Origin of the sequence: Chromohalobacter nigrandesensis (assembly GCF_023061285.1) — a bacterium.
Taxonomy (GTDB): domain Bacteria; phylum Pseudomonadota; class Gammaproteobacteria; order Pseudomonadales; family Halomonadaceae; genus Chromohalobacter; species Chromohalobacter nigrandesensis.
Window position 1 is genome coordinate 55,501 of sequence record NZ_JAKGAM010000012.1, and the last position, 56,229, is coordinate 111,729.

General features: G+C 62.8%; 58 protein-coding genes and 1 pseudogene (1 of these 59 only partly in view). 38 read left to right on the forward strand and 21 right to left on the reverse strand.

Annotated features, from left to right (window positions below; translation table 11 throughout):
- From iscR to der, 12 genes are all read left to right on the forward strand, one after another.
- Positions 1–389: the 3' portion of a Fe-S cluster assembly transcriptional regulator IscR gene (gene iscR / locus L1073_RS13590; RefSeq protein ID WP_246900095.1), read on the forward strand. The gene continues 94 nt to the left of window position 1, outside the view; 389 of the gene's 483 nt are visible here — the last part of the coding sequence; its start codon lies beyond the left edge, outside the window; its stop codon occupies positions 387–389.
- A gap of 46 nt (positions 390–435) precedes the next feature.
- A complete protein-coding gene (locus L1073_RS13595; RefSeq protein ID WP_246900097.1) occupies positions 436–1,584 on the forward strand; it encodes an aminotransferase class V-fold PLP-dependent enzyme in 1,149 nt (382 codons plus the stop codon).
- A gap of 47 nt (positions 1,585–1,631) precedes the next feature.
- Positions 1,632–1,958 (forward strand): HesB/IscA family protein, encoded by a 327-nt coding sequence (locus L1073_RS13600; RefSeq protein ID WP_246900099.1) that lies wholly within the window; start codon positions 1,632–1,634, stop codon positions 1,956–1,958.
- 155 nt (positions 1,959–2,113) lie between these two features.
- Entirely contained in the window at positions 2,114–2,539 is a 426-nt protein-coding gene (ndk, locus tag L1073_RS13605) for a nucleoside-diphosphate kinase (protein ID WP_246900101.1), read from the forward strand.
- A gap of 60 nt (positions 2,540–2,599) precedes the next feature.
- Complete coding sequence (gene rlmN, locus L1073_RS13610) at positions 2,600–3,727, forward strand: dual-specificity RNA methyltransferase RlmN (protein WP_246900103.1); 1,128 nt, start codon at positions 2,600–2,602, stop codon at positions 3,725–3,727.
- A gap of 104 nt (positions 3,728–3,831) precedes the next feature.
- Entirely contained in the window at positions 3,832–4,572 is a 741-nt protein-coding gene (pilW, locus tag L1073_RS13615; protein WP_246900105.1) for a type IV pilus biogenesis/stability protein PilW, read from the forward strand.
- A 41-nt stretch (positions 4,573–4,613) separates the two neighbouring features.
- The gene (locus L1073_RS13620) at positions 4,614–5,711 is read left to right on the forward strand and encodes a RodZ domain-containing protein (RefSeq protein WP_246900107.1); all 1,098 of its coding nucleotides are present in this window, start codon (positions 4,614–4,616) and stop codon (positions 5,709–5,711) included.
- Positions 5,712–5,718: 7 nt separating this feature from the next.
- Positions 5,719–6,834, forward strand: coding sequence for a flavodoxin-dependent (E)-4-hydroxy-3-methylbut-2-enyl-diphosphate synthase (gene ispG, locus L1073_RS13625; RefSeq protein WP_246900109.1), 1,116 nt, complete (start codon positions 5,719–5,721; stop codon positions 6,832–6,834).
- Between the two features lie 40 nt (positions 6,835–6,874).
- On the forward strand, positions 6,875–8,161 hold the full coding sequence (hisS, locus tag L1073_RS13630; protein WP_246900110.1) for a histidine--tRNA ligase: 1,287 nt from the start codon (positions 6,875–6,877) through the stop codon (positions 8,159–8,161).
- A gap of 61 nt (positions 8,162–8,222) precedes the next feature.
- The gene (locus L1073_RS13635) at positions 8,223–8,882 is read left to right on the forward strand and encodes a YfgM family protein (RefSeq protein WP_246900112.1); all 660 of its coding nucleotides are present in this window, start codon (positions 8,223–8,225) and stop codon (positions 8,880–8,882) included.
- Positions 8,882–10,045 carry an outer membrane protein assembly factor BamB gene (gene bamB, locus L1073_RS13640; protein WP_246900113.1) on the forward strand — a complete coding sequence of 388 codons (1,164 nt, stop codon included), beginning with the start codon at positions 8,882–8,884 and terminating at the stop codon, positions 10,043–10,045. Before L1073_RS13635 ends, bamB begins: the two co-directional genes overlap by 1 nt.
- Before the next feature lie 191 nt (positions 10,046–10,236).
- Positions 10,237–11,640 (forward strand): ribosome biogenesis GTPase Der, encoded by a 1,404-nt coding sequence (gene der / locus L1073_RS13645; RefSeq protein ID WP_246900115.1) that lies wholly within the window; start codon positions 10,237–10,239, stop codon positions 11,638–11,640.
- 6 nt (positions 11,641–11,646) lie between these two features.
- On the opposite strand, the gene L1073_RS13650 is transcribed toward der, so the two are convergent.
- Positions 11,647–13,263, reverse strand: coding sequence for a diguanylate cyclase (locus L1073_RS13650; protein ID WP_246900116.1), 1,617 nt, complete (start codon positions 13,261–13,263; stop codon positions 11,647–11,649).
- Positions 13,264–13,307: 44 nt separating this feature from the next.
- Complete coding sequence (locus L1073_RS13655) at positions 13,308–14,177, reverse strand: ATP-binding protein (protein ID WP_246900118.1); 870 nt, start codon at positions 14,175–14,177, stop codon at positions 13,308–13,310.
- 123 nt (positions 14,178–14,300) lie between these two features.
- Here L1073_RS13655 and L1073_RS13660 point away from each other — a divergent pair, with 123 nt between their 5' ends.
- Positions 14,301–15,116 (forward strand): M48 family metallopeptidase, encoded by an 816-nt coding sequence (locus L1073_RS13660; protein ID WP_246900120.1) that lies wholly within the window; start codon positions 14,301–14,303, stop codon positions 15,114–15,116.
- 72 nt (positions 15,117–15,188) lie between these two features.
- On the opposite strand, the gene aroE is transcribed toward L1073_RS13660, so the two are convergent.
- The 5 genes from aroE to L1073_RS13685 form a co-directional block, all read right to left on the reverse strand.
- Positions 15,189–16,019: a shikimate dehydrogenase gene (gene aroE / locus L1073_RS13665; RefSeq protein WP_246900122.1), complete on the reverse strand. Its 831-nt coding sequence runs from the start codon at positions 16,017–16,019 to the stop codon at positions 15,189–15,191.
- Positions 16,016–16,936 carry an oxygen-dependent coproporphyrinogen oxidase gene (gene hemF, locus L1073_RS13670; protein WP_246900124.1) on the reverse strand — a complete coding sequence of 307 codons (921 nt, stop codon included), beginning with the start codon at positions 16,934–16,936 and terminating at the stop codon, positions 16,016–16,018. The genes aroE and hemF overlap by 4 nt, the downstream gene beginning before the upstream one ends.
- A gap of 80 nt (positions 16,937–17,016) precedes the next feature.
- Positions 17,017–17,574: an L-threonylcarbamoyladenylate synthase type 1 TsaC gene (gene tsaC / locus L1073_RS13675; protein ID WP_246900126.1), complete on the reverse strand. Its 558-nt coding sequence runs from the start codon at positions 17,572–17,574 to the stop codon at positions 17,017–17,019.
- Between the two features lie 99 nt (positions 17,575–17,673).
- Positions 17,674–18,816, reverse strand: a complete 1,143-nt coding sequence (gene dprA, locus L1073_RS13680) for a DNA-processing protein DprA (RefSeq protein ID WP_246900127.1) — start codon at positions 18,814–18,816, stop codon at positions 17,674–17,676.
- Positions 18,817–18,827: 11 nt separating this feature from the next.
- Positions 18,828–19,739 carry a peptidoglycan-binding protein gene (locus L1073_RS13685; protein WP_246900129.1) on the reverse strand — a complete coding sequence of 304 codons (912 nt, stop codon included), beginning with the start codon at positions 19,737–19,739 and terminating at the stop codon, positions 18,828–18,830.
- Between the two features lie 245 nt (positions 19,740–19,984).
- On the opposite strand from L1073_RS13685, the gene def reads away from it, so the two are divergent.
- From def to rsmB, 3 genes are all read left to right on the forward strand, one after another.
- Positions 19,985–20,497 carry a peptide deformylase gene (def, locus tag L1073_RS13690; protein WP_246900131.1) on the forward strand — a complete coding sequence of 171 codons (513 nt, stop codon included), beginning with the start codon at positions 19,985–19,987 and terminating at the stop codon, positions 20,495–20,497.
- A 98-nt stretch (positions 20,498–20,595) separates the two neighbouring features.
- Positions 20,596–21,570: a methionyl-tRNA formyltransferase gene (gene fmt / locus L1073_RS13695; protein WP_246900134.1), complete on the forward strand. Its 975-nt coding sequence runs from the start codon at positions 20,596–20,598 to the stop codon at positions 21,568–21,570.
- A complete protein-coding gene (rsmB, locus tag L1073_RS13700) occupies positions 21,567–22,883 on the forward strand; it encodes a 16S rRNA (cytosine(967)-C(5))-methyltransferase RsmB (RefSeq protein ID WP_246900135.1) in 1,317 nt (438 codons plus the stop codon). Before fmt ends, rsmB begins: the two co-directional genes overlap by 4 nt.
- A gap of 118 nt (positions 22,884–23,001) precedes the next feature.
- Here rsmB and L1073_RS13705 read toward each other — a convergent pair whose 3' ends face one another.
- Positions 23,002–24,168, reverse strand: a complete 1,167-nt coding sequence (locus L1073_RS13705; protein ID WP_246900137.1) for an MFS transporter — start codon at positions 24,166–24,168, stop codon at positions 23,002–23,004.
- A gap of 193 nt (positions 24,169–24,361) precedes the next feature.
- Here L1073_RS13705 and L1073_RS13710 point away from each other — a divergent pair, with 193 nt between their 5' ends.
- From L1073_RS13710 to L1073_RS13740, 7 genes are all read left to right on the forward strand, one after another.
- On the forward strand, positions 24,362–25,264 hold the full coding sequence (locus tag L1073_RS13710; RefSeq protein ID WP_246900138.1) for a LysR family transcriptional regulator: 903 nt from the start codon (positions 24,362–24,364) through the stop codon (positions 25,262–25,264).
- 202 nt (positions 25,265–25,466) lie between these two features.
- Positions 25,467–26,114 (forward strand): nicotinamidase, encoded by a 648-nt coding sequence (locus L1073_RS13715; protein WP_246900140.1) that lies wholly within the window; start codon positions 25,467–25,469, stop codon positions 26,112–26,114.
- 36 nt (positions 26,115–26,150) lie between these two features.
- Positions 26,151–26,357, forward strand: a complete 207-nt coding sequence (locus tag L1073_RS13720; protein ID WP_246900141.1) for a dodecin — start codon at positions 26,151–26,153, stop codon at positions 26,355–26,357.
- Between the two features lie 93 nt (positions 26,358–26,450).
- Positions 26,451–27,824 carry a Trk system potassium transporter TrkA gene (gene trkA, locus L1073_RS13725; protein WP_246900143.1) on the forward strand — a complete coding sequence of 458 codons (1,374 nt, stop codon included), beginning with the start codon at positions 26,451–26,453 and terminating at the stop codon, positions 27,822–27,824.
- Positions 27,825–27,870: 46 nt separating this feature from the next.
- Positions 27,871–29,319, forward strand: a complete 1,449-nt coding sequence (locus L1073_RS13730) for a TrkH family potassium uptake protein (protein ID WP_246900145.1) — start codon at positions 27,871–27,873, stop codon at positions 29,317–29,319.
- Between the two features lie 220 nt (positions 29,320–29,539).
- Complete coding sequence (gene sstT, locus L1073_RS13735; RefSeq protein ID WP_246900147.1) at positions 29,540–30,751, forward strand: serine/threonine transporter SstT; 1,212 nt, start codon at positions 29,540–29,542, stop codon at positions 30,749–30,751.
- Positions 30,752–30,860: 109 nt separating this feature from the next.
- Positions 30,861–32,075: a TraB/GumN family protein gene (locus tag L1073_RS13740; RefSeq protein WP_246900149.1), complete on the forward strand. Its 1,215-nt coding sequence runs from the start codon at positions 30,861–30,863 to the stop codon at positions 32,073–32,075.
- Between the two features lie 49 nt (positions 32,076–32,124).
- Here the strand turns inward: L1073_RS13740 and L1073_RS13745 are convergent, their stop codons facing one another.
- Positions 32,125–32,403, reverse strand: a complete 279-nt coding sequence (locus L1073_RS13745; RefSeq protein ID WP_246900151.1) for a BrnA antitoxin family protein — start codon at positions 32,401–32,403, stop codon at positions 32,125–32,127.
- Positions 32,381–32,656, reverse strand: a complete 276-nt coding sequence (locus L1073_RS13750; RefSeq protein ID WP_246900153.1) for a BrnT family toxin — start codon at positions 32,654–32,656, stop codon at positions 32,381–32,383. The genes L1073_RS13745 and L1073_RS13750 overlap by 23 nt, the downstream gene beginning before the upstream one ends.
- Before the next feature lie 224 nt (positions 32,657–32,880).
- Here L1073_RS13750 and L1073_RS13755 point away from each other — a divergent pair, with 224 nt between their 5' ends.
- The 3 genes from L1073_RS13755 to L1073_RS13770 all read left to right on the forward strand — a co-directional run bounded on the left by L1073_RS13755 (position 32,881) and on the right by L1073_RS13770 (position 34,727).
- Positions 32,881–33,474 carry a SagB/ThcOx family dehydrogenase gene (locus L1073_RS13755; RefSeq protein ID WP_246900155.1) on the forward strand — a complete coding sequence of 198 codons (594 nt, stop codon included), beginning with the start codon at positions 32,881–32,883 and terminating at the stop codon, positions 33,472–33,474.
- A 112-nt stretch (positions 33,475–33,586) separates the two neighbouring features.
- A complete protein-coding gene (locus L1073_RS13760) occupies positions 33,587–34,279 on the forward strand; it encodes a DJ-1/PfpI family protein (RefSeq protein ID WP_246900156.1) in 693 nt (230 codons plus the stop codon).
- Between the two features lie 157 nt (positions 34,280–34,436).
- Positions 34,437–34,727, forward strand: a complete 291-nt coding sequence (locus L1073_RS13770) for a HigA family addiction module antitoxin (RefSeq protein WP_246900160.1) — start codon at positions 34,437–34,439, stop codon at positions 34,725–34,727.
- A gap of 27 nt (positions 34,728–34,754) precedes the next feature.
- On the opposite strand, the gene L1073_RS13775 is transcribed toward L1073_RS13770, so the two are convergent.
- Positions 34,755–35,642, reverse strand: a complete 888-nt coding sequence (locus L1073_RS13775; protein WP_246900161.1) for a LysR family transcriptional regulator — start codon at positions 35,640–35,642, stop codon at positions 34,755–34,757.
- Positions 35,643–35,709: 67 nt separating this feature from the next.
- Between L1073_RS13775 and L1073_RS13780 the strand changes: the two genes are divergently transcribed.
- The 4 genes from L1073_RS13780 to L1073_RS13795 all read left to right on the forward strand — a co-directional run bounded on the left by L1073_RS13780 (position 35,710) and on the right by L1073_RS13795 (position 40,213).
- A complete protein-coding gene (locus tag L1073_RS13780) occupies positions 35,710–36,702 on the forward strand; it encodes a HalD/BesD family halogenase (protein ID WP_425531589.1) in 993 nt (330 codons plus the stop codon).
- A gap of 190 nt (positions 36,703–36,892) precedes the next feature.
- Positions 36,893–38,170 carry a M24 family metallopeptidase gene (locus L1073_RS13785; protein WP_246900163.1) on the forward strand — a complete coding sequence of 426 codons (1,278 nt, stop codon included), beginning with the start codon at positions 36,893–36,895 and terminating at the stop codon, positions 38,168–38,170.
- A 57-nt stretch (positions 38,171–38,227) separates the two neighbouring features.
- Positions 38,228–39,229 (forward strand): isopenicillin N synthase family dioxygenase, encoded by a 1,002-nt coding sequence (locus L1073_RS13790; RefSeq protein WP_246900164.1) that lies wholly within the window; start codon positions 38,228–38,230, stop codon positions 39,227–39,229.
- 123 nt (positions 39,230–39,352) lie between these two features.
- Positions 39,353–40,213, forward strand: a complete 861-nt coding sequence (locus L1073_RS13795) for a glycine betaine ABC transporter substrate-binding protein (protein WP_246900166.1) — start codon at positions 39,353–39,355, stop codon at positions 40,211–40,213.
- 106 nt (positions 40,214–40,319) lie between these two features.
- On the opposite strand, the gene L1073_RS13800 is transcribed toward L1073_RS13795, so the two are convergent.
- Positions 40,320–41,873, reverse strand: coding sequence for a BCCT family transporter (locus tag L1073_RS13800; protein ID WP_246900168.1), 1,554 nt, complete (start codon positions 41,871–41,873; stop codon positions 40,320–40,322).
- A 281-nt stretch (positions 41,874–42,154) separates the two neighbouring features.
- Entirely contained in the window at positions 42,155–43,708 is a 1,554-nt protein-coding gene (locus L1073_RS13805; RefSeq protein ID WP_246900169.1) for a BCCT family transporter, read from the reverse strand.
- Positions 43,709–44,003: 295 nt separating this feature from the next.
- Between L1073_RS13805 and L1073_RS13810 the strand changes: the two genes are divergently transcribed.
- On the forward strand, positions 44,004–45,224 hold the full coding sequence (locus L1073_RS13810; RefSeq protein WP_246900170.1) for an AAA family ATPase: 1,221 nt from the start codon (positions 44,004–44,006) through the stop codon (positions 45,222–45,224).
- Positions 45,221–45,724 carry a hypothetical protein gene (locus L1073_RS13815; RefSeq protein WP_246900172.1) on the forward strand — a complete coding sequence of 168 codons (504 nt, stop codon included), beginning with the start codon at positions 45,221–45,223 and terminating at the stop codon, positions 45,722–45,724. Before L1073_RS13810 ends, L1073_RS13815 begins: the two co-directional genes overlap by 4 nt.
- Positions 45,725–45,777: 53 nt before the next feature.
- Here the strand turns inward: L1073_RS13815 and L1073_RS13820 are convergent, their stop codons facing one another.
- From L1073_RS13820 to L1073_RS13830, 3 genes are all read right to left on the reverse strand, one after another.
- Entirely contained in the window at positions 45,778–46,542 is a 765-nt protein-coding gene (locus L1073_RS13820) for a tRNA-uridine aminocarboxypropyltransferase (RefSeq protein ID WP_246900173.1), read from the reverse strand.
- Between the two features lie 55 nt (positions 46,543–46,597).
- The gene (locus L1073_RS13825) at positions 46,598–47,548 is read right to left on the reverse strand and encodes a bile acid:sodium symporter family protein (protein ID WP_281506096.1); all 951 of its coding nucleotides are present in this window, start codon (positions 47,546–47,548) and stop codon (positions 46,598–46,600) included.
- A gap of 107 nt (positions 47,549–47,655) precedes the next feature.
- Positions 47,656–48,384, reverse strand: a complete 729-nt coding sequence (locus tag L1073_RS13830) for an SIR2 family NAD-dependent protein deacylase (RefSeq protein ID WP_246900174.1) — start codon at positions 48,382–48,384, stop codon at positions 47,656–47,658.
- Positions 48,385–48,485: 101 nt separating this feature from the next.
- Here L1073_RS13830 and L1073_RS13835 point away from each other — a divergent pair, with 101 nt between their 5' ends.
- From L1073_RS13835 to L1073_RS13855, 5 genes and pseudogenes are all read left to right on the forward strand, one after another.
- Positions 48,486–49,271: a pseudouridine synthase gene (locus L1073_RS13835; protein ID WP_246900176.1), complete on the forward strand. Its 786-nt coding sequence runs from the start codon at positions 48,486–48,488 to the stop codon at positions 49,269–49,271.
- Between the two features lie 14 nt (positions 49,272–49,285).
- On the forward strand, positions 49,286–50,110 hold the full coding sequence (tcdA, locus tag L1073_RS13840; RefSeq protein ID WP_246900178.1) for a tRNA cyclic N6-threonylcarbamoyladenosine(37) synthase TcdA: 825 nt from the start codon (positions 49,286–49,288) through the stop codon (positions 50,108–50,110).
- Positions 50,107–50,338: pseudogene (locus L1073_RS13845) on the forward strand (DUF1653 domain-containing protein). The gene tcdA and the pseudogene L1073_RS13845 overlap by 4 nt, the downstream one beginning before the upstream one ends.
- A 119-nt stretch (positions 50,339–50,457) precedes the next feature.
- Positions 50,458–50,967, forward strand: coding sequence for a 5-(carboxyamino)imidazole ribonucleotide mutase (purE, locus tag L1073_RS13850; RefSeq protein WP_246900179.1), 510 nt, complete (start codon positions 50,458–50,460; stop codon positions 50,965–50,967).
- Positions 50,968–52,062 carry a 5-(carboxyamino)imidazole ribonucleotide synthase gene (locus L1073_RS13855; protein ID WP_246900181.1) on the forward strand — a complete coding sequence of 365 codons (1,095 nt, stop codon included), beginning with the start codon at positions 50,968–50,970 and terminating at the stop codon, positions 52,060–52,062.
- Between the two features lie 147 nt (positions 52,063–52,209).
- Here L1073_RS13855 and bfr read toward each other — a convergent pair whose 3' ends face one another.
- From bfr to L1073_RS13880, 5 genes are all read right to left on the reverse strand, one after another.
- On the reverse strand, positions 52,210–52,686 hold the full coding sequence (bfr, locus tag L1073_RS13860; protein ID WP_246900182.1) for a bacterioferritin: 477 nt from the start codon (positions 52,684–52,686) through the stop codon (positions 52,210–52,212).
- Between the two features lie 311 nt (positions 52,687–52,997).
- Positions 52,998–53,201, reverse strand: coding sequence for a (2Fe-2S)-binding protein (locus L1073_RS13865; RefSeq protein WP_040243348.1), 204 nt, complete (start codon positions 53,199–53,201; stop codon positions 52,998–53,000).
- Between the two features lie 195 nt (positions 53,202–53,396).
- Positions 53,397–53,834, reverse strand: a complete 438-nt coding sequence (locus L1073_RS13870; RefSeq protein WP_246900184.1) for a type II toxin-antitoxin system YafO family toxin — start codon at positions 53,832–53,834, stop codon at positions 53,397–53,399.
- Positions 53,835–53,841: 7 nt separating this feature from the next.
- Positions 53,842–54,387, reverse strand: a complete 546-nt coding sequence (locus L1073_RS13875) for a hypothetical protein (RefSeq protein WP_246900185.1) — start codon at positions 54,385–54,387, stop codon at positions 53,842–53,844.
- Between the two features lie 258 nt (positions 54,388–54,645).
- Entirely contained in the window at positions 54,646–55,170 is a 525-nt protein-coding gene (locus tag L1073_RS13880) for an NUDIX domain-containing protein (protein ID WP_246900187.1), read from the reverse strand.
- 204 nt (positions 55,171–55,374) lie between these two features.
- Here L1073_RS13880 and L1073_RS13885 point away from each other — a divergent pair, with 204 nt between their 5' ends.
- Entirely contained in the window at positions 55,375–56,007 is a 633-nt protein-coding gene (locus tag L1073_RS13885) for a lysophospholipid acyltransferase family protein (RefSeq protein WP_246900189.1), read from the forward strand.
- Positions 56,008–56,229: the final 222 nt, after the last annotated feature.

Consider the following 56,229-nt stretch of genomic DNA (forward strand, 5'->3'; position numbering starts at 1 on the left):
CCAAACGCCAGGCGATCTCGCTGTCCTATCTGGAACAGCTGTTCGCGCGGCTCAAGCGTGCCGAACTGGTCAGTAGCGTACGTGGCCCGGGCGGCGGTTACTTGCTCGCCCATGCGTCCCACGCCATTTCGGTAGCGTCGGTCATCGGCGCGGTGGACGAATCCGTGGACGCGACGCGCTGCCAGGGGCTCTCGGACTGCCAGCAAGGCGATACCTGCCTGACGCATCATTTGTGGTGCGATCTGTCGGACAAGATTCATGGCTTCCTCGATGCCATCACGCTCGCCGAGCTGGTGGAACGCCAGGAAGTCCGCGATATCGCCGCCCGTCAGCAGCGCGTCGCGTCGGAGACGATCAGCACCGATACCATCAGCATTGCCCCGCAATGATCGTGCGGAGCAATAGGCGCCAGCGCCATCATCGATACGAGCCGTCATGACCTCACCCGTGTATCTTGACTATGCCGCCACTACCCCCGTCGACCCGCGTGTCGCGGAGGTCATGGCGCGTCACCTGACACTTGATGGCGTCTACGCCAACCCCGCTTCGCGTAGCCACATGCCGGGATGGCTGGCCGAGCAGGCGGTGGAAAGCGCGCGCCGCCAAGTCGCCGATTTGATCGCCGCTGACCCGCGTGAGATCGTCTGGACCAGCGGTGCCACCGAGGCCGACAACCTCGCGCTGACCGGCTTCATGCGTGCCAACCGCGCGCGCGGTCGCCACTTGGTTACCTCACGCATCGAACACAAGGCCGTCGTCGATACCGCCCTAGCGCTCGAGGCCGAGGGCTTCGAGGTGACTTGGTTGACGCCCGGCGCGGATGGCCGCGTGACGCCCACGCAGCTCAACGATGCCATGCGCGAGGATACCGTTCTGGTCTCGTTGATGGCCGTCAACAACGAGCTGGGCAGCATCCACGAGCTGGCGGCGCTGGCCGAGGTCGTCCACGCCGCCGGCGCGGTCTTCCATGTCGATGCCGCCCAGGCCACCGGCAAGATCGCGCTGGATGTCAACGCCATGGGCATCGACCTGATGTCGATGTCGGCGCACAAGACCTACGGCCCCAAGGGGGTCGGCGCGCTCTATGTACGCCGCAGCCCCGACATCCACCTCGACGCGCTGATCCATGGCGGTGGTCACGAGCGCGGCATGCGCTCGGGCACCCTGCCCACGCATCAGATAGCAGGCATGGGTGAAGCGTTCTCCCTGGCCGCCGACGCGCGAGAAACCGATCACGCCCATGGCCTGACCCTGCGCAAGCGCTTTCTCGACGGCCTCGAGGCATGCGAAGGCGTGCACTGCAACACGGCGCTCGACGTCTCGGTACCCATGATCGTCAACCTGGCTTTCGACGACGTCGACGGCGAATCGCTACTGATGGCGCTGCGTGCGCTGGCGGTATCGACCGGCTCGGCGTGCAACTCGGCCAGTGTCGAGCCATCCTATGTATTGAAGGCCATCGGTACCGATCGTATTCGCGCCTTGGCGTCCATTCGCTTCAGTTTCGGCCGCTTCACGACCGAAGCGGACATCGACACCGCAAGCGCCGAGCTCCGCCACGCACTCGGTGCCCTACGCAAATGATTCGAGGTCGCCGCACCGCGCGTCGCGACCCAAGCAAGGAGGTCAATATGGCTAACATCAGTATCAGTTCCGCTGCCGCCGAACAGATCCAGCATGTGCTCGCCGAGCGCGGCAATGGTCTCGGCCTGCGCGTAGCGATCAAGCCCAGCGGCTGCTCGGGCTACAGTTACGTGCTCGACATCGCCGACGAGGTGGGCGCCAACGACGTGCCCTTCGAGGATCACGGCGTCAAGGTGCTCGTCGACAAGGAGGCGTTGACCATGCTCGACGGCACCGAGGTTGACTACGTCAACGAAGGGCTCAATCGCTACTTTCGCTTCAACAATCCCAATGCCACCGACGAATGCGGCTGCGGGGAAAGCTTCAGCGTCTAAGGGCGCTCAGCCGCCGGGCGTGCGCCAGGTCCGGCGACACGCTACAATGACGCGCTTTTTCGACATCCGTCGAGTTTCATGCAACGCGTCGCTTCGAGCGGCGCGTTGACGTATCGATCAAGACCCTCGATTTCAGTCACGGAGACATTGACCTCATGGCCAACGAACGCACCCTGTCCATCATCAAGCCCGACGCCGTCGCCAAGAACGTCATCGGCGAGATCGAAAGCCGCTTCGAGAAAGCCGGCCTCAAGATCGTCGCCGCCAAGATGCTCCAGCTTTCCCAGGCCCAGGCCGAGGGCTTCTACGCCGAGCACAAGGAGCGTTCCTTCTTCGGCGATCTGGTCGGCTTCATGACTTCCGGCCCGGTGATCGTGCAGGTACTGGAAGGCGACAACGCCATCGCCGCCAACCGTGACCTGATGGGCGCGACCAATCCCAAGGAAGCCGAGGCCGGCACCATCCGCGCCGACTTCGCGCAGTCCATCGACGCCAACGCCGTGCACGGCTCCGACTCGCCGGAATCCGCCGAGCGCGAGATCGCTTACTTCTTCGGCAGCGAAGAGATCTGCGCACGCTGATCGCTTCCCGCGGGGGTCGCAAGGCCCTCGCACCGCCATCCACCGAGCGTACGACCCACCATGACCCTCGATACCGCCATGCCCCGTACCAACCTTCTCGGCCTAACGCGTGAGGAGATGGAAGCCTTCTTCGTCTCATTGGGCGAGAAGAAATTTCGCGCCGCCCAGGTGATGAAGTGGATTCACCACGAAGGCTGCGACGACTTCGAGTCGATGACCAATCTCTCGAAGGCGCTACGCACGCGCCTCGAGGAGCTCGCCGAGGTGCGTGGTCCACGCGTGGTCTACGAAGGCGCCTCGGAGGATGGCACACGCAAGTGGGTTCTCGAGGTCGAGGACGGCAGTTACGTGGAAACCGTGCTGATCCCTGCCGAGGGCGGCAAGCGTCGCACGCTCTGCGTATCGTCCCAGGTAGGCTGCTCGCTGGATTGCAGCTTCTGCTCTACCGGCAAGCAAGGCTTTCAGCGCAACCTCACCAGCGCCGAGGTCATCGGCCAGGTGTGGGTGGCCAGCAATAGCTTCGGTGCGCGTCGAGACAGCACCAATCGCCCGGTCACCAACGTGGTAATGATGGGCATGGGGGAACCGCTGATGAACTACAATGCCGTCGTGCCGGCCATGAAACTCATGCTCGATGACAACGGTTACGGTCTTTCCAAGCGCCGCGTTACGCTCTCCACCTCTGGTGTGGTGCCGATGATCGACAAGCTCGGCGATGAGCTCGACGTGAGCCTGGCGGTCTCGCTGCATGCCGCCAACGACGAACTGCGCAACGAGTTGGTGCCACTCAACCGCAAGTATGATATCGCCACGCTGCTCGATGCTTGCCGCCGTTATCTCGCCAAGTGCGATGACACGCGCATGCTGACCATCGAGTACACCCTGATCAAGGACGTCAACGATCAGCAGCGCCACGCCCAAGAGCTGGCGACGCTGCTCGGCGACCTGCCGTGCAAGATCAACTTGATTCCCTTCAATCCATTCCCGCACTCGGGCTACGAGAAGCCTTCACGCAATCAGGTCATGCGCTTTCAGCAATGGCTCGAAGAACTCGGCCATACCGCCCCCGTACGCATGACGCGCGGCGATGATATCGATGCCGCCTGCGGCCAGTTGGTGGGACGCGTCAAGGACCGTACCAAGCGTCACGAGCGCTACATTCAGTCCATTCAGCTCGACGCCGATTGAGCGTCGCCTTGACTTCACTGAGGTGCGGCGCTTTGATGGGACACTGCTAGATGACGAATACCGTCGCATCGCACCGATTGATGCCATTATTTCGAGAGGGCTCCATGACGCGCCGCCATCGTCCACCTTCGATCCGCTCGTTGAGTGCCGCGATGTCGCTCGTCTGGCTTTTGAGCGGTTGCGCCGTCCAGGTCGAAAGCAATTCCCCCTATGCATCACCGGATAACGGCCAAGCGGTATCGGCGTATACCGAACTAGGATTGGCCTATCTCAAGCGCGATAACTTGACCCGCGCCCGCGATGCGCTGGAACACGCCTTGAAACTGGGGCCTGACGACCCACGGGCACTGGAAAGCATGGCGCTCATCTATCAACGTCAGGACGAGCCAGCACTCGCCGAAGAATATTTCGAACGTGCGTTGGATGCCGACGACGATTATACTCGCGCGCGCAACAACTACGCTGCATTTCTGTACGATGAGGGCAGGCTCGACGCCGCCTGTACGCAACTGCAGCAAGCAGCACAAGACACCACATATGACAATCGCGCCCAATTGCTTGCCAATCTGGGCCGATGCCGGTTCGAGCAAGGCGATCTCGATACCGCGCGACGTCCGCTGGAACAGGCCATCGCATCCGACTCACGCGATGTACAAAGCCTGCTCCTGCTGGCCAGACTCGACCATACGCAGGGTCATGATGAACGTGCCTGGGAACGCTTGCAGCGTTTTTTCACCTTGACCGAGGCGACTCCTGAAAGTCTCGAGTTGGCGAGCGAAATCGCTCGCGCACGGGGCGACGAGGAAGCCGCGGCCTTTTATCATCGGCAGCATGACGATTCCTGAGGCATGATCCGACCACACGAATTCGAGAAGGATGCTCTGGCATGAGCGACACTCACGAACAACACATCTCCCCCGCTCCTTCCGAGGGTCAAGAGCCTCCGGGCACTCGGCTGAAGCGCGAGCGTGAGCGACAGGGTCTATCGCTGGAAGAAGTCGCCGATCAGCTCAACCTCCGACCCGCCGTGGTCACCGGTCTGGAAGAAGATCAATACGATCAAGTTCCCATCGCCACCTATCGACGGGGTTATCTGCGCGCCTACGCCAAATTGCTGGGACTCGACGACAAGCGTGTGGCGCAGGAATACGACGCCTTGCATGGCCGCGACGACCTCGACCGCAAGGTCACCGCACCGGCGTATCGCTCACAACCGTCCTCACGGATCGGCACCTGGGCCTTCAGATTGGTCACGCTACTCATCATCGTCGGCTTGATCGGCTTGACGCTGCTCTGGTGGCAAAGTCGTCAGGGCAACGAGTTCTTCGGCCTCGGCGATGAGCCTGCCGCCATGGAAAGCGCGGATAATGATAGCGCCACCCAAGGCAGCGCCGGAGACGAGACCATGGCAAACGACGCTGCCAACGACGACACGCAACGCGACGCTGCTAATGACGACACGCAACGCGACGCTGACGCATCGCAGGCCACCACGGACGCGCAGGGCAACGCGAGCGAACAGGACACCCTGCCGCCGCTGCCCGACGAGAATGACAGCCTGGGACTGGTCGAGAGCGACGATGCGCGCGCTGATGACACCTCGAACGATGACGCTGCCAACCGCGACGATGTCGACGCACAGGGCGCAAACGTCGTCGACAACGACACCTCGTCGGAGGCCAGGTCCGCTACGCAGGACGACGATAGCGATAGCGCAAGCGACAATCCAAGCGCGAACAGCGCCAATAGCCTGACACTGACCTTCGACGAGCAGTCATGGACCGAGATCTATGATGCTGACGATCAACGCCTGCTGGCAGGACTGCAAGATCCCGAAACCGATATCCAGCTAGAAGGCACGCCGCCGTTTCGCCTGACCATTGGCAACGCCACCGGCGTCGAGCTTCGCTATCAGGGCGAGGATATCGACCTGAGCCAGCATACCGGCGGCAACAACGTCGCCCGCTTCACCTTGGGAGAGTGATACGCCCATGCATATGCAATCTCCGATTCAACGACGCAAGTCACGCCAGATTCATGTCGGGAATGTCCCCGTCGGTGGTGGCGCGCCCATCGCCGTTCAAAGCATGACCAACACCGACACCCTGGACGTCGCCGCCACTGTGGCGCAGATCCGCCAGCTCGAGGCTGCGGGAGCGGACATCGTGCGCGTCTCGGTGCCCACCATGGAGGCCGCCGAGGCCTTCGGCCAGATCAAGCGCGAGGTCGCGGTCCCCCTGGTTGCCGATATTCACTTCGACTACCGGATCGCCCTGCGCGTGGCGGAACTGGGCGTCGACTGCCTGCGCATCAATCCCGGCAACATCGGCCGCGAAGACCGCGTGCGTGCGGTGGTCGATGCCGCCCGCGAACATGGCATTCCAATCCGCATCGGCGTCAACGCCGGATCGCTGGAAAAGGATCTGCAGAAAAAATACGGCGAACCGACGCCAGAAGCGCTGGTCGAATCCGCCATGCGGCATATCGAGCATCTCGACCGCCTCGACTTCCAGGACTTCAAGGTCAGCGTCAAGGCTTCCGACGTGTTCATGGCGGTGGCTGCCTATCGCCAGCTCGCGCAGCGTATCGACCAGCCTCTGCACCTGGGCATCACCGAGGCCGGTGGCTTGCGCTCGGGTACCGTGAAGTCCTCGATCGGACTGGGCATGCTGTTGATGGAAGGCATCGGCGACACCATCCGCGTCTCGCTGGCGGCCGATCCCGTCGAGGAAATCAAGGTCGGCTACGACATGCTCAAGAGCCTGCGCCTGCGCTCCAAAGGCATCAACTTCGTCGCCTGTCCGAGTTGCTCGCGCCAGAATTTCGACGTCATCGGCACCATGAACGCCCTCGAGGAACGCCTCGACGACATCATGACGCCGCTCGATGTCTCGGTTATCGGCTGCGTGGTCAATGGCCCCGGCGAGGCCAAGGAAAGCGATATCGGCCTTACCGGCGGCGATCCGGCCAACCTTGTCTACATCGACGGCAAGCCGGCCAGCAAGCTTCGCAACGACCACTTGGTCGACGACCTGGAAGCGCTGATCCGCGATAAGGTCCGCGAAAAAGAGGCCCGCGAACGCGATACCATCGCCCGCGAGGCATAATGCGCCGCTCGCGCGCCCCGTACCGGTTCAGGAGTCAGCATTGAGCAACAAGATCCAGGCCATCCGTGGCATGAACGATCTGCTACCGGAGCAGTCGCCTGTTTGGCAATACTTCGAGCGTCAGATCCAGCATCTCATGCAGCGCTATGGGTATAGCGAAATCCGCACGCCCATCATCGAGCAGACGACGCTTTTCAAGCGTTCGATCGGCGAAGTGACCGATATCGTCGAGAAGGAGATGTACACCTTCGAGGATCGTAACGGCGATAGCCTCACGCTGCGTCCCGAAGGCACCGCCAGTTGCGTGCGTGCGGCGTTGGAGAACGGTCTGCTTTACAACCAGACCCAGCGCCTGTGGTACCAGGGCCCGATGTTCCGCCACGAGCGCCCGCAAAAAGGACGCTATCGCCAGTTCCACCAGGTCGGCGTGGAAGCCTACGGCATGCACGGGCCGGACATCGATGTCGAGATGATCCTGCTCAGCGCGCGGCTGTGGGAAGCGCTCGGCTTGATGCCCCACGTCCAGTTGGAACTCAACTCGCTGGGCTCCAACGAAGCCCGAGCCGCCTACCGCGATGCGCTGGTCGCCTACTTCGAGGCGCATGCCGATGTCCTCGACGAGGATTCCCGGCGCCGTCTGAGTACCAACCCGCTGCGCATCCTGGACTCCAAGAATCCCGATATGGCGGCGATGCTCGCCGACGCGCCGCGCTTGATGGATCACCTCGACGAAGAATCGCGTGTTCACTTCGCCGAGCTCACCGCCATGCTCGAGGCCGCCGGCATCGATTACATCATCAACCCGCGGCTGGTGCGGGGGCTGGACTATTACAGTCGAACCGTGTTCGAGTGGACCACCCAGGCGCTGGGCAGCCAGGGCACGGTCTGTGCCGGCGGTCGCTACGACGATCTCGTCGAACAGCTCGGCGGCAAGCCCACGCCCGGCGTAGGGTTTGCCATGGGCGTCGAGCGCCTGATCCTGTTGCTCGAAACGCTCGATCTGATCCCCGAGACCGCGCGACCGCGCACCGATGTCTACCTGACGGCCGTGGGCGATGCCGCCATTCGCGAAGCGATGCTGCTGAGCGAACGCCTGCGTACCGCGCTGCCTGGCATGCATCTGCAACTGCATTGCGGCGGTGGCAGTTTCAAGAGCCAGATCAAGAAAGCCGACAAGAGCGGGGCCCGCATGGCACTGTTACTCGGCGAGGATGAGCTGGCCAGCGGTCAAGTAGGGATCAAATTCCTGCGTGAAGATCGCGATCAAGAAAGCGTGGCCCTCGATGCGCTCACGGCGCGTCTCCAGACGCTTCTCGCGGAGGCTTGAAGGACAAAGCTTGAACAACGAAGCGCCGTTTCGTACGCACAGCCATTGAAGGAGACCGCCCGTGGCGGAGCTTATTACTAGCGAAGATGAACAGCTTGAGACGCTCAAGCGCTGGTGGAAAGAGTACGGCATGGCGATCATCGCCGGCATCGTGTTGGCCGGCGCTGGCGTTTTCGCCTGGCATGCCTGGCAGGATTACCAGACCTCTCAAGCGGAGGCAGCCTCGCAACGCTACCAGCAGCTCACGATGCTGATGCAGCAACCGCAGATGAGTGATGCGCAACGCGAACAGGCCACGAGCATGATCGATGGCTTGGAAAGCGAGCATGGCGGCACCCTGTACGCCGAGCTTGCCGAGTTGATGCGTGCCCGCCTGGCGGTCGACGCCGATGACCTGGAAGGTGCCCGCGATACACTGTCGTCCTTCATCGATGGCAGCGAACATGCTTATCTCAGCGGTCTCGCGCGCCTCAACCTGGCACGCGTGCAGATCGCCCTGGACAACGCCGAAGGCGCCCTGACCACGCTCGAGGGCGAGATCCCCACCACGCTCGAGGCGCAAGCCGCCGAGATCAGCGGCGATGCCCACGCCGCTGTAGACCAACCCGATGAGGCGCGTCAGGCCTATCAGGACGCGCTCGCCCGCGCCGAAGAGCAGGATCAATCGCTTTCCGGCGTGCGGCTCAAGCTAGACAATCTCGGTGTAGAGGACGCCAGCTGATGAAATTGAACCATTTACTGTTACCGGCCGCGCTTACCCTGTCCACCTTGCTGGTAGGCTGTGCCGGCGACGTCGAGCCGCAGTATCCGCCCAAGGAACTCAAGGACTTCTCAGCCTCGGCGACATTCGACGAGCGTTGGTCCACCTCCGTCGGCGACGGCCTGGGACGGGCACGTTATCCCCTGATGCCCCTGCTCGCCGACGGCACTCTCTATGCCGCCGATGAAAGCGGCCTGTTGCGCGCGCTCGACGCCGATAACGGCGACACCCAATGGGAAGTACGCTTCGACACCCCGCTGTCCAGCGGCATGTCCCGCGATGGCACGAATTTGTACGCTGGCACGCGCAACGGCTCCGTCGTCGCCATCGACCGCGAGGACGGCAGCGAAGCCTGGCGTTCCAGGGTCTCCAGCGAAGTATTGGCCACCCCCCAGGTCAACAGCAATCTGGTCGTGGTGCAGAGTGTCGACGGCACGGTGACCGCCCTGGATCGCGCCTCCGGGGAAGAAGAATGGACCTATAGCAGCAGCCAGCCTTCGCTGACCCTGCACGGCACGGGAACGCCGCGTGTCATCGAGCCGGTTTCATTCGTCGGCTTCTCCAATGGCCGTCTGGTGACACTCGACAACCGTAGCGGCCAACCGCTGTGGGACATGCGCGTCGCCGTGCCGCAGGGGCGCACCGAAGTGGAACAGCTCGTCGATCTCGACGGTCAGCCAGTACTGTCTCAGGACGGCCGCCTGTTCGTGACCAGCTACAACGGCCGCGTCATGGCGCTGGAAGCCACCAGCGGCGAAGTCCTCTGGTCACGCGACGAGTCCAGTTATCTGACTCCGCTGCGCGTCGGCAATTACCTCTTCACCGTCAACGAAGCCAGCCATGTCCTGGCGCTCGACGTCGATAGTGGCAGCGTGCTGTGGGAATCCGACGCCCTAGAAGGCCGCGACTTGACCGCGCCCACCTTCGTCGACGGCAAGCTGGCGCTGGGTGACTATCAGGGTTATGTCCATCTGCTCAACGCCAGCGATGGGGAAGTCGTAGGTCGCACGGAACTCGGCGGCGATGGCATCAGCCTGCCGTTGCTGGCCGACGACAAGCGCCTTTACACCCTCGCCAACGACGGCGAACTGGCGGCCTACGATATCGACGAAAAAAGCGATTGAGCGGCTCGCCCTCATGGCTTGTCAGCGGGCACCTCACATCGGGGTGCCCGCCTCATTTGTGGGCCCTTACCGATCAGCAATGCTAGAATCACGCCACGCCAGCATGACGCCTGCGTCATGCCTTCCTTGAAGCGACTACGTCGCATGTCCAGCTTCACTCAACGCTTTTGTGCGCCGGTTTACGAGACAACATGAATCCTGTCATCGCCCTGGTAGGCCGACCCAATGTCGGCAAATCGACCCTCTTCAATCGCCTGACCCGCACGCGCGACGCGCTGGTCGCCGACTATGCCGGCCTTACCCGTGACCGCAAGTACGGCAACGGCGTACTCGGCGACAAGACCTACACGGTCATCGACACCGGCGGCATCAGCGGCAATGAAGAAGGCATCGATGCCGCCATGGCCGAGCAGTCGCTGCTGGCCATCGACGAAGCCGACATCGTGCTGTTCATGGTCGACGGGCGTAGCGGTCTCAGCGCCGCCGACGAGGCCATCGCCAATCATCTGCGCGTCAATCAGAAGAAGACCTGGCTAGTCGTCAACAAGACCGACGGCCTCGAAGAGCACTCGGCTTCGGCGGACTTCTGGCAGCTCGGCCTGGGCGACCCGCATCCGATTGCTGCCGCGCATGGGCGCAACGTCACCGCCTTGATCGATGAGGTACTGGAGCCCTTTCCCCCGCGCGAGGCCAACGCCGCGCCGCCGGATATCAGCAACGGCATTCGCATCGGAATCATCGGGCGTCCCAATGTCGGTAAATCGACATTGGTCAACCGTCTGCTGGGCGAAGAACGCGTCGTCGTCTTCGACGAGGCCGGCACCACGCGCGATGCCATCGAGATCCCCTTCGAACGACGTGGCAAACCCTATGTGCTGGTCGACACCGCCGGCGTGCGGCGACGCAAGAACGTCAAGGAAACCACCGAGAAGTTCTCGATCATCAAGACACTCGAAGCCATCAAGGACTGCCATGTGGCGGTCATGGTGCTCGACGCGCGTAGCGGCCTGGTCGAACAGGACTTGCACCTGCTCGACTATGTCTTGAGCAGCGGGCGCGCGCTGGTACTGGCGGTCAACAAATGGGATGGCCTCGAGCAAGAGGCGAAGGACAAGATGCGCACGGAGGTCAAACGTCGCCTGGGCTTCGCCGATTATGCCGAGATGCACTTTATCTCCGCGCTGCACGGCACAGCGGTGGGCGATCTTTACCCCTCCATCACGCGGGCCTTCGACTCGGCCAACAGTCACTGGTCGACCAATCGCCTGACCACCCTGTTGCAGGATGCGGTGAGCGAGCATCAGCCGCCGCTGGTCCACGGCCGCCGCATCAAGTTGCGCATGGCCCACCAGGGCGGCAGTAACCCGCCCATCATCGTGGTCCACGGCAATCAGACCGGCTCACTGCCCGAGGCGTACAAGCGCTATCTGATCAATACCTTCCGCAAGGTGCTCAAGGTACGCGGCACGCCGATGCGCTTCGAATTCCGCTCGGGCGACAACCCCTACGACGACAACGCCGGCGCCAGCGACCGCGAGAAAGCCAAGAAACGCGAACTGAACCGCACGCGTGAGGCGCGCAAGAATCGCCGTTGAGGCGCGTCACGCATCGCCATCCCCAAGCACACGATTGCGCCCTGCCAGCTTGGCGCGGTAGAGCCTTTGATCGACGGCGTCGAGCCCCGCCTCGACGCTGGATGCATCGTGCAGGCCCGCCACCCCAGCGGAAAACGTCACATCGATATCGCTGCAGCCGTTGAGCGTTTGCGTCTGCGATTGGAACTGCAGGCGTATGCGCTCGATCGCGCGCTGTGCATCCTCGGGACTGCAGTGCGGCAACACCACACAAAATGCCCCGTCGACGTAACGTCCCACATGGTCGATGAAACGTAGCTGCTGCGTCAGGTGTTCTGCCAGAAGGCGGATCACGTCGTCGCCGCTGGCATACCCATGGAGGGCATTCAACGCCCCCACATGATCGATATCGATCAGCGCCAGGCTCGTCGGCGTACCGCTACGCTGCGCGCGGGCGAATTCAACTTCCAGCAACTCCTGCAAGGCGGCGTGGGCGAGCACGCCGGTCAAGCCATCGCGCGCTACCCAACGCCGCGAGTCACGCGCGCGATGGGCATGTGACAAGACCGTGGCCACCAGGGCGTCGTCATCCACCGGCTTGCCGAGAAAAACATCGCCGCTACGCGTCAGGGCCTGCTCGCGCACGTCATCGCCGGCCGCCAGATACACCACGGGCAAGTCCCGCCAGGCATCGTCGAGGCGCATTACACGGGCCATTTCACGTCCCGTGCAGGTGGGCAAGCGCGTGTCCACCAAGGCCAGATCGGGACGATAATCGCGCAGTGCGACCAGCGTCTCGGCCGGCACGTTGACCATCCATGAATCGATCCCCGCGCCGTCCAGCACGAGATGGTAATGTTCGGCCAACTCGATATCGTCATCGACGATCAGCACGCGCAGCGGTTCCGGTGTAGGGCTGGACACCAGGCGATCCAGACACTTGCCGATCGACGAAGCGTCCAGAGGAGGAACGAAATACCCCACCGCACCATGACGAATCGCCGAGAGTCGTGCCGTAAAATCGTCCTCATCGCCAAAGACCAGCAGGTGCGGCGAAGAGGGCCATTCGACCCACCAGACGCTCCAACGAGAACGCGGCACGCTACGTTCGTCGATCAATACAGCCTCGGGGCACCATGCCATGAGGGCCTCGACGTCGCACATGGCGTACCCATGACATTCATATCCCAACGCGCTCAAGGCCTCGCCCAGCTCGCTTCGCCGTTGCGGCTCATCGCCGAGTAGGGCAACACGCACCGCCGCGGCACCTCGCTGGCCCGGCGCGGCATGTGCGGGGAGCAGTTCCTCGAGATTGGGCAGTTGCTGTGCTCCGTGTTGCAGGCGCGATTGCAGCGCCGCCAGCGTATACGGGGCGGGCAGCACTTCTCCATCAAGCCACTGGCGGACCTGGCATGCCACCTCCGCGCATGTGTCGCTCAAGGCGTCATAGCCGAAGCTGCCGGCGGAATCCGCGATACGTTGCAGAGCCTCGCAGACCGTCTCCAGTTCCACCGCCGCCGCCGCATTTTCGCGGGTACTCATCTCCTCGACTTGCGCCATCACCGCCTGCACGTCGTCATGCAATCTCTCGACGTATTGCGCGCGTAATGCCTCGAGGCGCCGACTGCGTTCGCTGTCTTGCATATCGCTCTCTCCCTGACCGTATGTACGCCTCGCAGCACTGAATATTACGACTCTTGCGCCTCATGCATCGCACCCACCCACTGGCAGGCAAACTGCCAGGCGGCACGTCCGCTTCTCACCCCGCGCAGGGTGGCAAAGCGCACCGCGTCCTCGCGAGCCGCATCGCTCCAGGCGGCATCGCCACCCAGGTAGTGTACCCAATGCCGGCACGCCGTCAGATACGCATCCTGATTGAAAGGATGAAAGGCCAGCCACAGCCCGAAACGGTCGGAGAGCGAGATGCGCTCCTCCACGGCGTCGCCATGATGGAGTTCGCCGTCGACCAACCGCGTGTCCTGATTGTCGGCGAGCGACTCGGGCAACAAGTGGCGACGGTTGGACGTCGCATACAGCAATACGTTCTCGGGCGGGCCGGTCAAGGTACCATCGAGCACGCTCTTGAGGGCTTTATAAGCGTCGTCGTGGCCTTCGAAGGAGAGATCGTCGCAGTACACGATGAAGCGATGCGTCGAGCCGCGCAGCCGCTGCACCAACCCTGGCAGACCGACCAGGTCGTGGCGGTCGACCTGAATCAAGCGCAGCCCGTCTGGCGCCAGCGTGTTGAGCAAGGCCCGCACCATCGACGACTTGCCACTGCCGCGTGCACCCCAGAGCAGCGCATGATTCGCCGGGCGCCCGTGCAGGAAGGCGCGCGTGTTGTTCAGCAGCGCCGTCTTCTGGCGCTCGACACCGACCAGATCGTCCATGCCGACGTCATCGCGCGCGGCCACCGGAATCAATTGACCGCCCAACGCGTTACGCTGCCAGATCGCCGCCGCGTCACGCGACCAATCGACAGCCGCGGGTTCCGGCGGCAACCATGCCTCGACCCGATCCAGCACCTTGTGCAAGCGTTGCGCTAGCTCGGCGTCCATCCTTATCCTCCTATCACTGTTGATTCCAGAACTCCGCCTGTATATCGCTGGTTGACCCAACGGGGCATCAGGGTATCTTGGAGCCGTTTGGTTGCCGGGTCCAGAACCCATCAGGAGATTCTCATGCAAAGGACGTTGCCGTCTCGCCTACGCACGCCGCTCGCCATCGCCATGGTCGGCCTCACACTTGCCGCCTGCAGCACTTCGCCCCTGGGTCGGAACCAGTTGGCCCTGTTTTCCAACGATGAGCTCGAGCAGATGGGGCAGCAAAGCTTCACCGAGTACCAGAAGGAGTTACCCGAGGTCGGCGGCGCCAAGCATGACTACGTGCAGTGCGTGGCCGATGCCATCACCGCCGAAGTGCCTGCCGATGCGCAGGTCGATGACTGGGAGGTCAAGGTCTTCGAGGATGACTCGGCCAACGCCTTCGCGCTGCCCGGAGGCTACATCGGGGTCAATAGCGGCTTGCTGGATGTCGCCGAGAACCAGGATCAACTGGCCGCCGTCATCGGTCACGAGGTGGGCCACGTCCTCGCGCATCACGCCAACGAGCGCGTCTCGACACAAGCCGCCACGCAGACCGGGCTCTCGATCCTGCAATCGGCTGCGGGACTCGAAGGCGCCGCCGGCGAGCAGCTCATGGGGCTTCTCGGCGCAGGCGCCCAGTATGGCGTGATCCTGCCCTTCTCGCGCAAGCATGAGTCGGAAGCCGACCAGATCGGCCTGGACTTGATGGCGGAAGCCGGCTTCAATCCCAGTGCCAGCATCAATCTATGGCAGAACATGGCCTCGCAAAGCCAGGGCGCGCCGCCGGAGTGGCTCTCTACCCACCCCAGCAACCAGTCACGCATTCAAGGCTTGCGAGATCGTCTGGACGAAGCCACCCCGCTATACGAACAGGCCCAGGCCGACGGCAAGCGCCCCAATTGTCAACGCTGATCGCCTTCTGAAAAGCGAGACGCCGCCTCTGAAAGGCGGCGTCTGCGTACACGGGCCGGTAGCGCACGGCCGTCACAGCTCGCGGCGTAGCGTATCGCGTACTGGCGCGGTGTCGGGGCGCACGTGCCGCCACAAAAAGAACGACTCGGCGGCCTGCTCGACCAACATGCCCAGACCATCGATCGTGCGCGCGCCACGCGCGCTCGCCCATTGCAAGAAGACGGTCGGATCGGCGGCGTACATCATATCGTAGGCTACACCCTCAGCCGCCAATAGCGTCTCCGGCAGGGGCGGCAGCTCGCCGCCCAGCGAGGCACTGGTGCCGTTGATGACCACATCGAAGGATCCTTCCAAGGCGTCATAACCGCTACCCGTCACGCGCGCTTGATGCTGCCCACGTTCTTGCGGGTGAAAGTCGGCGGCCAGGCTGACGGCTTTCTCGGCCGTACGGTTGGCGATGTGTAATGCTCGTGGTCCTGCCGCCAGCAACGGATCGAGCACGCCACGCACGGCCCCGCCCGCGCCGAGCACGAGAATCCGCGCGTCGTCGAGCGTCACGCCGTGCGCCTCGAGATCACGCACCAACCCCACGCCATCGGTGGTATCGGCATAGGTGCGCCCGTCGCGGCCATGTATCAGCGTATTGACGGCCCCGGCCCGGCGAGCACGCTGGCTGAGCACATCCGCCACGCGATACCCCTCCTCCTTGAACGGCACGGTGACATTGGCGCCACATCCGCCAGCGGCCACGAAGGCCTGCCAGGCGCCCGCGAAGTCCTCGCGCGGCGCCTCGATGGCCTCGTAACTCATGGCCTGCCCACACTGCTCGGCGAACAGCGCATGGATACGCGGCGAGCGCGAGTGCCCGACGGGATGCCCGAAAACACAATAACGATCGCTCATGCCTCGGCCTCCTCGAGCCATTCACGCGGGTGCAGAAATTCATCGCCCAGGCGGGCCTCATCGCTGCCCGGTTCGGGCGTCCAGCAATACTGCCACTGGGCCAGCGGCGGCATCGACATCAGGATCGACTCGGTGCGCCCACCGCTTTGCAGCCCGAACAGGGTGCCGCGATCCCAGACCAGATTGAACTCGACGTAACGCCCGCGCCGGAACGCCTGGAAGTCGCGTTCGCGCTCGCCGTAAGGCGTCTCACGACGCCGCTGCACAATGGGCATATAAGCCTCGAGGAAGGCATCGCCCACCGCCTGCTGAAACGCGAAGCAGCGCTCGAAGTCCCACTCGTTGAGATCGTCGAAGAACAACCCGCCGACGCCGCGCGTTTCGCCGCGATGATGAAGCTTAAAATAATCGTCGCACCATTGTTTGAAGCGCGGATACACCTCGTCGCCGAAAGGCGCGCAGGTATCGCGGGCTACGCGGTGCCAGTGGACCACGTCCTCGAACACCGGATAGAACGGCGTCAGGTCGAAACCGCCGCCGAACCACCAGACGGGATCGGCATCGTCTTTCTCGGCGATGAAGAAGCGCACATTGCCATGCGCGGTGGGCACGTGCGGGTTATGCGGGTGCAGCACCCAGGACACCCCCACCGCGTGGAAGCTGCGTCCGGCCAGTTCAGGCCGCGCGGCCGAGGCAGAGGCCGGCAGGCGTTCGCCGAAGACATGCGAGAAATTGACCCCGCCCTTCTCGAACACGTTACCGTTCTCGATCACCCGCGAGCGACCGCCACCGCCCGACTCGCGCGTCCAGCTGTCTTCGCGAAAGTGCTCGCCATCTTCGGCGGCCAAGCCTTCACAGAGACGTTCCTGCAAGTCGAGTAGATACTCCTTCACCTTGTCGAGATGGGGGTGTGCCACGTCACGCTCCTCGGATTATCGGTTGGTTTGATCATGTAGCGCCCGGCTATGACGCCAGGCATACGACACACCGGCACGCCTCAATCGCGCAGGACCTCGCCGCTTGCCAGATCACGGATCGTGCTCGGCCGCGCGTATCCGCCCAGCGCCCCGTCGACGCGCGTCACCGCCTCACCGAAAGTCGCCCGGATATCGTCGGCGCTCATCGCGGGTGGCTCGCCGGCGCGATTGGCCGAGGTCGAGACCAGCGGACCGCCGAAGGCGTCGCACAGCGCCTGTACCAAGGGATGATCACTGACGCGTACCGCCAAGGTGGCGTGCTCGCCGCGCAACAACGGACGCGCACGGCCGTTGTCGGGCACCAGCCAGGTGGTGGGCACCGTTTGGAGAGCTGCCAGACGCGCGCGCTGCGCCTCATCGAGCCCTTCCAGCCAGGGCGCCAGTTGCGACACCGACCCGGCGATCAGAATCAATCCCTTGGCGGGGTCGCGCTGCTTGAGTTCGATCAACCGCCCCAGGGCGGCATCGTCATCGGGATCGCAGCCCAGCCCCCACACCGCTTCGGTGGGATAAGCCACGAGGGCGCCGCGGCGCAATGCCGCCACGGCGTGACTGAGAGTGTCGAAGGTCTCTGACATGGCGAGAGGTTTCGCTTCACGGCAATACAAGATGCAGTCATCTTATCACGCACGCGGGGGAAGACGCCGCGCCACGCTGTCGCAGGCCTAGGCCTAGGCCTAGCGCGTGGCGCGGCGCACCCACCCCCCACTCACCTGCGCGGCCTGGCCGGCGAGTTCCAGTTCCAGCAGGCGCATCTGGCAACCGCCGACGTCCAGCTCGCTGCGCTCGACCAGTACGTCGAGCGGCGTGGGGGCCGTGTCCAACAGCGCCAGTAACGGATCCTGGGGGGGCACATCGGAGGGCGTCGGTGGCTCTGCACGCGCCGGCGCCGCCGCAGTATCGGCCTCGGACGGCGCCGCATTCAACGCCTGCCAATGACCGAGCTGCTCGAGAATATCGTCGCGTCCAAGCACCAGGCAGGCGCCGTCGCGGATCAGCCCTAAATTGCCGCGCGCCTGCACGTTGTGCAGCGAGCCGGGAATCGCGAAGACCTCGCGGTTCTGTTCCATCGCCAGGCGCGCGCTGACCAGCGAACCGCTCTTTTCGGCCGCCTCGACCACCAGCACGCCCAGCGACAGCCCGGTGATGATGCGGTTGCGGCGCGGAAAATAGCGTGCATGCGCCCGCGTCTCGGCGGGATGCTCGGAGAGCAGCAGGCCGCCTTCGTCGAGTAGGCGGCGATACAAGCCGGCATGGCGAGGCGGGTAGATCACATCCACGCCGCAGCCGAGCACCGCCACGCTACGCCCGCCGGCATCCAGCGCCGCGCGCTGGGCCACGCCGTCGACCCCCAGCGCCATGCCGCTGACGATGCCGAAGCCCGCCTCCACGAGTTCACGGGAGAAGAAGGCCGCGTTGTCGCTGCCTTCACGGGTCGGGCGCCGTGTGCCGACCATGGCCAAGCCCGGCAGGTCGAGGGCAGCCAAGTCGCCCTTGGCCCATAACAGCGCCGGCGGATCGACGATTTCATCGAGCAAGGCGGGCCAGGCCGGATGGCCGGGATACAAGAGATGATGCGCTGGCTGGCTCGCTTCCCACGCCAAGGCCGCCGCAACCGGCGCCTCCAAAGGGCTCTTTGCCGGGTGATCCAGCCAGTGCCGCAGCGTGTCGCGCGGTCCGGCGGGTATCGCCGCCAGCCAGGCCTCGGGCCAGTCATCGGCCAAGCCTTGCGCGACCAGCTCACGGCGGATGACCGCCAGACGCCGCGCGCCGAGTTTCGGCAGGTGCGCCAGGGCACACCATTCTCTCGCTGTCATCATGCGCGCCTTCCTCACCGTGCTTTCAATGACGTCAACACACTTCGCTTGGGCGTGCTTACGCCATCGCCCACTTCCAGCGGCCGCGAGGCTTCCATGACCAGCGCGTAGCTGACCCGCGCGAAGCTCTCGAATACCATCGCCAGACCGCCGGGCTCACCCGCCAGAGACACTGTGTCGCCCTCGAGCGGGTCGTTCACCTGCGTCGGCGCGGCATCCAGGGCCAATACGGTACCTAGCGTGATGCCCTGCGTACGTCCCAAATCGAGCGCCACGATGGTGTGCCGGCCGACATAGTTCACGCCTTCGGGCACGCCCAGAATCTGGCCATCGACGGCATGCTCGGGAATACGCGGAGCAAACGCCAGTGAGAGGGGTTCTTCGCGATATGGCAGCAGGCGATCGCCGGGGCGTATTTCCTGACGTGCCTTGCGCACTTCGAAGATATCCAGATCGCCTTCGCGCCTCACCCAACGGGCCTCGCCCACGGCGCGCAGCTCGATGCCCAGAAGCGCCTCGCTTTGCGGGTCGTGATAGACCGTGCCAGGACGATAGATGACACGCCGTACGTCATGCGAGCGCGCGGCTTCCTCTCCTGCACGGACATAAATGCGGTCGCCGCTGCCGATCAACTGATGCCCCTCTTCGCCCGCGACGACGTAGGGCGTATCGTCCAGCGTGGCGCGAGAGTCGATGAAGCGATATTCATTCAGGAAGGGGGCTACCGTCTGGCGCTTGATGGCAGGAGCCGCCTCGCTCGGCGGCACTTCACGCACACGTGGGGACAGATGCACGACCTCCTGTGGTTCATCGCGCCCCTCAGCGATGGATACCGTGCCGACAACGCCCACCAGCGCCAGCCCGAGCCCCAACAGTCTACCGCCGCGCCGCCACCCAGCAGCGCTCCCGCCATATCCTGCCTGCATGATCGTCTCTTCTTCTGATTGCTCGCACGTTGGCATGCCAGCCGATGCTTTCAGCCCTCGGCATGCGTCAGGCCGCACTGCTATACTTTTCATATGTTCCGCCGCCCGCTTCACGCTACTGGCAGCGCTCCGCATAGCCGTTCGCTATCGGGGGACATCGGCGCCCTTTCGGTTCCGTTCCCGCCGGCGGCGCATTACACTAGCGGACAAATTTCACGTGACAGCATAACGGTTTTCTTAACGCCATGGCCAAGCTGACCATTCTCGAATTTCCCGATAGGCGCCTGCGCAACAAGGCGGCGCCCGTCGAGACCGTCGACGACGAGATCCGTACGCTGGTCGACGACATGCTCGACACCATGTACGACGCCGAAGGCATCGGCCTGGCTGCGACCCAGGTCGACGTGCATCGCCGCGTCATCGTCATGGACGTCAGCAGTGATCGCTCGCAACCCCGCGTACTGATCAATCCCCAATACACCCCGCTGGGCGACGAGCGCGAGCCCATGCAGGAAGGCTGCCTGTCGATCCCCGACCATTACGCCGAGGTACCGCGCGCATTGCGGGTGTCGCTCAAGGCACTGGATCGCGATGGCACACCCTACGAGCTGGAGGCCGACGGCCTGCTCGCGCACTGCATCCAGCATGAGTGCGATCATCTCGAAGGCACGCTGTTCGTCGACTATCTCTCGCCGCTCAAGCGTGATCGAATCATGAAAAAGATGCAGAAACGCCACAAGACCATGCAGGACGCCTGAGGCCACGCCTCTCTCTCGCCTAGCACTCGCCAAACGGGCCGGCACTCGCCGGCCCGTGGTATTGAACGAACACGCAAGCCGTTACGGAAGTCCGCCCGATGTCCCAATCCCTGCGCGTCGCATTCGCCGGTACGCCCGATTTCGCTGCCGCCAGCCTCGCGGCGCTGCTCGAAAGCCGCCATGAGGTGGTCTCGGTGCATACCCAGCCCGACCGTGGCGCGGGACGCGGGCGCAAGCTCACGCCCAGCCCGGTCAAGACGCTGGCGCTCGAACACGATCTCCCCGTCCATCAGCCCACCACGCTCAAGGACGCCGCCGCCCGGCAGGCACTCGCCGACTGCGACGCCGACGTGCTGGTCGTCGTCGCCTATGGCTTGATACTCCCGCAAGCGGTGCTCGATATCCCGCGCCTGGGATGCCTCAACGTGCATGCTTCGTTGTTGCCCCGTTGGCGCGGCGCGGCGCCCATTCAGCGCGCCATTGAAGCCGGCGACACGCGAAGCGGGGTGACCATCATGCAGATGGATGCCGGCCTCGATACCGGCGATATGCTGCTGGTACGCGACACGCCGATCACCGCGACGACCACCGGCGGCGAGCTGCACGACCGCCTTGCCGCGTTGGGCGGAAAGGCCATCGTCGAGGCGCTCGATGCCCTGGCAGACACCGGGCTGACCGCCACGCCTCAACCGGCGGAGGGCGTCACCTACGCCACCAAGCTCAGCAAGGCCGAGGCCGAGCTCGATTTCACGCGCCCTGCCGCCGAACTCGCCGCCCGCGTGCGCGCCTTCAATCCCTGGCCGGTGGCCTGGACGCGTCTCGCCGGCGAGCCGCTACGTCTGTGGCTGGCCGAGTCCGGCACCGAAAGCGGTACCGCTGCGACCCCCGGCACGCTGCTGGAGAGCGCTGCGGATGCCCTGCGCATCGCCTGCGGCCCCGACGGCACCCAGGTGCTGCACATCACTCGCGCCCAGTTGCCCAGCGGCAAGCCGCTCGCGGTGCGCGATCTGCTCAATGCCCGTGGCGAGCGTTTCGCAGCGGGACAGCGACTGGGTCAGGAGACCAACTCATGAGTACCCCCGACATTCGCGCCGTCTGCGCCTCCGCCCTGGCCCCCGTGCTCGACGGCAAGGGCTCGCTGAACGCCCTGGATAGCACCCTGGAATCCGCCGGGATCGAGGGGCGTGACCGTGGCCTCGCCAAGGCGCTGTGCTTCGGTGTCTGCCGCACGCTGCCGCGCCTCGAGGCGCTGTCCAAGCTCCTGCTGCGTCAGTCCTTCAAGCGCCGCGATCAGGACGTCCAGGCGCTGTTGCTGCTCGGCCTCTATCAGCTCTTGTATATGCGTGTGCCCGCGCACGCCGCCGTGGGCGAAACCGCCGGCGCTGCCCGCGCGCTGGGCAAGGGCTGGGCCACGCGCGTTCTCAATGGCTGCCTGCGCCGCTTTCAGCGCGATACTCAGGCACTTCAAGAGCAGGTCGACCGCGACCCCAGCATCGCGCTGTTGCATCCCGAATGGATGCTCACGCGTTGGCGCGAGGCCTGGCCCGACGACTGGCGCGAACTGGCCGAGGCCAACAACCAGCCTGGCCCCATGACGCTGCGGGTCAATCGCCGCCATGGGGATCGCGAGGCGTACCTGGCCCGCCTACGCGACGCCGGCCTGGCCGCCGATCCTACGCCATACGCGGCGGAGGGCGTGACCCTGCATGAAGCCTGCGATGTGCGCGCCCTGCCCGGCTTCGAAGAAGGCGCGGTGAGCGTGCAGGACGAAGCCGCGCAACTGACCGCACCGCTGCTCGAACCGGCCTTGTCCACGACGCCCGGGGCTCGCGTGCTGGATGCCTGCAGCGCCCCCGGCGGCAAGACCGCGCATCTTCTCGAAGCCTTCGATCTCGCGCTCACCGCCCTGGACAGCGACGCTGAACGGCTCGCCCGCGTCGACGCTACGCTGGCGCGTCTGGGGCTCGAGGCCACTACCTTGACCGCCGATGCCAGCCGTCTCGACTGGTGGGATGGCCAGGCCTTCGATGCCGTACTGCTCGATGCGCCCTGTTCGGGCACCGGGGTCATACGCCGCCATCCGGACATCAAGCGCCTGCGCCGCCCCCGCGATATCCGCGAACTCGCCGCGCTGCAGGCGCGCCTGCTCGACACGCTGTGGACGACTCTCGCCCCCGGCGGCACGTTGCTCTACGCCACCTGCTCGGTGATGCCCGAAGAGAACATGGATCAAATCGCGGCCTTCCTCGCGCGCACGCCGGATGCCAGTGCCGACGAGCTCGATGTCGACTGGGGTCGCCCCGCCGGCGCCGGGCGCCAGTTGCTACCGCGCATCGAAGGTCACGACGGTTTCTTCTACGCGCGTCTGCAGAAAGCGGGCGTCTGAGACCCAATCGACAGCACTGACCGGCATTCGCCGACAGCGCTCCGAGCCTCCAGAAGAAGCGCAGCGGCGCGGTGTTCTTCCACACCACCCCACTGCAATGGGTTTCACCGCTACACGCCTACCCGCACGCCGCAGCTTCACCGCCACGCTCTCGGGCGGCGAGCAACACCGCCATCAATGCCAGCGCGGACATCACCGCACCCGCCGCTGGCACCGCAGGATAGCCCAGTCCAGCCGCGATGACCGCCCCCCCCAAGGCCGCGCCCACCGCATTGCCGAGATTGAAGGCGCCGATATTGACCGCCGAGGCCAGGTTAGGTGCGTCGCCGGCGGCGGCGATCACCCGTACCTGCAGCGGCGGCACGATGGCGAAGCTGGCCACACCCCATAGAAAGATCAACACGCTCGTCGGCACGCTGAACGGCATCAATAGCGCCAGGGCGATCAGCACCAGACTCAAGCCCGCCAGCGTTACGATCAGCGTGCGATCCACCGAGCGATCCGCTGCGCGTCCCCCCACCCAGTTGCCGACCGTCAGCCCCAGGCCATAGACCACCAGCAGTATGGTCACCAAGCCGATCGAAGCGCCGGTTTCAACCTGCAGAATCGGCACGATGTAGGTGTAGACTGTGAACATCGCACTGGCCCCGAGTACGGTGAGCGCCAGTGCCGTCAGTACCGGGGCCCGACCCAACACCTTGAGCTCCGCCAATGCCCCGCCACCAGCCGGGGCTGGACGGTCGGGCAGCGTCAGCCGCAGTGCCACCATGGTGCTCAACCCGAGCGCGGTGATGGCCCAGAAAGGCGCGCGCCAGCCTAACTGCTCGCCCGCCCAGGTCGCCAGCGGCACTCCCACCACAGTGGCCACAGTCAGTCCGGTGAACATGGCCGCCACCGCGCTCGCCCCGCGCCCGGGCGGCACTAGACTAGCGGCGACCACCGCGCCGACACCGAAAAAGGCGCCATGATTAAGCGAGGTAGCAAGCCGCGCGATGAGCAGCATGGCGTAGTTCGGCGCCAGCGCCGCGAGCAGATTGCCTAGGGTGAAGATGGCGGAGAGACCGATAAGCAGCGTGCGCCGCCGCATCCAGCCGGTGGTCAACGTCATCAGCGGCGCCCCCAGCATCACGCCGATGGCGTAGGCGCTGATCAGCAACCCTGCGTAGGGAATCGAGACACCGAGGTCGCTGGCGATCATCGGCAGCAGGCCCATTGGCGAGAATTCGGAGACGCCAATGGCAAAGGCGCCAGTGGCCAGCGCCAGAAGAGGAGGATTGAGTTTCATGCCGCGCCCCTCCTGTTCAGTCGAGTGGACGTGTCGCGCAAAGAACGCGCGAATTCGGCCCCGGAGACCTCATGAATCGGCGAAACGCGCAAGCGAGAATGTTGCATGTCGGCTTTCCTTGATTGATGTTTAGGCAAAGGTAAAAGCCATTCTCGACCGTGTGTAGCCGCCTACGGGGCCAAGGAGTTTTGATATGGATGCAAAGGCACTCTCGCCGAACGATCGAACCCGGGCACTGGAGGTGTTCGTGGCGGTAGCATCGGCGGGCAGCTTCTCGGCGGCGGGGCGACAGCTCGGTCTAACCCCTTCGGCGGTGAGCCGCACGGTCGACCGAATCGAAGCGCGACTCGGCGTGCGCCTGTTACTGCGCTCCACCCGGGATCTCACCATCACTGCGGAAGGCAACGCTTATCTGCAGGCAGCGCGGCGCATTCTCACCGATCTCGACGAAGCCGAGCAGGCGATCGCCGATCTGGGTGCACCGCGGGGACGATTGCGAGTCAGCGCCTCGCTCTCCCACGGGCGCCTCTGCGTGGTGCCATTACTGGGCGAGTTCAGCGCGCGCTACCCGGAGATTTTGGTGGATATCAACCTGACCGATACCGTAGTAGACATCGCCGCCGGCGAGGCCGATGTCGGCATTCGCTTCGGGCTTCTGCCGGACAGCTCGCTCAATGCTCGCCGTCTGGGCAACAACCGCCGCGTGATCGTCGCCTCACCGGCATATCTGGCTCGGCATGGCACGCCGCGAGTGCCGGGGGACCTGCACGCCCACAACTGTCTCAATTTCAATTTCCGCCGCGCCGAACCAACCTGGCCCTTCCGCGACGCCGAAGGTGACCATGCCATGAGCGTGCATGGCACGATCGAGGCCAACAATGGCGAGACGTTGGGCCAGCTCGCCCGTTCCGGGGCCGGTATCGCCCGAGTCGGCGCCTTCAGCGTGGCGGCGGAGATCGCAGCCGGAACACTGGTGCCACTGCTCGAGACCTACAATCCAGGCGATGTGGAAGAGATCCACGCGGTCTTCGTCGGCGGCACCCACATGCCCCTGCGGGTACGTACCTTTGTCGACTTCCTGGTCGAACGGCTGTAGCGAGTACCACCTGCGCCAACTATTGCCCCGTCTCGAAGGTCACGACGGTTTTTTCTACGCGCGTCTGCGCAAAAGCACGTCTACGTGAAACTCGCATCTGCACAACACTAAGGCGTAACCGCCGGCCTACGCCGCTGCCGACTTGCCAGCGGCGTACGCGGCTTCGATACTGAAGGCATTGCACCTCGTTAGTGGAGCCTTCGTGTTGCAGAATGCCCTCGAGACCATCGATACGCGCTGTGCCCTGCTCGTCGTCGACGTGCAAGGTGACTTCATGCCCGGCGGGGCGTTGGCCTGCGCCGATGGCGACGCCATCCTGCCGGGGTTGAGCCAGTTGCTCGACGAGCGACGTTTCGCGCACGTTGTGGCGACCCAGGACTGGCATCCCGCCCGACACATATCCTTCGCCAGCGAGCATGCGGGCTATCAGCCCTTCGATACCCTCGACCTGTACGGCGAACCGCAGACCTTGTGGCCCGACCATTGCGTGCAGAACACGCCGGAGGCCCGCCTGCATCCCGAACTCGACTGGGCACCGGTGGATCTCATCGTGCGCAAGGGATGCGACCCTCGCGTCGATTCCTACAGCGCCTTTCGCAACAACCTAGGGCCCGATGGCACACGCCCCACCACGGGGCTCGCCGGCTGGCTGCGCGAGCGTGGCGTCGACAGCGTCTATCTCTGCGGTCTGGCGCGTGACGTCTGCGTGTTGTGGAGCGCCGAAGATGCCGTCGCCGCGGGGTTCAAGACACGCTTTCTGTGGCCGCTGACACGCCCGGTCACCCATGACACGGACGCCGCCACGCGGCAGCGTCTCACTCGGCTCGGCGTCGAGATCATCGGTGCTTGAGCCGGCCCATCGCACTTGAAGCGCAAGGAGAACGCCATGAGCGATCACGTCTACAAGCACATCGAGCTGACAGGTAGCTCGCCGCACGGTATCGAGGATGCCGTGAACAACGCCCTCGAAAAGGCCCGCGAGACCCTGCACGGCATGCGCTGGTTCGAGGTCACCGACACCCGCGGCCATCTCGAGGACGGGCGCGTAGGCCACTGGCAGGTCACCCTCAAGGTGGGCCTCTCCCTCGACTGACCGGGCTCGTGCCCAAGCGCCGCCGCGCCCCTGTCATTCGGGGCGCTGCCTGGTTTATGCTACGCGCCAGTCATTGAGCGCGGATTCCCACGCATGAAGATCATCATCCTCGGCGCCGGTCAGGTTGGCGGCACCCTGGCCGAGCATCTGTCCAGCGAAGAAAACGACATCACCGTCGTCGATATCGATACCAAGCGTCTGCGCGAACTGCACAACCGCCTGGATATCCGCACGGTCGTCGGCACGGCGTCCTATCCCATGGTGTTACGCCAGGCCGGGGGTGAGGACGCCGATATGTTGATCGCGGTAACCAACTCCGACGAAGTCAACATGATCGCCTGCCAGGTCGCGCATACGCTGTTTCGTACGCCGACCAAGATCGCCCGTGTCCGCGCCACCGCCTATCTGACCCGCAAGGGGCTGTTTTCCCACGATGCGATTCCCGTGGATGTGCTGATCAGTCCCGAGCAGGTGGTCACCGACCATATTCGCCGCCTGATCGAATATCCTGGCGCGCTGCAGGTCCTCGACTTCGCCGGTAGCCTGGCCCAGTTGGTGGCGGTCAAGGCCTACTACGGCGGCCCGCTGGTGGGGCAGGAACTAGGCTTCTTGCGGCGCCACATGCCCAACGTGGACACCCGCGTGGCAGCGATCTACCGTCGCAACCGAGCCCTCATTCCTCACGGCGACACCGTCATCGAGGCCGATGACGAAGTTTTCTTCATCGCCGCGCGCAAGGATATTCGCGCGGTGATGAGCGAACTGCGCAAGGTCGACCGTGACTTCCGCCGGGTGATCATCGCCGGCGGCGGCAACATCGGCGAACGCCTCGCCGAAACGCTCGAGCACAACCACCAGGTAAAGATCATCGAGCATGAGCTGGAGCGTTGCACGGTGCTCTCGGAGCGTCTCGACCGCACCGTGGTGCTGCACGGTAGCGCGACCAGCAAGCGCTTGCTGCTGGAAGAAAACATCGAGGACTGCGACATCTTCTGCGCGCTGACCAACGACGACGAGGTCAACATCATGTCGTCGATGCTGGCCAAGCGCCTGGGTGCCAAGAAGGTGCTGACCCTGATCAACAACGCCGCCTATGTGGATCTCGTCCAGGGCGGCGAGATCGATATCGCCATCTCGCCGCAGCAGGCCACCATCGGTGGTTTGCTCACCCATGTGCGGCGCGGCGACATCGTCAACGTGCACTCGCTGCGGCGTGGCGCCGCCGAGGCCATCGAGGCCATTGCCCATGGCGACTCGCGTTCTTCCAAGGTGGTGGGACGCACCATCGACGAGATCGACTTGCCCACCGGTACGACCATCGGCGCCATCGTACGTGGCAAAGAGGTCCTCATCGCCCACGACGATCTCGTGGTCGAAAGCGGCGACCACGTGATTCTCTTCGTCATCGACAAGCGTCGCATCCGCGACGTCGAACGCCTCTTCCAGGTAGGGCTGACGTTCTTCTGATGAGTATTCGGTTACCTACGGCTCGCATTTCGGCAAGGCGGCTACCATGAGTTTCCTGGTGATCCTGAGGATCGTCGGGCTATTGCTCATGTTGTTCAGCCTGACCATGGTGCCACCGGTAGTGATTTCGTTGATCTTCGACGACGCCACCTGGGACGCCTTCGTCATCGGGCTGGGCATCACCTTCGTCACCGGAGCGCTGCTTTACTGGCCCGCGCGCAATGCTCGCCGCGAACTGCGTACCCGCGATGGCTTTCTGATCACCGTGATGTTCTGGAGCGTACTGGGGTTGTTCGGTTCGCTGCCACTAATGCTCGCCACGGATCCATCGCTATCGTTCACCGACGCCGTGTTCGAATCGTTTTCCGGCCTCACCACCACTGGCGCCACCATTCTCACCGGCATCGACCTGCTGCCCGAGTCGATCCGCTTCTACCGCCAGCAACTGCAGTGGCTGGGCGGCATGGGGATCGTGGTGCTGGCAGTGGCCATCCTGCCGACGCTGGGTATCGGTGGCATGCAGCTCTACCGCACCGAGATCCCCGGACCGCTCAAGGACTCCAAGCTGACGCCGCGCATCACCGAAACCGCCAAGGCCTTGTGGTACATCTATGCCGCCCTGACCCTGACGTGTTTCCTGGCATATTGGCTCGCGGGCATGAGCTGGTTCGACGCCATCGGGCACAGCTTCTCGACCGTCGCCGTGGGGGGCTTCTCGACCCACGACGCCAGCATCGGCTATTTCGACAGCGCGACCATCGAGATGATCTGCGTGTTCTTCATGGTGATATCGTCGCTGAGCTTCGGGCTGCACTTCGCGGTGTGGCGCGAAAAGCGCCTGAGCCATTATCTGCTCGATCCCGAATTCCGCTTTTTCGTGATCTTCCTGGCGCTATTGGTCACCATCACCATCGCCACGCTGATGTTGAGTGGTACCTACGACGACACTCTGGGACTACGCCACGGCTTGTTCGAGGCAGTCTCAGTGGCCACCACGACCGGTTTCGGCGTCGCCGACTTCACCGTATGGCCAGGCGTGCTGCCGTTCATGCTGTTCATCGCAGCTTTCGTCGGGGCCTGCTCGGGCTCCGCTGGCGGGGGCATGAAGGTGATCCGCATCCTGTTGATTCTCAAGCAGGGCCTGCGCGAGATACATCGTCTGATTCACCCCAATGCGGTGTTTTCGATCAAGGTCGGCAAGATGCGCATCTCCGGGGGCGTGGCCGAGGCGGTATGGGGATTCTTTTCCGCCTATATGCTGCTGTTCGTGCTGATGCTGTTGATCCTGCTCGCCACCGGGCTGGATCAGGTGACCGCCTGGTCGGCGGTGGGCTCGGCCCTCAATAACCTGGGCCCAGGGCTGGGTGAAGTAGCCGTACACTACGGTGACATGCCGGATCTCGCCAAGTGGACCCTGGTGATGGCGATGATGTTCGGGCGCTTGGAAATCTTCACTATCCTGGTGCTGTTTACGCCTGCGTTCTGGCGACGCTGAGTTCATACGGCACTATTCACCATGAATTACTATTCACCATGAATCGGCGAAAACCCTCCTATTCATGCTGGGTAGGTGGGTTTTAACAGTCTCTTTTAACTAAAGGTTAAGGTCAGCGAGGCCGATTCGCCGGGAATCGCGATGGCGGCAATGCTACCATGCGCGCTTCCCGGCCCACCGCGACGGGCCTTTATCCGTTATTCAGCCTCGAGAAAGCGTCATGTCCACCAGCCTCGCAAGCCCTTTTCGCGCGGTGGCCCGCCTAGGGCTCATCCCGCAAATCGTCATCGGTATCGTGCTCGGCATCGTCGTGGCCACTGCCTGGCCCGATGCCGCCGCCTCGATATCGCTTCTCGGTGAGGTGTTCATCTCCGCCCTCAAAGCGGTGGCACCGATACTGGTTTTCCTGCTGGTCATGGCGGCCATCGCCAACCACCGTCGCGGCCAACCCACGCACATTCGCGGCGTGCTGCTGCTGTACGTGGTGGGCACCCTGTGCGCCGCCCTGGTGGCCGTCGTCGCCAGCTTCGTGTTTCCGACATCGCTGGTCATCGACGCGCCCCAGGCGAGCGGCCAGCCGCCGGGCGGCATCGCCGAGATCCTGCGCAACCTATTGCTCAACGTCGTGGACAATCCCATCCATGCGCTGATGAACGCTAACTTCGTGGGCATCCTGGCGTGGGCGATCGGCCTGGGCATGATGCTGCGCGGCTCCTCGGAGACGACGCTGGGCGTCATCAATGCCTTCTCCGATGCCGTCTCCAATATCGTACGCGTGGTGATCCGCTGCGCGCCGCTGGGCATCTTCGGCCTGGTCGCCGGCACACTCGCGGATACCGGCATGAATGCCCTGCTCGACTACGCTCACCTGCTCGCCATCATCGTCGGCTGCATGGTGTTCGTGGCACTGGTCACCAACCCCTTGATCGTGTTGGTGGCGACACGCCGCAATCCCTATCCGCTGGTGTTCGCCTGCCTGCGCGGCAGTGCGATTACGGCGTTTTTCACACGCAGCAGCGCCGCCAACATTCCGGTCAATATGGAACTCTGCAAGCGCCTCGATCTGGACGCCGACACCTATTCGATCTCGATTCCGCTAGGCGCCACCATCAACATGGCCGGTGCCGCCATCACCATTTCGGTGATCACCCTGGCGGCCGCCCATACGTTGGGCATCGGCGTGGACTTCGCCTCGGCGCTGTTGCTGTGCATCGTCGCCTCGCTCGCTGCCTGCGGCGTCTCCGGCGTGGCCGGTGGTTCTCTGCTGCTCATTCCGATGGCCGCCAGCCTGTTCGGTATTTCCAATGACGTGGCCATGCAGGTCGTTGCTATCGGCTTCGTCATCAGTGTCGTGCAGGACGCCACGGAGACCGCGCTGAACTCGTCCACCGACGTGTTGTTCACCGCCGCAGCGTGCCGCGCCAAGCGCTGATTCGTACGCTCGACGCCCTGCTCACAGCATCGACGAGCGGGGCCGGGTTTGGCCCGGCCCCTGGCTTCGTGGATAATCGAGCTTTTCCGCCACCGAAGCGAACCGCCGCATGCCCGATACTCCCGCCGGCCCTCGCCAGGTCATCGATCAGGGCGAGACCCGTTATACCCTCCTGGGTACCGCCCACGTCTCGCGTGCCAGCGCCGACGAGGTCCGCGAGCTGATCCGCTCCGGCGACTTCGACGCCGTGGCCATCGAGCTTTGTCCCACGCGCCATCAAAGCGCCACCCAGCCCGACGCCATGGCCAAGATGGATCTCTTCCAGGTGCTGCGCCAGGGCAAGGCCGGCATGGTCGCCGCGAGTCTCGCGCTGGGCGCCTTCCAGCAACGCGTTGCCGAGCAGTCCGGCGTCACACCGGGCGCCGAAATGCAGATGGCGATCAAGGAAACCCAGCGCGCGGACCTGCCGCTGTATCTCGTCGATCGCGACATCGGCGTGACCCTCAAGCGCATCTATCACAACGTGCCCTGGTGGCAGCGCATGAGCCTGATTTCAGGACTTCTGGGCAGCGTTGTCTCGCGCAAGAAAGTCTCCAGCGAGGAGATCGAGCGCCTCAAGGAAGGCGATGTGCTCGAATCGACCTTCGCCGAGTTCGCCGAACAGTCGGAGTCGCTGTACGCGCCGCTGATCCGCGAGCGCGATCGTTACATGGCGCTGCGCCTACGCGAGGAAGTCACCGGGAAAGCGCCACGGCATATCCTGGTGGTCGTCGGCGCCGGTCACATGAAGGGCCTGGGAGAGCACCTGCAAGCGCTGGGTCAGCAACCGCCCAGCGACGCGGCCATCGACGAGGAACGCCGCTCACTGGAAGTCACCCCAGCCCGCTCCAAGCTTTGGAAAGCCCTGCCGTGGGTCATCGTCGCGCTGGTACTGACCGGCTTCGCCATCGGCTTTTCTCGCGATACCGGACTCGGCTGGTCGCTGGTCGGCGAATGGTTCCTGATCAACGGCGCACTCTCGGCATTCGGCACCGTCATCGCGTTGGCCCATCCACTGACCATTATCGCGACCTTCATCGCCGCGCCACTGACCTCGCTCAACCCCACCATCGGCGCCGGTTTCGTCGCCGCCGGCGTGGAACTCGCCATACGCCGCCCCACGGTGGGTGACTTCTCACGCCTGCGCCATGACGTCAGCACACCGCGCGGCTGGTGGAAAAACCGCGTCGCCCGCACGCTGCTGGTATTCCTGCTCGCCACGCTGGGCTCCGCCGCCGGCACCTGGATAGCCGGGCTACGCATCGCCGGGCAGTTGTTCGGGTGATGCCGGAAGCCGCCATTCTCCAAAGCTCTAGCTAACGCCGGGGCTTTGGCTATCCATGGCGATGCTCCCTTATGTATTCCTTCAACGCTTGGTCAATGCGACTCTGCCAGCCTGGCCCTTGCTCCTTGAAATGATCGATCACGTCAGGTGATAAACGCATGGTGGTCTTCACCTTCGTGGGTGCCTCCTGGCGACCGCGCTGCCCCCGCTGACGAATGGTGCGCTGGAGATCAGCGGGCAACACCTCTGCCATCGGACGCATATGCTTGAAGTCTTCATCGGTCAGTTCACGAACTTCGCCGTGTTTATCGGTCAATGGCTTTCTCATGGCGACGCACCTCCCGCAGGTTGGCCTTCCTAAAACTGATAATTCGAACCCCACCCTCAATGGGCGTGAAACACACCACGTGAACACGATCACCAATGCGCCCTACTGCCACAAAGCGAGGCTCTGGATAGTGGTGGCGCGTATCGGGCTCATATGTAGCCCCTTCCCAATCGAAGTGTTCTACCGCCTTAAAGGGCAGACCACGTTCTCGTTCGTTTCGGGCGCTCTTATTAGGGTCGAAGTCTATGCGCATGGTTTAATTGTAGGGACAAAAAGAAAAGGAGGATAGTTCATTTTGCTTGACCAAGCAGATCCAACATTGCGCAATCCATGACACAATCCGCTGAGCCTCAAAGAGGCGATCCGGTATATCCTGGTGGTGGTCGGCACCATGAGCCTGGCCATCGCCAATGCAGCCGTCAGTGCTTGGGGAACGCCATCCATTATTGCTGATCCATGCAACACAAGGAGAGACGTATGGCATCGCTCGAGCAAATCGCCCGGTCGCGTTATAGCTGTCGTGATTTCAGCCCACAACCGGTTCCTCGCGCTCTGCTCGACAGGCTGCTTGGGATTGCCCAAGGCATCACTCATGCCGGCAGTAAGCGCAGCGTGCCTTCGGCGGGAGCTCTCTATCCCCTGCATCTGCTGGCAATAGCCGGGCGCATTCGCGACCTGGACGCAGCGACCTACACCTTCGCCCCCGAAAACTGCATGCTGAAAACGCATCTCGACCACGACATACGAGATGCACTCCAGCAAGCTGCACTCGACGATCAACCCTGGATCGGCCAGGCTGCCGGCATTATCACGATCTGTGCCGACATGGGGACCGCGACACAGGCATTCGGCGATCAACCGCCCTACGGGACACGCGGCCAACGCTATGCTTGGATCGAGGCAGGCGCCGCAGCTCAGAACATTCAGTTGCAAGCAACGGCCGAAGGACTGGGCAGCGTGCTCGTCGCCGGCTTCCACGACGAGGCCACGGCAGAAGCACTGGCCCTCGAAGCGCCTATAACGCCGCTAATCCATTTGTGCTTCGGTTGGCCGGCTAGCGGAGATCAATGATCCGACGCAAAACAACACAACAGCGCTAGCGGGCACAAACCAACCGATAGCGTCATGACGGAAACAAGGGTTATAACCTACACCTCGACCCCGCTCTACAGAGGCAGCTATCGTGGACTCGAAGATACGTATCGTCATACCGATCTACCCCGGCGTAACGCACCTGGATTTCACCGGGCCTCATCAATTTTTCTCGCGTGTGCCGCAGATTGATGTCGTGGTCGCCTCCATCGATGGGGAGCCCGTTGACGCCCAAGGATTGACGTTTTCCAACCTGGACGACCTGACAGACATCGCGGCTTGTGACGTCCTCTGCGTTCCCGGTGGTCTGGGCTGCCTCGATGCAGCCGAGGACGTCCGTTTTATCCACGCCATTCGACACTTGGCCGGCAGCGCACAGTTCGTGACCTCGGTATGCAGCGGCTCATTGATCCTGGGAGCGGCAGGTCTTCTCCACGGAAGACGAGCCGCCTGTCATTGGGCGTGGCGCGACATGCTGCCATTGTTCGGCGCCGTCCCGGACCCGGCGCGTGTCGTGCGCGATGAAGAGGTCATCACGGGCGGCGGTGTCACCGCCGGGATCGATTTCGCGCTGACCGTCATCGCAGAGTTAACCGATGACGAGACCGCTCAGCGTTCTCAACTGATTCTCGAATATGCGCCCGCGCCGCCGTTTGATGCCGGACGCCCCGAAACAGCCCCAGCCGCCATCCACGACCACGTCGTCGCCGACATGGCCGAGATGCAGGCCTCTCGTTACCGACAGGCACAACACCTGGCCGAGCGTTATGCTACAAAACGCTAACCCTGATGATCGCCTGCCCACATATAACGCATTGCGTCATATGCTGCTGTGCGTTATAGCATTCGTATCAACGATCAGTGGCGAATTTGTTTTCGGTTCGAGAGCGGCAACGCCCATGATGCTGAAATCATCGATTATCACTGAGGGAGGTAAAACCATGACTGAAGAACGGCTCCCCAACATTCATCCCGGTGAGATTCTGCTAGAGGATTTTATCGGGCCGCTAGGCTTGACCAAGAATGCCCTAGCGACGGCTATCGGTGTGCCTGCCACGCGTATCGGTGAAATCACACGCGGGGCTCGAGCGATCACGGCGGATACGGATCTGCGACTGTCGATTTACTTCGGCACCAGCCCGGGCTATTGGCTGAGATTGCAGAACGCCCATGACCTGGAGGAAGCCAGACGCCACGGCCATTTTGAGGGCATTCGTCCTCGGGTGGCCTGAGCGAACCCTGCATGTCGAATGGCGGTATTAACCGCCCTCCTCCAGTACCTCGGCGATCAAGGCGACGAAGTCATCAAAGGCCGGATGCATGGGGCTGGGGGAGCGGTGCACTTCGAGCACCGCCGGCGGTAATGGGGGCAAACCTTCGGCGGCGCCCAACACTTGCCACCCTTCGGGAAGCAGGCGTCGCTCCCCGACCGTCAAAGTCTGGCCCTGCCCCACGATGACTTTCAATCCGCTGGGGCTTTGACTGGTGGAGACGAGCTGCCAATCGCGGCCGATGTCGGCGAGCGCAGCCAGCGCTCGGCGCCGATAGACGCACTGCTCCGGAAACAGCGCCAGCGGGATCGGTCGCTCGGGATCGAGCTCGAAACGTCGATGCGCCGCCCAGACCACCTCCTCCGTAGTCACGGGGCGCCCGCCGCTACTCGGTTCATGCTGCACCGCCAGCACGATATCCAACGACCCTTTCTCAAGCTGCTCCAGCAATTCCGTCGACATGCGGCAGTGAATATGTACATGCACGTCGGGATGCTGGGCGCCGAAGCGTTCAAGCAAAGCCGGCAGCCAGGTATCGGCATAATCCTCGGGAAGCCCGAAGCGCAGCGTCACCGGCTGCGAGCGACCGAGCGCGGCGATCGCTTCGCGTTGCAGCTGCAACAAGCGCCGCGCATAGACGAGGAAGGTTTCGCCATCGTCGGTCAACTTGAGCCGGCGACTGCCGCGTTCGATCAGCCGCGTGTCGAGCCGTGTTTCCAACGTATTGATACGCAGGCTGATGGTCGATTGCGTCTTGTGCAGATAGCGCGCCGCCGCGGTAAAGCCACCGCTATCGGCCACGGTGACGAACGCCAGCAGCAGATCGCTGTCCAGCGCCGCCAATTGCGTATTATCGGAAATGCCGATGGCTGCCATTGGAATGACTCGTTTCCCTGATCGAACGGATCCGTCCAGCATAGAGGACGTCGACGGACCGGCCAATATGACCGACGACGACCGCCCCATTGATGCCGACAATCCCGCTGATCGAGAGGACGCCCCCATGGGTACCACCGCTGCCGCGACCCAGCCCGACATCGCCTCCAAGCCGGCCCAGCAATGGCTTGCGGACGCCGAACGCACCGACCTGAGCGCACTCGTCGACACCCAGCGCTATCCCCTGCATGACGCCGACGACCCGCGCCTGCAAGCCGAAATCGCGCGGGTTCGCGAAGACCTGGATCGCGAAGGCTGCGCCGTGCTGCGTGGCTTCCTGCGCCCCGACGCCTTGGAGCAGGCCCGCCAGGAAGGGCGTGATCTCTCCGCCAAGAGCTATTACGCCAGCCGCCGCGTCAACGCCTGGTTTACCCGCGATGACGCAACGCTCCCGGAAAGCGACCCGCGTCGCATTTTCATGGAGCGCACCAGCGGCTTCGTAACCCGTGACATGATTCCGGCGGACACGGTGATTCAACAGCTCTACGTGTCGCCGGCAATGAAGCGCCTGGTCGCCGCGTGCCTGGACGAGGAAGAGGTGTTCGAGTACGCCGATCCCTTCGCCGGGCTGGTGCAGAACGTATTGCCACCGGGCACCGAACAGCCCTGGCACTACGACACCAACGAATACATCGTCACGATGATGACCGACATACCGGACAACGGCGGCGAGTTCCAGTACTGCCCCAACATCCGCACGCCAGCGGGCGAGAACTACGACGGCGTCGGTGCGGTGATTCGCGGCGAAGACGAGACCACGCCGCGTACGTTGCTGCTGCGCCCCGGCGACCTGCAACTCTTCAAGGGCCGTTACTCGCTGCACCGGGTGACGCGCGTCGGTGGTGACCGTGAGCGCCACACGGCGATCTTCGCCTATTCGCAGCAGCCGGGCGTCGTGGGCCGGCTGGAACGCACGCGCCAGCTCTACGGACGTGTCTCCGAAGCGCATATCGAGGCGGAAAAGCGCCGAGAAGGGCGCGCCGACGGCCTGCTCGATTGATCGAAACGCCTGGAACGGACTGCGCTCGGTCATGCTGTGTTGGAAGTCGTCTCAAAATGCTCATTTAGGAACCTAAACTCCGCTTTTTCGCCGACTTCCGCCTTGCCTGACCATCGCTCGCCTGCGTTCCAGTGCGCTTCGACCTCTCTCAATAAATCACGCTGATTCAATTTCAATGGATGGACCGACCATGACCAGCTTGTCATCTACACTGCCTTCGCTGCTGGAAGGCACCGATATCCTGGCGCCGACGCACGATCCCGCCGAGTGCGAGCCGACGCCGTCGGAAATCCGGCAGATCCTTCTGGATCGATTGGCCCGCACCCGGGCGGAGCTGAAAAAGCGCGATATCGTCGCCGCCGTGCTGTTCGACCCGACTCACGTGCGCTATGCCACCGGCGCGCGCAACATGCAGGTCTACTCGGCACGCAACCCGGCCCGCTACGCCTTCGTGCCGGCGCAAGGCCCGGTGGTGATGTTCGAATTCTCCGGCTGCAGCCACTTGACCGAAGGCTTACCCGGCATCGACGAGACGCGTCCGGCGACGGCGATCTCCTATTACTTCTGTGAAGATAATCTACAGCAGACCACCCAAGCCTGGGCGAACGAAATCGATGCATTGGTGCGCCAGTGCGGCGGGCAAAAAGGCGACAAGGTGGCCATCGAAAGCGCCACCTCGCACGCGGCCTTTGCGCTGGTCGAACACGGCTGGCAAATCTGCGATGCCCAGATTCCGTTGGAGCGGGCACGCGCGATCAAGGTGCCCAACGAGATCAAGATGGTACGCAGCTCGCTGCGTGCAGTGGAGAACGGCGTACGCAAGCTGGAAACCGCGATTCGTCCCGGCGCCACGGAAAACGAAGTCTGGTCGCAGTTGCACCAGCACATCATCGCCACCGACGCGGACTACGTCGAAACGCGGCTGATGAACTCCGGGCCGCGCACCAACCCCTGGTTTCAGGAATGCTCCAATAGAGCCATGCAGGCCGGTGAATTGGTCGCGCTGGATACCGACGTGGTCGGCCGCTATGGCTACTACGCCGACTTCTCGCGCACCTTCCTGTGCGGCGACGGCGAGGCGACAGCGACCCAGCGCGAGCTCTATCGCATGGCCTTCGACCAGGTGCGCCATAACATGGCACTGATCGCGCCGGGCATGTCGTTCAAGGAATATGCCGAGAAGGCCTGGCAAATCCCCGAGCCCTACAAGGCGCGGCGTTATTTCGCATTGGCCCACGGCGTCGGCATGACCGGCGAGTATCCCTACATCGTTCACCGCGAGGACATCGACGACAAGGGCTACGACGGCATCATGCAGCCGGGCATGACACTCTGCGTGGAGAGCTACATCGGCCACGAGGACGGTGGCGAAGGCGTCAAGCTCGAGGAGCAGCTTTACATCCGCGACGACGGTCAGGTCGAATTGCTTTCCGACTATCCTCTCGATGAGCGGTTGCTGGCCGACTGACACACAAGCCGGCGCCGCCGGACAACCGATGCGTCCATCCGCCACCCAAGGAGCCCCATGAGCCAGACGCTGATTCCGCATATCGACCTGACGCCGCTGCTCGCCGACGACCCGGCACGCGACTCGACGCGCCGTGCCATCGTCGATGCCGCCTGCGACTCCGGGTTCATGACCGTAGGCATCGCCCCGGCGCAACTGGAGCTCGTTGATGGCATTCACGCCCGCTTGCTGCGCTTCTTCGAGCTCGACGCGGCGCACAAGCAGAAACTCGCGCGACACAAGTTCGCACCGGCCAACCGCAATGTCTATCGCGGCTATTTTCCGCCCCAGAACCAAGACCCGACCTGGAAGGAAGGCATCGACCTCGGCCCGGACGTCGCTCACCCCGAGCGAGCGGATACCCAGAGCGGCGACCCGCTGCGCGAGCCCACACCGCAACCGCCGGCATCCGTTCTACCCGGCTGGTCAGTGGATCTCGCCGCCTACTATGAAGCGATGGAAGCGCTCGGCGGCGTGATCGCCGGGGCATTGGCCGAGGGGCTCGGCATACCGCGCGAGACACTTACGCGGCCCTTCGATCACGGCAATTCGACGCTGCGCCTGATCCATTATCCCGAGCGTCCGGCCGAGACCCTGGCCGCCATGCCGGCCGTCGACGGCAGTGGCGATGCGCAGCGCTGGCTGGTCGGCGTGCCGCATTGCGACAACGGCTTCATCACGCTGCTGTGGCAGGACCAGGTCGGTGGGCTGCAAGTACGCACCCCAAACGGCGACTGGGAAGAAGTGCCGCCGCGTGAAAATGCGCTGGTGGTCAACTTCGGGCGCCTGCTGGCGGACTGGTCCGGCGGGCGCATTCAAGCCACGGAGCATCGTATCGTCGGCGGCACTCGCTCGCGGCATTCGATCCCGTTCTTCTTCGAACCAGCGGTGGACGCCGTTATCGAAGCGCCCGACGCAGCCGGCGACGGTGGCTATGTCTACGGCGACCGACTGTGGGAACGCATGCAGGCCTTCGTCGAATTCCAGGGTCTGGAACGCGCGCCTGCCGCCGACACCTGAGGCGGCCTCTCCCCTTTACCGGAAGGCGTCTGGTGAGCGCCCACGGCTATCGATAGGGGCGCGATGCACCGAATAGATATAATATGGAATTTTCGATTTACACAAAAAACGAGGGATAACGTTATGAAAAAGGTTCTATACCCCCTGGCCGTTGCAGCCTTGTTCAGTGCCGCGACAACGGCCCACGCCGAGGACAAGTCACTGGTGATCGGTACCAACAACTGGGCCGAGAACATCGCGGTCGCCAATATGTGGAAGATCATCCTCGAGGATCAGTACGATTACGATATCGAACTCTCGGATGTGGGCAAGAACGCCCTCTACAGCGGCCTGGCCAATGGCGATTTCGATATCTCCCTGGAAATCTGGCTACCCACCACCGATGCGCCCTACCTCGAACCCTATAAAGATCGTGTCGAAGTCAACGATGGCTGGTATGAAGGCACCGGGTTGGGCGTCGTGGTGCCCGACTATGTCGATATCGATACCCTCGACGAGCTCGGCGAACATGCCGACGATTTCGCATACCAAGGCAGCCCCACCATTCTCGGCATCGACTCCGGATCCTCGATTGCCGGCCTGACCGACGAAGCGATCGACGAGTACTCGCTGCCACTCGAACAGGTCAACAGCTCCGGGCCGGCGATGATGGCGGCGCTCGACGACGCCTACAGCCGCGAGGAGCCCATTGCCGTAACGCTATGGAGCCCTCACTGGGCCTTCGCCGAATACGATCTCAAATACCTAGAGGACCCCAAGAACGTTTACGGCGACAACGAAACCATCTACTGGTTCTCGCGCCAGAACTTCACCGATGACGACCCGTGGCTTACCCAGGTGCTCAACGAATGGCACATGGATGACGACAGCCTCGGCACTCTGATGGCCGATATCGAGAAGGCAGGCGACCCCGTCGAGGGCGCGCAGACGTGGATCGATGACAACCAGGACCTCATCGACGAATGGCTCGCCGCCGGCGAGTAATTTCCTGATCCACGACGCCTCGCCCACAACGACAAGTGCCCCGGCATCCAGCATGCCGTGGCACTTTTTTATGCAAGGAATCTTTATGCAAGGCATCCAACGTCGGTTACGACGTGACGATTCCCTGGCGCTTGGCCATGGCCTGTGCAGCGCGCGGCCCCAGCCACAGCGACGGCAACAGCACCAGCGACACGGGGAACGCCGTAATCACGATGAACTGCTGCAGCACGCTGATCTGCCCCGCGCCCATGTACAGCAGAACCGCCGCCATCAACGCCATGGCCACGCCCCAGAACGCGCGCAGCGCCGGCTGGGGATCGTCATGGCCGGCATTGACCACGGAAACCGCATAACTCATGGAGTCACCGGTGGTGGCCACGAAGATCGTGGTCAGCAGCAGAATCGCCAGCGCCATCAGCTTGCCGCCCGGCAGCGCCTGAGCCACCGCCAGCGTCGCGACATCGAACTGGAAGTTTTGGAGCGCCTCGCTCAGGTCGATGGCGCCGCTCATCTGATAGAAAATCCCCGAGCCGCCCAGCAGCGTGAACCACACCGACGTTGCCACGGGGGCAAGCACGGCCACGGCGACGACCATCTGACGGATGGTGCGGCCCCGCGAGATGCGTGCCAAGAAGATCGCCATCAGCGGCGCATAGCCGATGAACCAGGCGAAGAAGAACACCGTCCACCACTTCATCCACCAGTCCGGCGCGGTCTGCGAGGTCATGGTGGCCATCTCGAAGAATGATCCCAGATAGGTACCAAAGCCCTGGAACCAGCTATCGAACAAGAACTGCGTCGGCCCGAAAAGCAGGATCACGGCGCCGATACCCAATGCCAGCATGACATTGCAGCGGCTCAAAAACTGGATGCCCCGGTCAATGCCGGTAATCGCCGAACTCACGTAAACCCCGCCCAGCACGACGAGAATCATCAACTGAGTGCCATAGCCCTCGGCCACGCCGAACAGCGTATGCAGACCGAAGTTCATCTGCGTAGCCAAAAAACCGATGGGGCCCACGGTGCCAGCGACCACCGCGATGACGCAGACGGCGTCCACCACGCCACCTAAGACACCGCGCATACGCGCCTCGCCCAATAGCGGCGCCAACATCGTGCGCGGCTGCAGCGGCAAACCGCGATCATAATGCTGATGCGACAACACGATGGTCGCCAGAGTGCCGAGCACCGCCCAGGCATGAAAGCCCCAGTGCATGAAGCCCTGTGCCAGCGCATTGGGCACGGCTGCCGGCGTGCCCGGCTCACTGGAAAACGCCGGCGGCGTCACCACGAAATGATAGATAGGTTCTCCGGCGGCAAAGAAGACGCCGCCCCCACCCAGCAACGTGCACAGGATGATCGACACCCACTTGAAGGTGCTCATATCCGGCTGTTCGCGATTGCCGATACGCGCGCGACCCGCAGACGACATCGCCACACCCACGGCAATCAGGAAGGTCAGCAACAACAGCAGCTGGAAATAAGCGCCCAGGTTCTTCGCCGTCCAGGTGAACCCCACACCGATCGCTGCGGTCATGGCGTCGGCATCGATCAGTGACAAGACCACAAACAGGATGATGAAGCCGATCGTCAGCCCCATCACCGTCGGGTCGCCAAAACGCGTGCCCGAGCGCGTGGCGCTCGCCTCGTGTTGAGTCATCAATGTCCAGTTCCGGTAGTCGCGTGAGGCGCGCACACTACCGACCTTCGTCGAACACGGCAAATCGAAATTTCAACATCGGGCGCGTCCGGCGCCGTAAAAGCAGGAAAGGACACCGATCATGTGCGATTCACATGGCTCGAAGACAATCAAGCGCTCGACGACGAATGGCTGGAGACCAGCGAGTAAAAGCCTCGAATCAAACGACAAGTGCCCCGGCATCCAGCATGCCGAGGCACTTTTTTATGCAAGGAATCTTTATGCAAGGCATCCAATGTCGTTTACGACGCGATGATTCCCTGGCGCTTGGCCATGGCCTGTGCAGCGCGCGGCCCCAGCCACAGCGAGGGCAGCAGCACCAGCGACACGGGGATCGCGGTGATCACGATAAACTGCTGCAGCACGCTGATCTGGCCCGCGCCCATGTACAGCAAAATCGCCGCCATCAACGCCATGGCCACGCCCCAGAACGCGCGCAGCGCCGGCTGGGGCTCATCATGACCGGCATTGACCACGGAGATCGCGTAGCTCATGGAATCGCCGGTAGTCGCCACGAAGATCGTGGTCAGCACCAGTACCGCGAGTGCCATCAACTTGCCACCCGGTAGCGCCTGAGCCACCGTCAGCGTTGCGACGTCGAACTGGAAGTTTTGGAGCGCTTCGCTCAGGTCGATGGCGCCGCTCATCTGATAGAAGATCCCCGAACCGCCCAGCAGCGTGAACCATACCGAGGTTGCCACGGGAGCGAGCACGGCCACGGCGACGACCATCTGACGGATGGTGCGGCCCCGCGAGATACGCGCCACGAAGATCGCCATCAACGGCGCATAGCCGATGAACCAGGCGAAGAAGAACACCGTCCACCACTTCATCCACCAATCCGGCGCGGTCTGCGAGGTCATGGTGGCCATCTCGAAGAACGATCCTATATAGGTGCCGAAGCCCTGGAACCAGCTATCGAACAGGAACTGCGTCGGCCCAAAGAGCAGAATGACAGCGCCGATCGCCAACGCCAACATGACGTTGAAACGGCTCATCAGTTGGATGCCTCGATCAATGCCGGTGATCGCCGATGTCACATAGATCCCGCCCAGCACGATGAGGATTATCAACTGCGTGCTATAGCCCTCGGCCATGCCGAACAGCGTATGCAAGCCGAAGCTCATCTGCGTGGCCAAAAAGCCGATGGGCCCCACGGTACCGGCGACGACGGCGATGACGCAGACGGCATCCACCACGCCGCCGAAGACGCCACGCATGCGCGCCTCGCCCAATAACGGCGCCAACAGCGTACGCGGTTGCAGCGGCAGGCCGCGATCGTAGTGATGATGCGACAGTACAATGGCCGCCAGAGTGCCGAGCACCGCCCAAGCCAGAAAACCCCAGTGCATGAAGGACTGCGCCAACGCATTGGGAATGGCTGCCGCAGTCTCAGGCTCGCTGGAAAACGCCGGCGGTGTGACCACAAAGTGATAAATCGGTCCCCCGGCAGCAAAGAAGACGCCGCCGCCTGCCAACAGCGTGCACAGAATGATCGACACCCACTTGAAGGTGCCCATGTCCGGGCGTTCGCGATTGCCGATGCGCGCACGTCCCGCAGGCGATGCAGCTACGCCCACGGCGATCAGGAAGGTCAGTAGTAACAATAGCTGGAAATAGGCCCCCAGGGTTTTCGCCGTCCAGGCGAACCCGGCGCCGATCACCGACGTCATCGCGTCGGCATCGATCAGCGAAAGCGCCACGAACAGCACGATGAAGCCAATCGTCAGCCCCATCACCGTCGGGTCGCCAAAACGCGTGCCCGAGCGCGTGGCACTCGTGTTGTCTTGAGTCATCTGTTTCCGGTTCCGATAATCGCGTGAGGGGCGCACCCTACCGACCTTCGTCGAACACGGCAAATCGAAATTTCAACATCGGGCGCGTCCAGCGCCGTAAAAGCAGACAAGGTCGCCGATCATGTGCGATTCGCACCGCTTACGCCATCCGCGTCGCCACGCCGCTCGCGCTCTACTGCGGCCTAATGCTGGATAGCACTAGACAAGCACTGCCGTAGAGCCAAACAGTCGACCGCCTCTCACTAACATGCCAGACTGCCATCTTGATCCCTCACTACTCGCAGAATACCGCTGAATGAAGCTAAAGCGCCTGACACTGGAGAACTTCCGCGCCAAGCCATCACTATCAATGGCGCTGGGGCCACGCCTAACCCTGCTGATGGGCGCCAATGGCAGTGGCAAGACCACCTTGCTGGATGGCATCGCCATTGGACTCGGTGAAATCCTCACCTATCTGCCTGGTGTAGCAGGCATGACGTTCAAGAAACAGGGAGATCTCCATCAGCGAGGTAACCACTTGGCGCCTTATACGCGGATTACCCTGGAGACCTTTCAAGGGCTTGCCTGGGACCGGCTACAGAGGCGCGACAATAGCAAGAAGACGGCCGGAGAGATCCCTCCAGGGCAGGGAGTGAAAGCACTCAAACAGCATCTCGACAGTACCGTAATCAACCCCTGGTCGGCCGATGAATCCTTCGAACTACCGGTATTTGCCTATTACGGCGTCAGTCGCGCCTTGCTGGATCTACCTCTCAGCCGCAAGGGATTTCCCAAGTCCCACGAGCGTTTCGATGCCTTGGCCAATGCGTTGAACGCCGATACACGCTTCAAGTCGGCCTTCATCTGGTTCTACAACAAGGAGAACGAAGAGCATCGGCTGCAGAAGCAGCATAAGAGCTTTGACGTAACACTGTCGGAGCTGGATGCAGTACGCCGTGCCATCATGCGGTTATTCCCTGATCTCTCCGAACCTCATATCGAGCTCAATCCGCTGCGTTTCGCAGTGAAGCAGCAGGGAGAATGGTTGAATATCGCTCAGCTCAGCGATGGCTATCAGACCCTGCTGGGGCTGGTGATCGACCTCAGTTCGCGCATGGCCATGGCCAATCCGCACTTGGATGATCCACTGGCGGCTGAGGCGGTGGTGATGATCGACGAAGTCGATCTACACCTACATCCCGAGTGGCAGCGGCGAGTGGTGGGAGACCTGCTAACCACCTTTCCCAATACCCAGTTCATCGTCACCACCCACAGCCCCTTTATCGTCGAGGCGCTCAACAACCATCTCAAGCGCAGCCAGCTCGACGGCCTCGAGATCACGAATGAAGCCATCCGGGCGCTATTGCCGCTATCGCCGAAAGAGGTGGCTGCTTATCTCATCACGCAGGACGAGGCCCCGTCGCTAATGGATGCCGACCTGGGGCTACTCGATGACAAGCTGCTCAGCCACTTCAATGCCATCAATCACCTCTATGACGAGATGCGAGATATCGAGTGGGAGCATCGCGGGGCATGAACCTAGGCGATTATCAGGACTGCGTGTGTCGGAGGATGGGCAACACTCAGGCGCTGTGCCGCGGAGAACTCACACTAGGTGAACAGGGCAAGCAAGTCCGGCTGACACCCAAGACAGGGGAGCAGGCTGTCGCAGTAGTACTCGATGGCTGCGTATTGTGCGACAACCAACTGAAATGCGATGGCCTCTTCCTCTGGCAGGGCAATCAACGCCAAGCAGCTCTGCTCGTCGAACTAAAGGGTGCCGGTGATATCCCGCACGCTTTCGAACAGCTTGCCTACGTGCAGCAGCAGCGTCCGGAATATCGGGCATTAGTAGAATGCCTGCGTGCAGAAGCTAGCGCTGGTGGCCGCGTGATGGAAAAGGCCGTGGTAATCACCAACGGCATGCTTTCCAAGCCGTATCAGGAACGACTGGAAGATCATTATGGCATCCGGGTGATGGCCGTCTTGCAGTGTGAAGCCTGCTCGCCAATTCCTGAGTTGCGAGACCATCTTTGAACGCACCGCTAGATAATAGCATTAGCCACTATTGGTAAGCGCCATGGTGCTCGCTACTCAGCGGCTACGTCGCCACGCCGCTCGAGCAAACGCTGCATCGCGCCGGAAGGCGCTTCGACCGGCCGGTCGCGGCGGCTGGAGGCGTAGTTCTCATTGAACACCTCGAAGTAGTCGTCGAGGGTCGCCGAGGCTTCAACGTCGCCGCTGATGCGCAACAGCTCGGCGGCGACTTCGGCGGTGCAAAGATGCTCGCTGGAGGCCGCCTTGCGCAGCCGGTAGCGCGTCAGGCGCGATGTCTTGAGCGGCAGCACCGGCAGCGAGGCCAGGTACTCGCTACGCCGGAAGATGCGCCGTGCCTGACGCCAGGTGCCGTCGAGAAGGATGAACACCGGTATGCGCGAGTCGGCCAGCACCTCATCGACGGCCTCGGGGCCGACCACGCGCTCGGCGTAATCCGCCTGATCGTCGGGAAAGACGACGAACGGCGCGAAGCGGTCATCGTCGAGCAGCGCCAACAGCCGCGGGTCGGGCTCGGTGCGATACCAGGTAAAGACCTCGGTCTCGGGCAGGATATGGCCGATCAAGCGACCGGTATTGGTCGGCTTGTAATGCTCGATGGGATGCGTCAGCAGCCAGAAGCGCGCACGGCTCTCGACCGCCACGCGATACGGACACAAGCAGTTGAGTGCCGGTAGCCGGCATTCCGGGCAACGCGAGACGAAGCTACCGCGCGCATTGAACGGCTTGCGCGGCGCATCGGGGTCATAACCGGAGGCCGCCGTGGCTGAATCGGCCGGCGCATCGGGGGATTCATGCATGAGGTATCAGGCTGGGTCGAAAAGGCCGGGCATTCTAGCATGCCCGGCCGGGCTTTCATCCACGCGGCGTCGCGGCGGCAGGCGGCGCGTTCGACACGTGGCGGCGCTTCCAGTAACCCGCCAGCAGCGAGCCGGAGACGTTGTGCCATACCGAGAACAGCGCCCCGGGCAGCGCCGAACTCGCGGTGAAGAACTGATTGGCCAAAGTCACCGCCAGCCCGGAGTTCTGCAGGCCGACCTCGAAGGCAATAGTCCGTGCGGTCCGCGTGTCGAAGCGCAGCGCCCGCGCCAGGCCATAGCCCGCCGCAAGGCCGATGCCGTTATGCGCGATGACCGCCAGCGCCACGATTGGCCCCAGCGTGCTCAAACGCCCGGCATTGAGCGCCACCACGATGGCGATGATCAAGACGATGGCCGCCATGGCCAGCGTGGCCAGGGCCGGTTCCACGCGCTGAATATGCGTTCCCAGCAGGTGATGGATCACCACGCCCAGCACGATGGGCGCGACCACCAACTGAGCGATGCTCAGCAGCATGCCCAGCACCGGCACGTCGATGCTCTGGCCCAGCAACAACAGCGTGATCAACGGCGTGGCGACTACCGAGATCAGCGTCGAGACCATGGTCATCGACACCGAGAGCGCCACGTGCCCGCCGGCCAGCCAGGTCATCACATTGGACGAGGTGCCGCCTGCCGTGGCGCCCACCAGCACCATCCCGATGGTCAGCTCGGGTGAAAGCCCCAGGACCCGCGAGACCAGTAGCGCCGCCAGCGGCATGACCAGAAACTGCAGCACGACGCCAACGGCGATGGGCTTGGGCGACTTCACCACCCGAGCGAAGTCGCCCTTGGTCAGGGTCAGCCCCATGGCGAACATGATGATCACCAGCAGCGCCTTGATATAGCCGGCTAGGCCGGTGAAAAGCTCCGGCACGAGCGCGGCGATGACCGCCAGCAAGATAGCCCAGACGGGAAACAGACGATTGATGCGTTCGAAGATTGGCATGTGCGTGTCCTGGCGTTTGGCAGCGGCGCTTTATGCACCTTTTTGATGTGTACAAGAGGAAGGCGATAGTGTGCCGTAAAAGGTGGCACAGGCGAAGCGCCTCGGCTTCAGGCCCAGTCCGGCACCCACAGGTTGCCCGCTTGCCGCCAGTGTTCCACCAGCGGCGGTATGCCCTGGCTTGCCGGTTGCGCAATGGCGCGAACGCCGCGTGGCGCAAGCGACTCGGCCTGGGGATCGACGAGCAGGCACGGCGCCTCGATGGGCGCTTGATCGAGCAGCATCGCCGCCGGCATCACCGCCAGCGAGGTGCCCACCACCAGCACGAGATCCGCCTCGGCAACGATATCGCACGCCTGAGCGTAACGCGGCACCGGCTCGCCGAACCACACCACGTCCGGGCGCAACTGGCTGCCCTTGTCGCATAAGTCGCCCATGCGGATGCCCTTGCTCCCCACCGGATAGCGCAAGCTGGCATCGGCACTCGAGCGCGCCATGAGGATCTCGCCATGCAGGTGCAATACATCGCGCGACCCGGCCCGCTCATGCAAGTCGTCGATGTTCTGGGTGATGACGCTGACGCGAAACCCGGCCTGCTCGAGTTCGGCCAGCGCGCAATGCGCGGCGTTGGGCGATGCCTGGCGCGTCTGCTCACGGCGCTCGTCGTAGAAGCGCAGCACGCTCTCGGGATCACGTTCGAAGCCCTCGGGCGTGGCGACATCCTCCACGCGGTGGTTCTCCCACAGGCCATCGCCGTCGCGGAACGTCTTGAGGCCGCTCTCGGCGCTGATGCCCGCCCCGGTGAGAACGACGAGATGCGGTGCCTGATGCTCGCTCATGCCTGCCTCCTGACGTGGTTGCGTCGACTTCATCATCGGCTGTACATCCTATCTGGCAACGTCGACAATAGGCGCCCTTCGAGCGAGCCGAAGGCCCCTTCATGACGTCGGAATTGCCCCTACTTTATCAGGATGAGCGCATGGTTGCCGTGCATAAGCCCTCGGGCATGCTCCTCCACCGCAGTGCGATCGCCGCCGATGCGCAGGTATTCGCCCTGCAAACTCTGCGCAATCAGCTAGGGCGCCACGTCTATCCGGTGCACCGGCTCGACCGGCCCACTTCGGGGCTTTTGCTCTTCGCCCTGGACCCGGAAATGGCCAAGGCACTCGGTGAGGAGTTCACCGCGCACCGCGTGCACAAGCGTTACCTGGCGGTGGTGCGCGGCGTCGGCCCGGAGCAAGACGTGCTCGATTACGGCCTGCGCGAGGAAGACGGCAAACGCCCCAAGTCGGAAATGCCCGAGCAGGCCGCTTGGACCGCCGTGCGCCGCCTGGACAGCGTCGAATTGCCGGTGCGCATCGACCGTTATCCCCAGGTGCGCTATTCCTTGATGGAAGCCCAGCCCTGGACCGGCCGGCGGCATCAGATTCGCCGCCATCTTTCGCGGCGCGGCTACCCGATCATCGGTGACGCCAAACATGGCAAGGGCGCCCATAATCGCTTCTTCCGCGATCACCTGGAAAGCCCGCGCCTATTGCTGGCGGCCGTGGGCATGACGCTCTGGCACCCCGAGCGCCAGCGCACGCTACACATCGACGCGCCCCTGGCCGACGACATGCACACGCTGTTCGCGCGCTTCGGCTGGCAGGGCCACGCTACGGCGACACGCGTCGACTGGCACGAGACGCGCCCTGTATCGCTATGGCCCGCCGGTCACGCCCGGTAACGAGGAAAGCTCACATGCACGACGATTACGATTTCCGCTTCGGGGGCATTCGCCGCCTCTACGGCACCCGCGCTGCGGCCTTCTTCCGCCACGCCCATGTGGTGGTCATCGGCGTGGGCGGCGTCGGCAGTTGGGCCGCCGAGGCGCTGGCCCGTTCCGGCATCGGCACCCTGACGTTGATCGATCTCGACGATGTCTGCGTGTCCAACGTCAACCGCCAGTTGCACGCGCTGGACGGTACCATCGGGCGCCCCAAGGTCGAGGTAATGGCCGAGCGTTGCCGCGCCATTCAGCCGGGCATTACGGTGCACGCCGACACCGCCTTCGTGACGCCGACCAATCTCGCCGAGCGCCTGCCTGAGGACGTCGATCATGTTATCGACGCCATCGACAGCGTCATCGCCAAGAGCGCGCTGATCGCCTGGTGCAAGCGCCGCAAGATCAGCCTGACCGTCACCGGCGCGGCGGGCGGCCAGACCGATCCCACGCGGATCCGCGTCGCCGACCTGACGCGTACCGAGCACGACCCGCTGCTGGCCAAGGTACGCGCGCGCCTGCGGCGGGATTTCGGCTTCTCGCGCAATCCCAAGCGGCGCTTCAGCGTCGAATGCGTCTACTCCGACGAGCAGCTCGTCTATCCCGACGCCGAGGGCGAGGTCTGCCAGCAGAAACCCGGCAATGGCGAGTCCACGCGCCTCGACTGCGCCAGCGGCGTCGGCGCGGCGACCTTCGTCACCGGCAGCTTCGGCTTCGTGGCCGCCTCGCGCACGCTCGCGCGCCTCGCCGCCAAAGCCGAGCGCGAACCGGCCGACTCCCCTCTCACGGAGGCCTCCTCATGAGCCACGAGACACGCCCCATCCCCGGCATCTACCGGTCATTACAAGGGCGCCAGCTATGAAGTACTGGGCGTCGCCCACCACAGCGAAACCGAGGAACCGCTGGTGGTCTATCGCGCGCTGTACGGCGACTACGGCCTCTGGGTGCGCCCCTTGACGATGTTCTGCGAGAGCGTCGACGTCGCCGGCGAGCCGGTGCCGCGCTTCGAACTCGAGGTCGCCTTCCGTTGAGCGCGGGGCGCGACTAAACATGGGCCGGCACTGCCCCAAGCGGCCTGCGATGCTATAATGCCGCGCTTCTCGTTTCGCGCGACGCCATGGCGTTGCCACACATCCGAAGGAGAGAACGCATGAGCGCACTGGTTGGTGTCATCATGGGCTCGAAGTCCGACTGGGCGACCCTGTGCCACACCGTCGACACGCTCGAGGCACTGGGCATCGAGCACGAAGTCAAAGTCGTCTCTGCCCACCGCACGCCGGATTTGCTGTTCGACTACGCCGCCGGTGCCGCCGAGCGCGGGCTGGAAGTGATCATCGCCGGGGCCGGCGGTGCTGCGCATCTACCCGGCATGGCCGCCGCCAAGACGCCCCTGCCGGTGCTCGGCGTGCCCGTGCAATCGAGCATGCTCAGCGGTGTCGACTCGCTGCTCTCCATCGTCCAGATGCCCGCCGGCATTCCCACCGGCACGCTGGCCATCGGCCGTGCCGGCGCCATCAACGCGGCCCTGCTCGCCGCCGCCATGCTGGGCAACAAGTACCCGGATATTCGTCAGGCGCTTGAGGCTTATCGCGATGCACAGACACAAAAGGTGCTGGACGCGCCCGATCCGCGTCCCACCGATGACACGCAGGAGGCATGAATGAATATCGGTATCGTAGGCGGCGGCCAACTGGGTCGGATGCTGGCGCAAGCGGGCGCACCGCTGAACATGCGTTTCACCTTTCTCGATCCGTCGCCTCAGCCCTGCGCCGCCATCCACGGCGTCCATCTCTGTGCCGAGTGGGACGACGACGAGGCGCATCAGGCGCTGATCGAGGCCAGCGACGTCATCACCTTCGAGTTCGAGAACATCTCGGCGATGGCCCTGAGCCAGCTCGCTGAACAGCGCCCCGCCTTTCCCCCGGCCAAGGCGCTGGAAACGGCGCGTGAGCGTGGCGCCGAGAAATCGCTGTTCCAGTCGCTGAACATTGCCATCGCGCCCATCGCGCTGGTCGATACCCAAGCCGACCTGGAGCGCGCGGTGGCCGAGATCGGCCTGCCGGCGGTGCTCAAGACGCGCACGCTGGGCTACGACGGCAAGGGCCAGAAGGTGTTGCGCAACGCCGAGGACGTCACCGGTAGCGTCGCCGAGCTGGGCGACGTGCCGCTGATCATGGAAGGCTTCGTCGACTTCGATCACGAAGTCTCGGCCATCGCCGTGCGCGGTCGCGACGGCGAGGTGCGGGTCTGGCCGCTGTCGCGCAACGAGCATCGCCAGGGCATTCTGCATCGCGCCGAGCCGCAGCCCGATCACCCGCTGCAGGCCCAGGCCGCCGATTACGCCACGCGCGTGCTCGAGGCGCTGGATTACGTCGGCGTCATGGCCTTCGAGTTCTTCGTCACCCGCGACGGCGAGCTACTCGCCAACGAGATCGCCCCGCGCGTGCACAACTCCGGGCACTGGAGCATCGAAGGCGCGACGACCAGCCAGTTCGAGAACCATCTGCGCGCCATTTCCGGCTTGCCGCTCGGCGACACCACGCGTCTCGTGCCCTGCGCCATGCTCAACATCATCGGCGCCCTGCCCGATCGCGATGCCGTGCTCAGCGTCGCCGGCGCGCACCTGCACGACTACCACAAGGACCCGCGCCCCGGCCGCAAGATCGGCCATGTCACGGTCCTCGCCCCCGACGCGGCCACGCTGGCCGAACGCACCGCCGCCGTCGAAGCGCTGCTGGTCAACGACCTGGGCTGAAAACGGCCCGAGCTGAAAAAAAGCGCACTAAAACACAAGACGCCGTGGCGATATCATATCGCCACGGCGTCTTGTTTCGTACGCAATCTTTATAGCGCTTTAGACCGATCTATTTAAAGCAGACTATCTAAAGCGCCGCCGCCGAGATCATTCCTCGGCGTGCATCTGCTGCTGCAGGTAATTCTGGATACCCACCTTGTCGATCAGGCCGAGTTCGGTCTCGATCGTATCGATGTGCTCTTCCTCGTCGTTGAGGATACGACGGAACAGATCACGGCTGACGTAATCGCGCACTTCTTCGCAGTAAGCGATGGCGTCGATCAAGTCCTGCCAGCCCGTCTTCTCGATGGCGAGGTCGCACTCGAGCATTTCCTTGGTGTTCTCGCCGATGTGCAGCTTGCCCAGATCCTGCAGGTTGGGAATGCCCTCGAGGAATAGAATGCGCTCGATCAACTCATCGGCATGACGCATCTCTTCGATGGATTCGTCGTATTCCCACTTGCCGAGCTTGGCCAGGCCCCAATCCTTGTACATCTTGGCGTGCAAGAAGTACTGGTTGATCGCCACCAACTCGTTGCCCAGTGCGGTGTTGAGGTACTGAATAACCTTGGCATCACCTTTCATCGTCACGTCTCCCTTGCAGAGTCATTTAGTTGTAAGGCAATGATGACCCGCCAATCGTAACCAGCCACCCCTGCCTTGGGATATAGAGAGTATCGACTATTTCGCCGAAAAAGTCGAATAAAGACAGGATCTTGCCGCGAAAACGCCGCATTTGTGAAGGATTGGAAATAACAGGCGAGAACGATTGCCACTCCGCCTGCGCCAAGCGCCAGATACTAAAACGCCGCTACCCAATGGGATAGCGGCGTTTGGCGATGATGTTCGATATGCAGCGACGCGACGCAGCGGCGCGTGGTTAAGCAATGCAACGGCTAGACGGCGTAGGCAAGATCCGCACTGGGCATCATTTCTTGGGTGATGGCATCACGCGTGATGGCCTTGGCCGTGCAGGCGCAACGGCCACACTGAGTCGCACACTCGGTACGCTCACGCACTTCCCGCCAGCTACGCGCCCCGTCTTCAACGGCCTCGCGAATGGCATTGTCGGTCACGCCTCGGCATATGCACACGTACATTCCATCACCTCGCTGCTCGCTCTGATAGGGAATGTAAATGATTCGCATAAATACTTTCAACCCCCAATCACTCTCTTTTCGCTCGGCGAAGACTCGACTTTGGTGGCATGTCATCGGGAGGCGCAGGTAAGAGGCTGATTTCGAGGCACAATCGGGAAGGTGGGGGGATAACGAAAGTTTAGCTCCGAAATATCATCAATAGCGATCACGGAAGTCTCTCGCCATGTCGGCAATCCAGAGCATCCGCTGCTCGTTCTCGGCCTTTTCGTGAGCATACGGATAAAGCATGGCCAGCAGACAGTATTCATCTTCCTCGATCAGGCCCTGGACATAGACCAGAGATGCATCCCTCTCCGGCTCCTGCCTATTGCACACCATGCGACGCTGCTCAAGGTGGGTGGGGAACCCTGCCCTTGGTGGCATACAGATATGGATATGCCAGATATCCAAGCCTCGCAAGGATGGGGGCCGAGTATACAAATCGAACTTGCCAAAGCGAGGAGGCCGGTAATCGAAGAACGACTCGACACAGGCTTTGAAATCATCCACCAGAGCCTGCTTCAGCCCAGGATGCTGAGCGTCCACTTGGTCGAACAGATATTCGCTTTGCGCATGGAAATGGACGTTGGCCATAACGCCCTTATGAAAAGCGCTTAGTCAGCTCGGTATCGAAACGATCGGCAAGCGCCTTCATCGCGTCGCCACTGGCGGCGCCCGCAACCACTTTGGGCTTGTTGGTAGTCTGCTTGGCTAGAAGGGTCGCACTGGATGCAGCGGAACGCGCTTTCGCGGTATTCCGTTGGAGATCCATGATGCCCATTTCTGTTGCCTCATCGCGCCCCACTATCGCAATGGTACGCCTGAGCATAGTTTCTTGGGCACGCAAAGCATCCACTAGGCCTTGGTAGGCCTCTGGGTCGACCACGGCATCATCGGGCATCTGAGAGAGGCGAACGCACTCGTTCTGGAATATCTGGGCCAGGTGGCGAGCACGACGGTTGGCGCGCACAATTTCGCTAAGAATGTATGCCCGCTCAGCGCGGCGGCTTTCTTGCTTCTGGGCTGACGGCACCTGATGAACCGAGTAGTGGACAACCTCAGTAGATGCCACGCCAACACCCGACGACAGCGCGCCGAACATGCTGATCGCAAAGCCGATTGACGATTTGAGGTTCACGGTATTCATCACAGATGCCTCCGCAAAAGCCTGACAAGGCACTTCTTGCATCAGACTAGCACGCTAGGAGAGTGTTGCATTTTTGCCCAAACGGCAAGGGAAACGAAGCTTACTCCAGCGATCAGCACTGTGCAAGGTAGCTTTAGTGTGCTAAACGCTGCGCACCATGCTTGGCGCAATTGAGGAAGGTGATGGAAAATCTAGGCGCCCCCCTTCGAACCATGCGTCATAGAGCCGTGTTCATGCGTTTTCCATAGGATAACGTACCTACGCTGGTACCAGCTCATCAGCGATTTTTTCCAGCATGAACGTTTCGCGTTGGATCGATTGCCCCATGGTGCCCTCCTGACGCGCCATGACCTGGCGATTATGGTCCACCGCTTCCGACACCGGCATCCAGATCGGCTTCATTCCATTGGCCACTTCGTAGCTTTCCATCCGCGCATCGGCCAGCTTGAGGGCCACATCACACATGAAGAAATGAGACGTCATATGCATCAGGTCGAATTGAGGCTTCCAATACGGACGGTATTCCTCGATAAAGCCGTAATGCTCCTTGACCTGGACATCGCGTGCGCCGGTCTCCTCTTCCAGCTCACGCTTGAGGGCCACAACAATATCTTCGCCCTCATCAATACCCCCGCCGGGCAGGCTGAAATCGTTGTAGCGCTCAGTGAATAGCAGCAGAATCCGATCATCCCGCAGGACAATCCCTCGGGCTGCATGGCGTCGAAAGACCCGCCCGTTGCGGGAAGACAGTTCAGGGTGGATCAGTTCCTTCAGAAGCTTCATGGTAGGCGTCCGGCAATCGGGGTACAAAAGAGCCACGATTCTACCGACACAACGGACTATGCACGAGTCCAGGACCCGATATCGGAGCGCGCCAGGATTCCCGATCCTGCCGAAGCGTGATGTCAGCGGTTTTTCTACAACCTCAACGCCGAAAATCAGCGGCGCGGTATAATTTAAACTCAGAATCAAAAGGGTCAATCACGGATGACAGCTAACAAACAACCCAACAGCGTCGATGTCAAACCTTCGCTAATGCAACGAGTAGCTTCACGACTGTTGCGCATGGCGGGCTGGAATATTCACCCTTTTCCTGACACTCCAAAAGCCGTGGTCGCCGCCGGGCCGCACACGTCGAATTGGGACGGTGTTCTGGGGCTAGCTTGTGGCATTGCGCTAGGACTTGATGCCCGCTTCATGATCAAGCATACCCTGTTCAAAGGCCCCTTCGGTTGGCTTTTGCGTAAACTTGGGGCCATTCCGGTGGATCGTACGCAAGCCGGCGGTGTCGTCGAACAAGCCGTTGAGCAGTTCAAAACCGATGATCATATGGCCATTGTGGTGACCCCGGAGGGAACACGGAAGAGCGCCAAGAAGTGGAAAACCGGTTTTCACCACATTGCACGACAAGCCGGCGTACCGATCGTTCTGGCAGTGGCCGATTATGGTAAAAAGCAGCTCACTTTCCCTATCATCCTGCAGCCTACCGAAGATATCGAAGCAGACATGCAGAAGCTTTACGAAGGCTTTTCCGAGGCAACACCTCGCCGACCCGAGAGGCTTTCTGAGCCAGTAAAAATACTGTGGAACGCCAAAAACCATAGGGACCAAAAGCCATAAAACTCAAAGCCACCTTGGCATGGCGACTAACGAAGCTCGCCAGCGTGGCGTTCTGATCGTGGTTGAAGGCGTGAAGCGGGGCATGACGACCACTACTCATCTGTTTACCCGATCCTACCGAAACGTCGCCATCAGTAGGTGTTCTACAGACTCAACGTTTGGCACACGTGCCGGTTTGGAGCCGCAGCGTGGCGGAAAAGCGGTCACCGTGCTGCCACTGGT

Bases quoted from the DNA above. Each gene is read 5' to 3' on its own strand.
- L1073_RS13595 (WP_246900097.1), top strand. From the start codon at position 436: ATGACCTCACCCGTGTATCTTGACTATGCCGCCACTACCCCCGTCGAC.
- L1073_RS13600 (WP_246900099.1), top strand. From the start codon at position 1,632: ATGGCTAACATCAGTATCAGTTCCGCTGCCGCCGAACAGATCCAGCAT.
- ndk (WP_246900101.1), top strand. From the start codon at position 2,114: ATGGCCAACGAACGCACCCTGTCCATCATCAAGCCCGACGCCGTCGCC.
- rlmN (WP_246900103.1), top strand. From the start codon at position 2,600: ATGACCCTCGATACCGCCATGCCCCGTACCAACCTTCTCGGCCTAACG.
- pilW (WP_246900105.1), top strand. From the start codon at position 3,832: ATGACGCGCCGCCATCGTCCACCTTCGATCCGCTCGTTGAGTGCCGCG.
- L1073_RS13620 (WP_246900107.1), top strand. From the start codon at position 4,614: ATGAGCGACACTCACGAACAACACATCTCCCCCGCTCCTTCCGAGGGT.
- ispG (WP_246900109.1), top strand. From the start codon at position 5,719: ATGCATATGCAATCTCCGATTCAACGACGCAAGTCACGCCAGATTCAT.
- bamB (WP_246900113.1), top strand. From the start codon at position 8,882: ATGAAATTGAACCATTTACTGTTACCGGCCGCGCTTACCCTGTCCACC.
- der (WP_246900115.1), top strand. From the start codon at position 10,237: ATGAATCCTGTCATCGCCCTGGTAGGCCGACCCAATGTCGGCAAATCG.
- L1073_RS13650 (WP_246900116.1), bottom strand. From the start codon at position 13,263: ATGCAAGACAGCGAACGCAGTCGGCGCCTCGAGGCATTACGCGCGCAA.
- L1073_RS13655 (WP_246900118.1), bottom strand. From the start codon at position 14,177: ATGGACGCCGAGCTAGCGCAACGCTTGCACAAGGTGCTGGATCGGGTC.
- L1073_RS13660 (WP_246900120.1), top strand. From the start codon at position 14,301: ATGCAAAGGACGTTGCCGTCTCGCCTACGCACGCCGCTCGCCATCGCC.
- aroE (WP_246900122.1), bottom strand. From the start codon at position 16,019: ATGAGCGATCGTTATTGTGTTTTCGGGCATCCCGTCGGGCACTCGCGC.
- tsaC (WP_246900126.1), bottom strand. From the start codon at position 17,574: ATGTCAGAGACCTTCGACACTCTCAGTCACGCCGTGGCGGCATTGCGC.
- dprA (WP_246900127.1), bottom strand. From the start codon at position 18,816: ATGATGACAGCGAGAGAATGGTGTGCCCTGGCGCACCTGCCGAAACTC.
- L1073_RS13685 (WP_246900129.1), bottom strand. From the start codon at position 19,739: ATGCAGGCAGGATATGGCGGGAGCGCTGCTGGGTGGCGGCGCGGCGGT.
- def (WP_246900131.1), top strand. From the start codon at position 19,985: ATGGCCAAGCTGACCATTCTCGAATTTCCCGATAGGCGCCTGCGCAAC.
- fmt (WP_246900134.1), top strand. From the start codon at position 20,596: ATGTCCCAATCCCTGCGCGTCGCATTCGCCGGTACGCCCGATTTCGCT.
- rsmB (WP_246900135.1), top strand. From the start codon at position 21,567: ATGAGTACCCCCGACATTCGCGCCGTCTGCGCCTCCGCCCTGGCCCCC.
- L1073_RS13705 (WP_246900137.1), bottom strand. From the start codon at position 24,168: ATGAAACTCAATCCTCCTCTTCTGGCGCTGGCCACTGGCGCCTTTGCC.
- L1073_RS13710 (WP_246900138.1), top strand. From the start codon at position 24,362: ATGGATGCAAAGGCACTCTCGCCGAACGATCGAACCCGGGCACTGGAG.
- L1073_RS13720 (WP_246900141.1), top strand. From the start codon at position 26,151: ATGAGCGATCACGTCTACAAGCACATCGAGCTGACAGGTAGCTCGCCG.
- trkA (WP_246900143.1), top strand. From the start codon at position 26,451: ATGAAGATCATCATCCTCGGCGCCGGTCAGGTTGGCGGCACCCTGGCC.
- L1073_RS13730 (WP_246900145.1), top strand. From the start codon at position 27,871: ATGAGTTTCCTGGTGATCCTGAGGATCGTCGGGCTATTGCTCATGTTG.
- sstT (WP_246900147.1), top strand. From the start codon at position 29,540: ATGTCCACCAGCCTCGCAAGCCCTTTTCGCGCGGTGGCCCGCCTAGGG.
- L1073_RS13740 (WP_246900149.1), top strand. From the start codon at position 30,861: ATGCCCGATACTCCCGCCGGCCCTCGCCAGGTCATCGATCAGGGCGAG.
- L1073_RS13745 (WP_246900151.1), bottom strand. From the start codon at position 32,403: ATGAGAAAGCCATTGACCGATAAACACGGCGAAGTTCGTGAACTGACC.
- L1073_RS13750 (WP_246900153.1), bottom strand. From the start codon at position 32,656: ATGCGCATAGACTTCGACCCTAATAAGAGCGCCCGAAACGAACGAGAA.
- L1073_RS13755 (WP_246900155.1), top strand. From the start codon at position 32,881: ATGGCATCGCTCGAGCAAATCGCCCGGTCGCGTTATAGCTGTCGTGAT.
- L1073_RS13770 (WP_246900160.1), top strand. From the start codon at position 34,437: ATGACTGAAGAACGGCTCCCCAACATTCATCCCGGTGAGATTCTGCTA.
- L1073_RS13775 (WP_246900161.1), bottom strand. From the start codon at position 35,642: ATGGCAGCCATCGGCATTTCCGATAATACGCAATTGGCGGCGCTGGAC.
- L1073_RS13780 (WP_425531589.1), top strand. From the start codon at position 35,710: ATGACCGACGACGACCGCCCCATTGATGCCGACAATCCCGCTGATCGA.
- L1073_RS13785 (WP_246900163.1), top strand. From the start codon at position 36,893: ATGACCAGCTTGTCATCTACACTGCCTTCGCTGCTGGAAGGCACCGAT.
- L1073_RS13790 (WP_246900164.1), top strand. From the start codon at position 38,228: ATGAGCCAGACGCTGATTCCGCATATCGACCTGACGCCGCTGCTCGCC.
- L1073_RS13795 (WP_246900166.1), top strand. From the start codon at position 39,353: ATGAAAAAGGTTCTATACCCCCTGGCCGTTGCAGCCTTGTTCAGTGCC.
- L1073_RS13800 (WP_246900168.1), bottom strand. From the start codon at position 41,873: ATGACTCAACACGAGGCGAGCGCCACGCGCTCGGGCACGCGTTTTGGC.
- L1073_RS13805 (WP_246900169.1), bottom strand. From the start codon at position 43,708: ATGACTCAAGACAACACGAGTGCCACGCGCTCGGGCACGCGTTTTGGC.
- L1073_RS13810 (WP_246900170.1), top strand. From the start codon at position 44,004: ATGAAGCTAAAGCGCCTGACACTGGAGAACTTCCGCGCCAAGCCATCA.
- L1073_RS13815 (WP_246900172.1), top strand. From the start codon at position 45,221: ATGAACCTAGGCGATTATCAGGACTGCGTGTGTCGGAGGATGGGCAAC.
- L1073_RS13820 (WP_246900173.1), bottom strand. From the start codon at position 46,542: ATGCATGAATCCCCCGATGCGCCGGCCGATTCAGCCACGGCGGCCTCC.
- L1073_RS13825 (WP_281506096.1), bottom strand. From the start codon at position 47,548: ATGCCAATCTTCGAACGCATCAATCGTCTGTTTCCCGTCTGGGCTATC.
- L1073_RS13830 (WP_246900174.1), bottom strand. From the start codon at position 48,384: ATGAGCGAGCATCAGGCACCGCATCTCGTCGTTCTCACCGGGGCGGGC.
- L1073_RS13835 (WP_246900176.1), top strand. From the start codon at position 48,486: ATGACGTCGGAATTGCCCCTACTTTATCAGGATGAGCGCATGGTTGCC.
- tcdA (WP_246900178.1), top strand. From the start codon at position 49,286: ATGCACGACGATTACGATTTCCGCTTCGGGGGCATTCGCCGCCTCTAC.
- purE (WP_246900179.1), top strand. From the start codon at position 50,458: ATGAGCGCACTGGTTGGTGTCATCATGGGCTCGAAGTCCGACTGGGCG.
- L1073_RS13855 (WP_246900181.1), top strand. From the start codon at position 50,968: ATGAATATCGGTATCGTAGGCGGCGGCCAACTGGGTCGGATGCTGGCG.
- bfr (WP_246900182.1), bottom strand. From the start codon at position 52,686: ATGAAAGGTGATGCCAAGGTTATTCAGTACCTCAACACCGCACTGGGC.
- L1073_RS13865 (WP_040243348.1), bottom strand. From the start codon at position 53,201: ATGTACGTGTGCATATGCCGAGGCGTGACCGACAATGCCATTCGCGAG.
- L1073_RS13870 (WP_246900184.1), bottom strand. From the start codon at position 53,834: ATGGCCAACGTCCATTTCCATGCGCAAAGCGAATATCTGTTCGACCAA.
- L1073_RS13875 (WP_246900185.1), bottom strand. From the start codon at position 54,387: ATGAATACCGTGAACCTCAAATCGTCAATCGGCTTTGCGATCAGCATG.
- L1073_RS13880 (WP_246900187.1), bottom strand. From the start codon at position 55,170: ATGAAGCTTCTGAAGGAACTGATCCACCCTGAACTGTCTTCCCGCAAC.
- L1073_RS13885 (WP_246900189.1), top strand. From the start codon at position 55,375: ATGACAGCTAACAAACAACCCAACAGCGTCGATGTCAAACCTTCGCTA.